At 72.1% G+C, this 53266-nt stretch carries 61 protein-coding genes and 2 riboswitches (2 of these 63 only partly in view); of the genes, 28 read left to right on the top strand and 33 right to left on the bottom strand.

The window, feature by feature from the left end; genetic code table 11:
- The 3 genes from AB0M02_RS22155 to AB0M02_RS22145 form a co-directional block, all read left to right on the top strand.
- On the top strand, window positions 1–273 hold the 3' portion of the coding sequence (locus tag AB0M02_RS22155; RefSeq protein ID WP_364229502.1) for an SMR family transporter. It extends 54 nt beyond the left edge of the window; the window shows 273 of its 327 coding nt (coding positions 55–327); its start codon lies off the left edge, out of view; its stop codon occupies window positions 271–273.
- Window positions 274–387: 114 nt separating this feature from the next.
- Window positions 388–1290: a hypothetical protein gene (locus tag AB0M02_RS22150; protein ID WP_364229500.1), complete on the top strand. Its 903-nt coding sequence runs from the start codon at window positions 388–390 to the stop codon at window positions 1288–1290.
- 27 nt (window positions 1291–1317) lie between these two features.
- Complete coding sequence (locus tag AB0M02_RS22145) at window positions 1318–1746, top strand: nitroreductase family deazaflavin-dependent oxidoreductase (protein WP_364229498.1); 429 nt, start codon at window positions 1318–1320, stop codon at window positions 1744–1746.
- Here AB0M02_RS22145 and AB0M02_RS22140 read toward each other — a convergent pair.
- From AB0M02_RS22140 to mgrA, 3 genes are all read right to left on the bottom strand, one after another.
- Complete coding sequence (locus AB0M02_RS22140) at window positions 1724–2413, bottom strand: nucleotidyltransferase domain-containing protein (RefSeq protein WP_364229496.1); 690 nt, start codon at window positions 2411–2413, stop codon at window positions 1724–1726. The two genes, AB0M02_RS22145 and AB0M02_RS22140, sit on opposite strands and share 23 nt — an antisense overlap.
- A 62-nt stretch (window positions 2414–2475) precedes the next feature.
- Window positions 2476–3294 (bottom strand): hypothetical protein, encoded by an 819-nt coding sequence (locus AB0M02_RS22135; protein ID WP_364229494.1) that lies wholly within the window; start codon window positions 3292–3294, stop codon window positions 2476–2478.
- Window positions 3295–3396: 102 nt separating this feature from the next.
- Complete coding sequence (gene mgrA, locus AB0M02_RS22130) at window positions 3397–4392, bottom strand: L-glyceraldehyde 3-phosphate reductase (RefSeq protein ID WP_364229493.1); 996 nt, start codon at window positions 4390–4392, stop codon at window positions 3397–3399.
- 61 nt (window positions 4393–4453) lie between these two features.
- Window positions 4454–4554, top strand: a riboswitch (glycine riboswitch).
- Between the two features lie 78 nt (window positions 4555–4632).
- Between mgrA and gcvP the strand changes: the two genes are divergently transcribed.
- A complete protein-coding gene (gene gcvP / locus AB0M02_RS22125) occupies window positions 4633–7437 on the top strand; it encodes an aminomethyl-transferring glycine dehydrogenase (RefSeq protein ID WP_364229491.1) in 2805 nt (934 codons plus the stop codon).
- An 87-nt stretch (window positions 7438–7524) separates the two neighbouring features.
- Here the strand turns inward: gcvP and AB0M02_RS22120 are convergent, their stop codons facing one another.
- Window positions 7525–7725 (bottom strand): DUF5999 family protein, encoded by a 201-nt coding sequence (locus AB0M02_RS22120; RefSeq protein ID WP_364229489.1) that lies wholly within the window; start codon window positions 7723–7725, stop codon window positions 7525–7527.
- Between the two features lie 223 nt (window positions 7726–7948).
- On the opposite strand from AB0M02_RS22120, the gene AB0M02_RS22115 reads away from it, so the two are divergent.
- The 6 genes from AB0M02_RS22115 to AB0M02_RS22090 all read left to right on the top strand — a co-directional run bounded on the left by AB0M02_RS22115 (window position 7949) and on the right by AB0M02_RS22090 (window position 13388).
- Window positions 7949–9043 carry a chorismate-binding protein gene (locus AB0M02_RS22115; RefSeq protein ID WP_364229487.1) on the top strand — a complete coding sequence of 365 codons (1095 nt, stop codon included), beginning with the start codon at window positions 7949–7951 and terminating at the stop codon, window positions 9041–9043.
- A gap of 158 nt (window positions 9044–9201) precedes the next feature.
- Complete coding sequence (locus AB0M02_RS22110; protein WP_364229485.1) at window positions 9202–9777, top strand: SigE family RNA polymerase sigma factor; 576 nt, start codon at window positions 9202–9204, stop codon at window positions 9775–9777.
- A gap of 21 nt (window positions 9778–9798) precedes the next feature.
- Window positions 9799–10287: a peptide deformylase gene (locus AB0M02_RS22105; RefSeq protein WP_364229483.1), complete on the top strand. Its 489-nt coding sequence runs from the start codon at window positions 9799–9801 to the stop codon at window positions 10285–10287.
- Between the two features lie 83 nt (window positions 10288–10370).
- On the top strand, window positions 10371–10997 hold the full coding sequence (locus tag AB0M02_RS22100; RefSeq protein WP_364229481.1) for a DUF2306 domain-containing protein: 627 nt from the start codon (window positions 10371–10373) through the stop codon (window positions 10995–10997).
- Between the two features lie 26 nt (window positions 10998–11023).
- The gene (locus tag AB0M02_RS22095; RefSeq protein WP_364229479.1) at window positions 11024–11644 is read left to right on the top strand and encodes a TetR family transcriptional regulator; all 621 of its coding nucleotides are present in this window, start codon (window positions 11024–11026) and stop codon (window positions 11642–11644) included.
- A gap of 70 nt (window positions 11645–11714) precedes the next feature.
- Window positions 11715–13388 (top strand): FAD-dependent monooxygenase, encoded by a 1674-nt coding sequence (locus tag AB0M02_RS22090; RefSeq protein ID WP_364229478.1) that lies wholly within the window; start codon window positions 11715–11717, stop codon window positions 13386–13388.
- Between the two features lie 12 nt (window positions 13389–13400).
- Here the strand turns inward: AB0M02_RS22090 and AB0M02_RS22085 are convergent, their stop codons facing one another.
- The 3 genes from AB0M02_RS22085 to AB0M02_RS22075 are packed head-to-tail and all read right to left on the bottom strand — an operon-like array spanning window position 13401 to window position 16437.
- Complete coding sequence (locus AB0M02_RS22085) at window positions 13401–14111, bottom strand: hypothetical protein (RefSeq protein ID WP_364229476.1); 711 nt, start codon at window positions 14109–14111, stop codon at window positions 13401–13403.
- Window positions 14108–15523, bottom strand: coding sequence for an ABC transporter permease subunit (locus AB0M02_RS22080; protein ID WP_364229474.1), 1416 nt, complete (start codon window positions 15521–15523; stop codon window positions 14108–14110). The genes AB0M02_RS22085 and AB0M02_RS22080 overlap by 4 nt, the downstream gene beginning before the upstream one ends.
- Window positions 15520–16437, bottom strand: a complete 918-nt coding sequence (locus AB0M02_RS22075) for an ATP-binding cassette domain-containing protein (protein WP_364229472.1) — start codon at window positions 16435–16437, stop codon at window positions 15520–15522. Before AB0M02_RS22075 ends, AB0M02_RS22080 begins: the two co-directional genes overlap by 4 nt.
- Window positions 16438–16503: 66 nt before the next feature.
- Between AB0M02_RS22075 and AB0M02_RS22070 the strand changes: the two genes are divergently transcribed.
- The 5 genes from AB0M02_RS22070 to AB0M02_RS22050 are packed head-to-tail and all read left to right on the top strand — an operon-like array spanning window position 16504 to window position 20116.
- Window positions 16504–17610, top strand: coding sequence for a histidine kinase (locus AB0M02_RS22070; protein ID WP_364229470.1), 1107 nt, complete (start codon window positions 16504–16506; stop codon window positions 17608–17610).
- On the top strand, window positions 17607–18281 hold the full coding sequence (locus AB0M02_RS22065; RefSeq protein ID WP_364229468.1) for a response regulator transcription factor: 675 nt from the start codon (window positions 17607–17609) through the stop codon (window positions 18279–18281). Before AB0M02_RS22070 ends, AB0M02_RS22065 begins: the two co-directional genes overlap by 4 nt.
- A 14-nt stretch (window positions 18282–18295) precedes the next feature.
- Window positions 18296–18757, top strand: coding sequence for a GNAT family N-acetyltransferase (locus AB0M02_RS22060; protein ID WP_364229467.1), 462 nt, complete (start codon window positions 18296–18298; stop codon window positions 18755–18757).
- On the top strand, window positions 18754–19341 hold the full coding sequence (locus AB0M02_RS22055; protein WP_364229465.1) for a DUF6226 family protein: 588 nt from the start codon (window positions 18754–18756) through the stop codon (window positions 19339–19341). Before AB0M02_RS22060 ends, AB0M02_RS22055 begins: the two co-directional genes overlap by 4 nt.
- Window positions 19334–20116: a class I SAM-dependent methyltransferase gene (locus AB0M02_RS22050; protein ID WP_364229463.1), complete on the top strand. Its 783-nt coding sequence runs from the start codon at window positions 19334–19336 to the stop codon at window positions 20114–20116. The genes AB0M02_RS22055 and AB0M02_RS22050 overlap by 8 nt, the downstream gene beginning before the upstream one ends.
- A gap of 12 nt (window positions 20117–20128) precedes the next feature.
- Here AB0M02_RS22050 and AB0M02_RS22045 read toward each other — a convergent pair whose 3' ends face one another.
- Window positions 20129–20746: a LysE family translocator gene (locus AB0M02_RS22045; RefSeq protein ID WP_364229461.1), complete on the bottom strand. Its 618-nt coding sequence runs from the start codon at window positions 20744–20746 to the stop codon at window positions 20129–20131.
- Between the two features lie 415 nt (window positions 20747–21161).
- On the opposite strand from AB0M02_RS22045, the gene AB0M02_RS22040 reads away from it, so the two are divergent.
- Window positions 21162–22388, top strand: coding sequence for a hypothetical protein (locus tag AB0M02_RS22040; protein ID WP_364229459.1), 1227 nt, complete (start codon window positions 21162–21164; stop codon window positions 22386–22388).
- A gap of 75 nt (window positions 22389–22463) precedes the next feature.
- Here the strand turns inward: AB0M02_RS22040 and AB0M02_RS22035 are convergent, their stop codons facing one another.
- From AB0M02_RS22035 to AB0M02_RS22000, 8 genes are all read right to left on the bottom strand, one after another.
- Window positions 22464–23597 carry an acetylhydrolase gene (locus AB0M02_RS22035; RefSeq protein WP_364229457.1) on the bottom strand — a complete coding sequence of 378 codons (1134 nt, stop codon included), beginning with the start codon at window positions 23595–23597 and terminating at the stop codon, window positions 22464–22466.
- The gene (locus AB0M02_RS22030) at window positions 23594–23920 is read right to left on the bottom strand and encodes a transcriptional regulator (protein ID WP_364229455.1); all 327 of its coding nucleotides are present in this window, start codon (window positions 23918–23920) and stop codon (window positions 23594–23596) included. Before AB0M02_RS22030 ends, AB0M02_RS22035 begins: the two co-directional genes overlap by 4 nt.
- Complete coding sequence (locus tag AB0M02_RS22025; protein WP_364229453.1) at window positions 23917–24609, bottom strand: hypothetical protein; 693 nt, start codon at window positions 24607–24609, stop codon at window positions 23917–23919. The genes AB0M02_RS22030 and AB0M02_RS22025 overlap by 4 nt, the downstream gene beginning before the upstream one ends.
- Before the next feature lie 54 nt (window positions 24610–24663).
- Window positions 24664–25800: a type III PLP-dependent enzyme gene (locus AB0M02_RS22020; protein WP_364229451.1), complete on the bottom strand. Its 1137-nt coding sequence runs from the start codon at window positions 25798–25800 to the stop codon at window positions 24664–24666.
- A complete protein-coding gene (locus tag AB0M02_RS22015) occupies window positions 25793–27364 on the bottom strand; it encodes an IucA/IucC family protein (protein WP_364229449.1) in 1572 nt (523 codons plus the stop codon). Before AB0M02_RS22015 ends, AB0M02_RS22020 begins: the two co-directional genes overlap by 8 nt.
- 19 nt (window positions 27365–27383) lie before the next feature.
- On the bottom strand, window positions 27384–28802 hold the full coding sequence (locus AB0M02_RS22010; protein WP_364229447.1) for an IucA/IucC family siderophore biosynthesis protein: 1419 nt from the start codon (window positions 28800–28802) through the stop codon (window positions 27384–27386).
- A gap of 199 nt (window positions 28803–29001) precedes the next feature.
- Window positions 29002–30672 carry an FAD-binding dehydrogenase gene (locus AB0M02_RS22005; protein WP_364229446.1) on the bottom strand — a complete coding sequence of 557 codons (1671 nt, stop codon included), beginning with the start codon at window positions 30670–30672 and terminating at the stop codon, window positions 29002–29004.
- A gap of 88 nt (window positions 30673–30760) precedes the next feature.
- The gene (locus AB0M02_RS22000; protein ID WP_364229444.1) at window positions 30761–31729 is read right to left on the bottom strand and encodes an NAD-dependent epimerase/dehydratase family protein; all 969 of its coding nucleotides are present in this window, start codon (window positions 31727–31729) and stop codon (window positions 30761–30763) included.
- Between the two features lie 110 nt (window positions 31730–31839).
- Between AB0M02_RS22000 and AB0M02_RS21995 the strand changes: the two genes are divergently transcribed.
- Window positions 31840–32718 carry a helix-turn-helix domain-containing GNAT family N-acetyltransferase gene (locus tag AB0M02_RS21995; RefSeq protein ID WP_364229442.1) on the top strand — a complete coding sequence of 293 codons (879 nt, stop codon included), beginning with the start codon at window positions 31840–31842 and terminating at the stop codon, window positions 32716–32718.
- On the opposite strand, the gene AB0M02_RS21990 is transcribed toward AB0M02_RS21995, so the two are convergent.
- The 3 genes from AB0M02_RS21990 to AB0M02_RS21980 form a co-directional block, all read right to left on the bottom strand.
- Window positions 32697–33068, bottom strand: coding sequence for a hypothetical protein (locus tag AB0M02_RS21990; RefSeq protein ID WP_364229440.1), 372 nt, complete (start codon window positions 33066–33068; stop codon window positions 32697–32699). The genes AB0M02_RS21995 and AB0M02_RS21990 overlap by 22 nt on opposite strands.
- Window positions 33069–33083: 15 nt before the next feature.
- Complete coding sequence (locus AB0M02_RS21985; RefSeq protein ID WP_364229438.1) at window positions 33084–33860, bottom strand: lysophospholipid acyltransferase family protein; 777 nt, start codon at window positions 33858–33860, stop codon at window positions 33084–33086.
- Window positions 33861–34040: 180 nt separating this feature from the next.
- Window positions 34041–34490, bottom strand: coding sequence for a DUF6069 family protein (locus AB0M02_RS21980; protein WP_364229436.1), 450 nt, complete (start codon window positions 34488–34490; stop codon window positions 34041–34043).
- A gap of 110 nt (window positions 34491–34600) precedes the next feature.
- On the opposite strand from AB0M02_RS21980, the gene AB0M02_RS21975 reads away from it, so the two are divergent.
- Complete coding sequence (locus AB0M02_RS21975; protein ID WP_364229434.1) at window positions 34601–35740, top strand: histidine kinase; 1140 nt, start codon at window positions 34601–34603, stop codon at window positions 35738–35740.
- The gene (locus tag AB0M02_RS21970; protein WP_364229432.1) at window positions 35728–36387 is read left to right on the top strand and encodes a response regulator transcription factor; all 660 of its coding nucleotides are present in this window, start codon (window positions 35728–35730) and stop codon (window positions 36385–36387) included. Before AB0M02_RS21975 ends, AB0M02_RS21970 begins: the two co-directional genes overlap by 13 nt.
- 21 nt (window positions 36388–36408) lie before the next feature.
- Here AB0M02_RS21970 and AB0M02_RS21965 read toward each other — a convergent pair whose 3' ends face one another.
- Complete coding sequence (locus AB0M02_RS21965; protein ID WP_364229431.1) at window positions 36409–36714, bottom strand: NIPSNAP family protein; 306 nt, start codon at window positions 36712–36714, stop codon at window positions 36409–36411.
- Window positions 36715–36762: 48 nt separating this feature from the next.
- Window positions 36763–36831: riboswitch (guanidine-III (ykkC-III) riboswitch) on the top strand.
- An 11-nt stretch (window positions 36832–36842) separates the two neighbouring features.
- Here AB0M02_RS21965 and AB0M02_RS21960 point away from each other — a divergent pair.
- Window positions 36843–37157: a multidrug efflux SMR transporter gene (locus tag AB0M02_RS21960; protein ID WP_364229429.1), complete on the top strand. Its 315-nt coding sequence runs from the start codon at window positions 36843–36845 to the stop codon at window positions 37155–37157.
- Window positions 37158–37211: 54 nt separating this feature from the next.
- Here the strand turns inward: AB0M02_RS21960 and AB0M02_RS21955 are convergent, their stop codons facing one another.
- From AB0M02_RS21955 to AB0M02_RS21940, 4 genes are all read right to left on the bottom strand, one after another.
- On the bottom strand, window positions 37212–37940 hold the full coding sequence (locus AB0M02_RS21955) for a hypothetical protein (protein WP_364229428.1): 729 nt from the start codon (window positions 37938–37940) through the stop codon (window positions 37212–37214).
- 87 nt (window positions 37941–38027) lie between these two features.
- The gene (locus AB0M02_RS21950) at window positions 38028–38747 is read right to left on the bottom strand and encodes a VOC family protein (protein WP_364229426.1); all 720 of its coding nucleotides are present in this window, start codon (window positions 38745–38747) and stop codon (window positions 38028–38030) included.
- Window positions 38744–39487 (bottom strand): metallophosphoesterase family protein, encoded by a 744-nt coding sequence (locus AB0M02_RS21945; protein WP_364229424.1) that lies wholly within the window; start codon window positions 39485–39487, stop codon window positions 38744–38746. Before AB0M02_RS21945 ends, AB0M02_RS21950 begins: the two co-directional genes overlap by 4 nt.
- A gap of 30 nt (window positions 39488–39517) precedes the next feature.
- Window positions 39518–39919: a RidA family protein gene (locus AB0M02_RS21940; protein WP_364229422.1), complete on the bottom strand. Its 402-nt coding sequence runs from the start codon at window positions 39917–39919 to the stop codon at window positions 39518–39520.
- Window positions 39920–40013: 94 nt separating this feature from the next.
- Here AB0M02_RS21940 and AB0M02_RS21935 point away from each other — a divergent pair, with 94 nt between their 5' ends.
- Window positions 40014–40958, top strand: a complete 945-nt coding sequence (locus AB0M02_RS21935; RefSeq protein WP_364229420.1) for a WYL domain-containing protein — start codon at window positions 40014–40016, stop codon at window positions 40956–40958.
- Here AB0M02_RS21935 and AB0M02_RS21930 read toward each other — a convergent pair.
- Together AB0M02_RS21930 and AB0M02_RS21925 are read right to left on the bottom strand one after the other, a co-directional pair.
- A complete protein-coding gene (locus tag AB0M02_RS21930; protein WP_364229418.1) occupies window positions 40953–41804 on the bottom strand; it encodes a hypothetical protein in 852 nt (283 codons plus the stop codon). The two genes, AB0M02_RS21935 and AB0M02_RS21930, sit on opposite strands and share 6 nt — an antisense overlap.
- Window positions 41805–41923: 119 nt before the next feature.
- Window positions 41924–42358, bottom strand: a complete 435-nt coding sequence (locus AB0M02_RS21925) for a MarR family winged helix-turn-helix transcriptional regulator (RefSeq protein WP_364229416.1) — start codon at window positions 42356–42358, stop codon at window positions 41924–41926.
- Window positions 42359–42426: 68 nt separating this feature from the next.
- Between AB0M02_RS21925 and AB0M02_RS21920 the strand changes: the two genes are divergently transcribed.
- Entirely contained in the window at window positions 42427–42795 is a 369-nt protein-coding gene (locus tag AB0M02_RS21920; RefSeq protein ID WP_364229414.1) for a hypothetical protein, read from the top strand.
- A gap of 10 nt (window positions 42796–42805) precedes the next feature.
- Here the strand turns inward: AB0M02_RS21920 and AB0M02_RS21915 are convergent, their stop codons facing one another.
- From AB0M02_RS21915 to AB0M02_RS21905, 3 genes are read right to left on the bottom strand one after another with little or no spacing between them, the layout of a single operon-like run.
- Window positions 42806–43564, bottom strand: coding sequence for a metallophosphoesterase (locus AB0M02_RS21915; protein WP_364229412.1), 759 nt, complete (start codon window positions 43562–43564; stop codon window positions 42806–42808).
- A gap of 52 nt (window positions 43565–43616) precedes the next feature.
- Window positions 43617–44528: a sulfotransferase domain-containing protein gene (locus AB0M02_RS21910; protein ID WP_364229410.1), complete on the bottom strand. Its 912-nt coding sequence runs from the start codon at window positions 44526–44528 to the stop codon at window positions 43617–43619.
- Between the two features lie 5 nt (window positions 44529–44533).
- Window positions 44534–45328: an MOSC N-terminal beta barrel domain-containing protein gene (locus AB0M02_RS21905; protein ID WP_364229408.1), complete on the bottom strand. Its 795-nt coding sequence runs from the start codon at window positions 45326–45328 to the stop codon at window positions 44534–44536.
- 1052 nt (window positions 45329–46380) lie between these two features.
- Here AB0M02_RS21905 and AB0M02_RS21900 point away from each other — a divergent pair.
- The 3 genes from AB0M02_RS21900 to AB0M02_RS21890 all read left to right on the top strand — a co-directional run bounded on the left by AB0M02_RS21900 (window position 46381) and on the right by AB0M02_RS21890 (window position 48850).
- Complete coding sequence (locus AB0M02_RS21900) at window positions 46381–47337, top strand: tyrosine-type recombinase/integrase (RefSeq protein ID WP_364229406.1); 957 nt, start codon at window positions 46381–46383, stop codon at window positions 47335–47337.
- Window positions 47338–47445: 108 nt separating this feature from the next.
- The gene (locus AB0M02_RS21895; RefSeq protein WP_364229404.1) at window positions 47446–48402 is read left to right on the top strand and encodes a hypothetical protein; all 957 of its coding nucleotides are present in this window, start codon (window positions 47446–47448) and stop codon (window positions 48400–48402) included.
- Complete coding sequence (locus tag AB0M02_RS21890; protein ID WP_364229402.1) at window positions 48389–48850, top strand: hypothetical protein; 462 nt, start codon at window positions 48389–48391, stop codon at window positions 48848–48850. Before AB0M02_RS21895 ends, AB0M02_RS21890 begins: the two co-directional genes overlap by 14 nt.
- 47 nt (window positions 48851–48897) lie before the next feature.
- On the opposite strand, the gene AB0M02_RS21885 is transcribed toward AB0M02_RS21890, so the two are convergent.
- A complete protein-coding gene (locus AB0M02_RS21885) occupies window positions 48898–49317 on the bottom strand; it encodes an organic hydroperoxide resistance protein (protein WP_364229400.1) in 420 nt (139 codons plus the stop codon).
- 12 nt (window positions 49318–49329) lie between these two features.
- A complete protein-coding gene (locus tag AB0M02_RS21880; protein WP_364229399.1) occupies window positions 49330–49752 on the bottom strand; it encodes a MarR family transcriptional regulator in 423 nt (140 codons plus the stop codon).
- 79 nt (window positions 49753–49831) lie between these two features.
- Here AB0M02_RS21880 and AB0M02_RS21875 point away from each other — a divergent pair, with 79 nt between their 5' ends.
- Entirely contained in the window at window positions 49832–50350 is a 519-nt protein-coding gene (locus tag AB0M02_RS21875; RefSeq protein WP_364229398.1) for a GNAT family N-acetyltransferase, read from the top strand.
- Here the strand turns inward: AB0M02_RS21875 and AB0M02_RS21870 are convergent.
- A complete protein-coding gene (locus AB0M02_RS21870; RefSeq protein WP_364229396.1) occupies window positions 50314–51090 on the bottom strand; it encodes an endonuclease/exonuclease/phosphatase family protein in 777 nt (258 codons plus the stop codon). The genes AB0M02_RS21875 and AB0M02_RS21870 overlap by 37 nt on opposite strands.
- A gap of 119 nt (window positions 51091–51209) precedes the next feature.
- On the opposite strand from AB0M02_RS21870, the gene AB0M02_RS21865 reads away from it, so the two are divergent.
- Both AB0M02_RS21865 and AB0M02_RS21860 read left to right on the top strand, forming a co-directional pair.
- Window positions 51210–51971 carry a TSUP family transporter gene (locus tag AB0M02_RS21865; RefSeq protein WP_364229550.1) on the top strand — a complete coding sequence of 254 codons (762 nt, stop codon included), beginning with the start codon at window positions 51210–51212 and terminating at the stop codon, window positions 51969–51971.
- Between the two features lie 12 nt (window positions 51972–51983).
- Window positions 51984–52451 (top strand): heme-degrading domain-containing protein, encoded by a 468-nt coding sequence (locus AB0M02_RS21860; RefSeq protein ID WP_364229395.1) that lies wholly within the window; start codon window positions 51984–51986, stop codon window positions 52449–52451.
- Window positions 52452–52508: 57 nt separating this feature from the next.
- On the opposite strand, the gene AB0M02_RS21855 is transcribed toward AB0M02_RS21860, so the two are convergent.
- Window positions 52509–53266: the 3' portion of an aldo/keto reductase gene (locus tag AB0M02_RS21855; protein WP_364229549.1), read on the bottom strand. 49 nt of this gene lie beyond the right edge of the window; the window shows 758 of its 807 coding nt (coding positions 50–807); its start codon lies off the right edge, out of view — the gene reads right to left on this strand; it ends in the stop codon at window positions 52509–52511.

The raw sequence follows: 53266 nt of genomic DNA, 5'->3' as shown, positions 1-53266 counted from the left end.
TGCCTGCGGATGGCCGCACAGCCCGGCGCGTCGAAGAAGTGGTTCGCCGGCGTCGTGGCCGGTTTCGTCGGGGCGTTCGGCATGCTCACGCTTGCGTTGCGGGCCGGGCTCGCGATCGGTGTCGCCTACGGCATCTGGGCCGCCAGCGGCGTCGCCCTGACCGCCGTCGCCTCGCGGGTGCTGTTCGGCGAGCCGCTGACCAGGGTCATGGTCGCCGGTCTTGGCCTGATCATCGCCGGGGTGTTGCTCGTCGAGCTCGGCGCCGCACACTGACCCGCGATGACGTGGGGTTCGGCCGCCGCCTCCGGCGCCATCGCCTGGCCGGATGCCGGCTCACCGGGGAGGGTGAGGTGGGAACCGGATCCGGACGGGGTGCGTCGAACGCGCATGGCGGGACGACGGTGGGTGCTGGGGTTTGTCGTTTGCGCGGCGCTGCTGGGTGGCTGCGGGAACGAGACGATCGTGGACGGGGAGCCGGTTGATGACGGGGCGCAGCGGCAGAACGATCAGGCGCGGGAGGCGCTCGCCCGCTATGAGGAGGCGATCCGCAAGGCCGGCGGTGCGCCGCGGTATGTGCCGATCGGGGAGCTGACCGGGCAGCGCGGCGACTGGGAGGCGGCGGTCGGGGACGACTTCAAGCGGGCTCTCGGTGCCGGCCAGGTCGTCACGTCCAGCGAGTTGCCGCGGGCGCCGCGGCGGACCGGCGAGGTCAGCTGGGGGAGCGAGGAGCTGAGCCTGCCGCTGCTGTCCGCGACCGAGGCGCTGGACGAGCTGGCGATGACGAGTCATCACGAGAACTGCCCGGACTGCCGCCCGCTGGACGCCACCGGGGCGCGTTTCACCACCGTCACCGTGCAGACCACGCGCGGCCAGGCGCGGGTTCCCGCGTGGGAGTACACGCTGAAGGGCACGAAGGTGCGGATCACCCGGCCGGCGGTCGGCTCGGTGAGTGTGAAGCTCACGCCGCCGTCGTGGGATCCCTACAACACGCCGGCGGGTCTGGCGATCGACTCGGCCGTGACGAAGGTGGGCAGCAGGACGCTGACCGTCGGGTTCACCGGGGCGCCGAAGGGTGCCGCCGATCCGTGCGGCGCCGACTACGAGGCGAGCGCGGTGGAGTCGGAGCACGCGGTGGTGATCGTGGTGGAGACCCGGCTGAACGCGGCCGAGCAGGCCTGTCCTGACATCGGGTTCCGGCGGACGGCGCCGGTGGAGCTGGCCGAGCCGCTGGGGGAGCGGGCCGTGCTGGAGGTGATGCAGGGTCTGCCGGTTCCCGTCACGATCAACTGAGGCGGTCCGCCGGTATACGTTGGGGCCATGAGTGACTGGAACACCAGGGTCATCGAGGAGTTTCGTGCCAACGAGGGCCGCGTGGGCGGGCCGTTCGCCGGGGCGCCGATGGTGCTGGTCCACCACCGGGGCCGCCGCACGGGGCGCGACATGGTCAGCCCGATGATGTATCTGCCGCACGAGACCGACGACGACGTCATGTACGTCTTCGCCTCCAAGGGTGGCGCGCCGGAGAACCCCGGCTGGTACCACAACCTGGTCTCGGCCGGTCAGGCGTCCGTCGAGCGGGGAACGGAGACATATCCGGTGGGGGTGCGGGAGCTGACCGGTGCGGAGCGTGACCGCCGGTTCGCGACGCAGGCCGAGCGCTATCCCGGGTTCGCCGGGTACGCGGAGAAGACCGCCGGGATCCGTACCATCCCGGTCCTGGAACTCACTCGGCTGGCGCCCGCCTGAGCCCGCGTTCGCGCACCTGGACGAGCAACTCGTCGACGCGGTCGCGGTCGGGGTGCTCGGGCAGGCCGGTGGCCGCCGCGGCCTGATCGAGGTCGGCCAGCAGGACGGACGCCCACTCGGTGACCTCCGCCCAGCTCAGCTCGCCGCGCCGGACCGCGAGCAGCCGGTCGCGCAGGTGGGCGACGTCGACGAGGATCTCGCCGGTACGCAGCACGTGCGCGCCGGCGTGGAGCAGCCGGATCATGTGCATGGCCTGCTTGTGGTTGGTCTCGCCGGTGCGCTCGCGCCGGTTGGCGACGCGGGTGAGCTGGTCGCGGGCGTAGCCGCCGTACGTCTCGGCCACGCGGCGCGACAGGAACGCGGTGCGGATGCCGACGAGGTCCCGGCCGTCGGCGGTGATCTGCTCGACCAGCGGTGACCAGAGCACTTCGAGGACGGTCGGGTTGGCCTGCAGGGCGAGCACGCAGAACCGTTCGATCTCCCAGGAGAACTGCTCGTCGAGGGGGCCTTCCCGGTGGGTGGGCGGCTTGTCGAGGCTCCAGAACGCGCGGGTGGGTGCCACGAACACACCCCGGCGGTCGTGGTCGGATCCCGGGCCGTCGAGTCCGTAGGCGCGGGATCCGACCACGACGGCAAGCGCCGTCCGCGATTCGACGAGCGAGGTCATGATCGGGACCTTAGGCGACGCGGCGAGACGGCCCCCGGGTGGGCGGGCGTCACGTCGCGTCGTCAGGCAACGCGGAAGGTGACCGCGGCGCTCAGTCTTTCCGGATAACGCTCCGGGGACTGGGTCCGGCGGTCTTCGTCATCGTCGAGGGCAAAGACGCGGGCGGTCCACGTACCCTTGGCCAGGTTGTGCATGTCCCAGTAGTTCCTGTCCATGGGATGGCCCGTCTCGCTGCTCGCGTTCCGCAAGATGACCCGGTAAGACACGTTGGCCACGCCGTTGATGGCGCAGGCATTCCATCGAAGCGTATAAACTCCCGTGTCGCTCTTCGTCACGGCGAGATTCGTCGGCCTTGTCGTTGGTCTCGGGGATGCGGCCGGTGTTTCAGCGGTCGTGCCGGCTGTCGGCGGTTCCGGCACGCGTGGGGCCGGGACGCCGCGCGGTGGTTGCGGGTTCGGGCCTAGTGCGTCGCGCTTGTTGTCGCTGTCCAGGCGCGAGACCGCAACCACGCCGGCCCCCGCGAGGACTAAGACAATGCCCAGAATGCCCAGAATGCCCGGAACGCCCAGCACGTGCCGGTTGTGGATCGTTACCGGGCCCTGCACGTTGAGCTGATCTCGGAAGGCGAGGCCTTGTTGGCTGATGGGTGCTCCGGCTGAGGAAGATGGATCCTCCCCTGACGAGACGCCGGGAGCGGATGCGGCGGACCGCTTCTTGAACGTCCTCAACTGATTTGCTGTCAACGCCAGTCCCGGAAATGCGATGGAAAGAGCTAACAGAGTGGCCCAGTCGGCGGCCTTGCCGCTGTCGAAACCGGCCAGGGCGGCCACCAACCCGGACGCCACCAGCCCACCGATAACGGACACCCACATCGCACGCACTCGAACATTGTTCGGGCCCGCCGTGAGCGTTGGAAGGCAGGTACTCCGGTCAGGTGACACAGCTTCCCGGTGCCGGCGCGGGCGCGGCACCGGGAGGCGATGTCACAGGTCGAGGACTGTCCCGTCGATCTCGTCGAGTTCCTCGCGGCTGAACGGCGGTGCGGTGAGCGCGGCGATGTTGTCCTCGAGCTGTTCGACGCTGCTGGCGCCGATGATGAGGCTGGTCATGCGGGGGTCGCGCAGCGCCCAGGCGAGGGCCAGCTGGGCGAGGGTCTGGCCGCGGCGCTTGGCGATGTCGTTGAGCGCGTGCAGCCGGCCCATGGTCTTGTCGTCGAGGGCGCTCTCGTTGAGGAAGACGCTGGTGCGGATCCGTGAGTCGTCCGGGATGCCGCCGAAGTAGCGGTCGGTGAGCAGTCCCTGCTGCAGGGGGCTGAACGCGATGCAGCCGGCGCCGGCCTCCTCCAGGGTGTCGAGCAGGTTGTCGTGTTCGATCCAGCGGTTGAGGATCGAGTAGGACGGCTGGTGGATGAGCAGCGGGGTGCCGAGTTCGCGCAGGATGCGGGCGGCCTCGGCGGCCTCTGCGCTCCGGTAGTTGCTGATGCCGACGTACTGGGCCTTGCCGGCGCGCACGACGGCGTCGAGGGCGGTCATCGTCTCCTCGAGCGGCGTGTCCGGGTCGGGCCGGTGGTGGTAGAAGACGTCGACGTAGTCGAGGCCGAGCCGCTGCAGCGACTGGTCGAGGGAGGAGACCAGGTACTTGCGGGAGCCGAAGTCGCCGTACGGGCCGTCCCACATGGTGTAGCCGGCCTTGGTGGAGATGATCAGCTCGTCGCGGTACGGCTTGAGGTCGGTGGCGAGCAGCCGGCCGAAGTTGCTCTCGGCGCTGCCGGGCGGCGGGCCGTAGTTGTTGGCCAGGTCGAAGTGGGTGACGCCGAGGTCGAAGGCGCGGCGGACGATGGCGCGCTGGCGGTCGAGGGGGCGGGTGTCGCCGAAGTTGTGCCAGAGGCCGAGGGAGAGGGCGGGCAGTTTGAGCCCGCTGCGCCCGGCGCGGCGGTAGGTCATGCTGTCGTAGCGGTCGTCCGCAGGGAAGTACGTCACATCCCCCACCCTAGGACTGTGATCGGAGGGTGTGCGCGCTGGTAGGTTGACAGGTGCCGGCTACACCCGCGCGGGAGAGACTTCATGACCAAAACGGTCGTGGGGCGCCGAAGGGGCAAATCCTCCCCGGAACCTCTCAGGCAAAAGGACCGCGAGGGCAGGCGACTCTGAAATGCCCGGCCGCCGGGTATGACAGAGGGGGAGGTTGCGTGTCGACCTTCTTCGAGCCTGGAGTCGCCCATGACGTCGCCGTTCGTTTCCCGTCACATCGGCCCGGATCCGGGTGAGCAGACCCACATGCTCAAGGCGATCGGGTACAACTCGGTCGACGATCTGATGGACGCCGCCATTCCGGAGTCGATCCGCTGGCACGGTGACCTCGATCTGCCGGCCGGTGCCTCCGAGGAGGAGACGATCGCCGAGTTGCGGGCGATCGCGGACCGCAACACGGTGGCCACCTCGATGATCGGGCTGGGCTACTACGGCACGCACACCCCCGCGGTGATCAAGCGGAACGTGCTGGAGAACCCGGCGTGGTACACGGCGTACACCCCGTACCAGCCGGAGATCAGCCAGGGGCGTCTCGAGGCACTGCTGAACTTCCAGACCATGGTCACCGATCTGACCGGGCTGACCACGGCGAACGCGTCGATGCTCGACGAGGCGACGGCGGTTGCGGAGGCGATGACGCTCGCGCGGCGTGCGTCCAAGAGCAAGAGCCATGTGTACGCGGTGGACGCCGACACGTTCCCGCAGACCCTGGCCGTGCTGCGGACGCGGGCGGAGCCGCTCGGCATCGAGGTGCGCCTCGTCGACCTGGACGCCGGAGAGGCGCTGCCGGAGGAGTTCTTCGGGCTGCACGTGCAGTACCCGGGGGCGTCCGGCGCGGTCCGTGACCACGCGGCGCTGGTCGAGGCGGCGCACGCGAAGGGTGCGCTGGTGGCGGTGGCCGCCGACCTGCTCGCGCTCACCCTGCTGCCGGCTCCGGGGGAGATCGGTGCGGACATCGCGGCCGGGACCACGCAGCGTTTCGGCGTACCCCTTGGTTTTGGTGGTCCGCACGCCGGTTACCTGGCGGTGCGCAACGGCCTGGAGCGGTCCCTTCCCGGCCGCCTCGTCGGTGTGTCGAAGGATGCTGACGGCGCGCCCGCCTACCGGCTGGCGCTGCAGACGCGTGAGCAGCACATCCGTCGTGAGAAGGCGACGAGCAACATCTGCACCGCGCAGGTTCTGCTCGCGGTGATGGCGAGCATGTACGCGGTGTATCACGGGCCGCAGGGTCTCAAGGCGATCGCGTCGCGGGTGCACGGGCACGCCCTGGCCCTGGCCGGTGGGCTGAGCGCGGCGGGTGTCTCGCTGGCCCATGAGGCGTTCTTCGACACGGTGACCGCTGTGGTGCCGGGCCGGGCCGCGCAGATCGTCGCCTCGGCCGCAGAGAAGGGCGTCGACCTGCTGCAGGTGGGCGCGGACCGGGTGTCGGTGTCGGTCGACGAGACCACCACGGCCGCCCAGGTCGCGACCGTCCTGCAGGCGTTCGGGGCGGCTCCCGCCGATCCGGCCGTGACCGGCCTGACGGCCCGGACCACCGGCTACCTGGCGCACCCGGTGTTCAACACCCACCACTCCGAGACCAGCATGCTGCGTTACCTGCGCAAACTCTCGGACAAGGACTACGCGCTGGACCGCGGCATGATCCCGCTGGGCTCGTGCACGATGAAGCTGAACGCCACCACCGAGATGGAGGCGGTCACCTGGCCGGAGTTCGCGAACATCCACCCGTTCGCGCCGGCCTCGCAGACCGAGGGGTACGAGGCCCTGGTGGCCCAGCTGGAGGCGTGGCTGGCCGAGATCACCGGGTACGACGCGGTCAGCGTCCAGCCGAACGCGGGCTCGCAGGGTGAGCTGGCCGGGCTGCTCGCGATCCGTGGCTACCACCGTTCGCGCGGTGAGGAGCACCGGGACGTGTGCCTGATCCCGTCCAGCGCGCACGGCACCAACGCGGCCAGCGCCGTGATGGCCGGCATGCGGGTGGTCGTGGTGGCCTGTGACGCCGACGGCAACGTCGACGTCGCCGACCTGGACGCGAAGATCGAGAAGCACCGCGACGCGCTGTCGGCGATCATGGTGACCTACCCGTCGACCCACGGGGTGTACGAGACGTCGATCGCGGACCTGTGCGCGAAGGTGCACGCGGCCGGCGGCCAGGTGTACGTCGACGGCGCGAACCTGAACGCGCTGGTCGGCTACGCCAAGCCGGGTAAGTTCGGCGCCGACGTGTCGCACCTGAACCTGCACAAGACGTTCTGTATCCCGCACGGCGGCGGTGGCCCCGGTGTCGGGCCGGTGGCGGTGCGCTCGCACCTCTCGGAGTTCCTGCCCGGCAACCCCCTCGAGCAAGGTGACCACCACGCGGTGTCGGCGGCGGCGCACGGGTCGGCCGGGATCCTGCCGATCTCGTGGGCGTACGTGCGGATGATGGGCCCCCAGGGCCTGGCGGCGGCGACCGCGTCGGCGGTGCTGGCGGCCAACTACGTCGCGGCGCGGCTGCGCGACCACTTCCCGGTGCTGTACGCGGGGGAGAACGGCCTGGTCGCCCACGAGTGCATCCTCGACCTGCGCCCGCTGACGAAGGCCACCGGCGTCACGGTGGACGACGTGGCGAAGCGGCTGATCGATTACGGCTTCCACGCGCCGACGATGTCGTTCCCGGTCGCCGGGACGCTGATGGTGGAGCCGACGGAGAGCGAGGACCTGGCCGAACTCGACCGGTTCGTGGCCGCGATGATCGCCATCAAGGGTGAGATCGACCAGGTGGCGGCGGGGGTGTGGCCGGCGGGCGACAACCCGCTCGCCAACGCGCCGCACACGGCTGCCGCGGTGTCGGCGGACGAGTGGGACCACCCGTACCCGCGGTCGGTGGCCGGTTACCCCGAGGGTGTGGACCGGTCGGCGAAGTACTGGCCGCCGGTGCGCCGTATCGACGGTGCCTACGGAGACCGGAACCTGGTCTGCTCATGCCCCTCGCCGGAGGCGTTCGAGAGCTGACCGATCGGCTCTTGGTTCGCGCGCAGGTCGTGGTCCTCGGTGATCGCGGCCTGCGCGTGGTTTCGGGGTTTGTTTCGTTACGCTGCGTCAGGCAGCGAGGGCGTGCACGGCAGGGCCGCGGTGCGGTTCGATCATCGTGCCGTCCGGCAGCAGCTCGCCCGTGTCCTCGAACACGATGACGCCGTTGCAGAGCAGGCTCCAGCCTTGCTCGCGGAAGGTGACGATGATCCGGGCGGCCTCGCGGTCAACCGCATCGGCCGGTGGGCAGGTGATCAGGTGCTGACACATCTTCGTGATCTCCGGTTGGGGGCTGTGTGAAGGTTCACAAAGTCGGTGACGGACGTTACCTCACATCGAACGACAGCGGTTCAACCCGGTGACGGGCTCCGCGCGCCGATTCGCGTCTCACATGGTCCACGGGATGGAGATCAACGACCACTCTCCGCGACCTCCTCTGGGTCCGCCGCCGGCGGCTCCGGCGGCCTGTCAGGCCCGTCACCACGTGTTGCGTGTGTTTCGATGGCATCGGGGTGATCCCGGTGACCCTGCTGAGCTTGTGTCCGACTTCCTCGCGGACAACGGACTCCCGGTGCGAAACCTTGGCCGAACGGATGACAAAAAGAAGACGTTCGGCGATAGCACTATTTGCGGAGCAGCACTCTACGTGTCGGCCGATGCCGGATCCGTGATGGCCGGCGGGACCGTCGGCGCGCCCTCGCCGGTGCCCGTAATTCCCGATGTGTATGCGGTTGTGTACGGACACATATCGATGCCATCCGGGAAGATCGGAAAAGCCGGTCCGTGGCGGATCGGGCCCTGGGTGGACAGCTGGACGCGCGACGAGCACGCGGCCGCCGTCCAGCGGGTGCGGGAGGCCATCGGGCGCGGTGACGTCTATCAGGTCAACGTCGTGGGCCATGCCTCGGCGCTCTACGACGGAGACCCCGGCCCCGCGTTGCGGCGCGTAGCGAGACTTCCCGGCGCCCGGTACGGCGGGGTGCTCGGCGGGGACGGGTGGGCCATCGCCACAGCGTCACCGGAGACCCTCGTGGAGGTGCGTGGCGGCCGGGTCATCACCCGGCCGATCAAGGGGACGCGGCCGGCCACCGCGGCCGGGCGGCGGGAGCTGCTCGCCTCGGCGAAGGAACGGGCCGAGCACATCATGATCGTGGACCTGGAGCGCAACGACCTGGCGCGGCTGCCGGGAACGGGGCCGGTCACGGTCGACGAGCTCTTCGCCGTACGCGAATGGTCCGGTCTCTGGCAGGCGGAGTCGGTGGTCTCGGCGCCGCTGGACGGAGAGGTCGCTCTCGCGGACCTGTTCCGCGCTGTCCTACCTGGCGGGAGCGTGACCGGCGCGCCGAAGCTCGCCGCGCTCGCGGAGATCGCCGCCGGGGAGCCGGTGGGGCGCGGCGTGAGCATGGGCGCGCTGGGCTGGATCGGTCACGACCACCTCGATCTGGGACTGAGCATCCGCACCGTCGCGGTGGACGGCCGGCGCGCTCACGCCTGGGCCGGCGGGGGCATCACCGCGGACAGCGACCCGGTCGCCGAGGTCGACGAGGCCGCCGCGAAGGCCGGCCCGATCCGGTCAGCGCTGGATTGACAGCACGCGCATAGCGATCTCCGAGCCTTCTCTACCTATTGCGTGCCACTGTCGGCGTCCGCCCCCATGAACCGGGGCGGAGCGCGTAATTTGGCGCACGCGCGCACCGGAGACGGTCCACAGTGGCAGGCCCACGGTGGCTGGCTGAAGAAGGCGACATGCTTGAGCTTCTCGATCCACCGGACATTCGTGCCCGGACCACCCGGTCCGGGATCCGGATGCGCCTCACGGCGCGGCCCGGCCCTCGCGAACGCGACGAGTTCGCGCGGTTCGCGCACGCCAGCACGGCCCGGCTCTACAGCAGCGCGTTCCAGCTGTGCCGGGACTGGCACCTGGCACAGGACCTGACCCAGACCACGCTGACCAAGCTGTTCGTGAGCTGGGGCAGGGCGGCGGGCAGCGACAATCTGCCCGCGTACGCTCAAAAGGTCCTGCTGCGCACCTACCTGGACCACCGCCGGCGCCGCAGCTCGGGCGAGGCGATACCGGGGCGGCTGCGCGAGCCGGTCTACACGATGAGCCCCGAGCTGCGGCTGACCATGCTCGACGCCCTCGACCGGCTGCCGCCGCGGGACCGGGCGATCGTGGTGCTGCGCTACTTCGCGGACCTGAGCGTGGAACAGGTGGCCGAGGAGCTCGACGTGCCGGTGACGGTCGTCAAGAGCCAGACCCGGCGGTCGCTGATCAAGTTGCGGGAGATGCTGCTGACCGACCGCGCCGCCCTTTTCGGGTAACGAGTCGTTAGCCTCTCAGTCATGACAGTTCGGCCTATTCGGCTCTACGGCGACCCGGTCCTGCGCACACCCGCCGACCCGGTCACCGACTTCGGCGCGGAGCTGCGCTCGATCGTGCGCGACCTGGAGGACACCGTCCGCGAGCCCGGCCGCGCCGGTGTCGCCGGCCCGCAGATCGGCGTCGGCCTTCGCGTGTTCTCCTACAACGTGGCCGGCCAGGTCGGGCACCTGGTCAATCCGGTGCTGTCGGACTTCGACGGCGAGCAGGAGGACGACGAGGCGTGCCTGTCGCTGCCCGGCCTCGGCTATCCGACGAAGCGGGCGATGTCGGTGACGGCGACCGGCTTCGATCAGCACGGTGAGCCCCTGGTGATCAGCGGTACCGGGTTTCTGGCACGGGCGCTGCAGCACGAGACCGACCACCTCGGCGGGCGGCTCTACATCGACACGCTGACCGGGGACGTACGCAGGCAGGCGCTGCGGGAGTTGCGGCGCGTGGTCCCGCGCTGACGGGTTTCGTACGTCCCCGGTCGTAGCCACGCTGCCGCCCGTGGGCGGATTCTCGGGCGGCCGTCTGCGTGGAGGCTGAGGCGATGCCCAAACGTGCCGTGTGGCTGATGTTCGCCGTGGCGGTGATTATCAGCCTGGTCCTGCTCGTGCCGTACCTGAGCCTGGACATCCGGGACAGCCGCCTCGACGTGTCCGGGTCGCTGCACTACGCGACGCTGGTCGCGCACATCTTCACGGCGGCGGCCGCCCTCGTGCTCGGGCCGCTGCAGTTCGTGCCGCGGATTCGTGCGCGGCGGAGGGTGCACCGGATGATCGGGCGGGTCTATCTGGTCGCGGTGGTGCTGTCGGCGGTGACGGCGGTTCCGGTGGCGCTGTGGTCGGGCCGGCCCCTCACCCAGGTCAGCCTCACGTCGGCGGCGGTGTTGTGGCTGGTCACGGCGGGGCTGGCCTACCGGGCGGCGCGCCGGCGAGACTTCGTGGCGCACCGGCGGTGGATGATGCGCAACTACGCCCTGACGTTCCTCGCGGTCACGGCCCGCATCGTGGTGCCGTTGATCCTGCTCGGCAGTCTGCCGTTCCGGTCCGGCGGCCCGGCGGCGATCGGGGACGTGGCGACCTCGCTGATCCCGGTCGGTCAGACCCTGGGCTGGCTCATCAACCTGGCCGTCGCCGAGATGCTCATCCGCCGCCCTGGCGAAAAACTTGCGTGACACGCAATTATTGCTACGGTGGTGGCGTGACGGGGTTGCGGGAGCGCAAGAAGGCCGAGACGCGTGCGGCGCTCGGCTGGGCCGCGATCCACCTCACCGCGGAGCGCGGCTACGACAACGTTCGTGTCGAGGACATCGCCGAGGCGGCCGGGGTCTCGCCGCGGACCTTCAACAACTACTTCTCCAGCAAGGCCGAGGCGATCGCCTCCCGCCACCTCGACCGCAGCCTGCGCACCGCCGCCGCCCTGCGCGAACGTCCCGCCGGCGAGCCGCTCTGGGAGGCGCTGACCCGGGCGGCGCTTGAACAGTTCACCCGCGGTCCCGAGGTCGAGGCGATGCCGTCGCCCGCGCACGCCCAGTGGGTGACCGGCGTGCGCGCCATGCTCGCCGAGCCCGCCCTGCAGGGGGAGCGGCTGCGCGCCGCCGCTGTCGCCGAGGCCGAGCTGGCCGCCGCGATCGCCGAGCGGACCGGCACAGATCTGGCCACCGACATGTATCCGAGGCTGGTCGCGGCCGCCGCCGGCGCCGCCGTCGGGGTCGCCATGCGGCACTTCCTGGACAGCCCCGACCCGCCCACACCGATCGACCGCCTCGTCACCGACGCCTTCAGCCAGGTCGCCGCCGGCCTCCCACCGCCGCCGCGGTGAAGCCTCCGGCCACGCCCGTCCTCCCGGCGGGCCGGCTGCCGCATGCCCTCCTTTCGAAGGGATTCCGATCGTGATCGATGTACTCATCGCCGGAGCCGGGCCCAACGGCCTCATGCTCGCCTGTGAGCTGGCGCTCTCCGGTGTCTACCCGGTGGTCCTCGAACGCCACGCCACGCCCACCGGCGAACCCCGCGCCAACGGCCTCGTCGGCCAGGTCGTCCGCCTGCTCGACCGGCGCGGCCTCTACGCGCGGCTCAGCGGCGGGAGCACTCCGCCGTCGCCCCAGCCGGCGTTCACCTTCGGCGCGTTCCCGCTCGATCTCACGATGCTCGAGGAGAACCCGCACTACGTGCTGGGCGTGCCGCAGGCCCAGCTGGAGGCCTGCCTGGCCGCCCGTGCCGCTGAGCTCGGCGTCGATGTGCGCCGCGGCCACGAGGTCGTCGACCTGCGCCGGCGTCCCGACGCGGTCGAGGTCCACCTGGCCGGCGGCACACGGCTCGCCGCGCGTTTCCTCGTCGGTGCCGACGGCGGCCGCAGCACCGTGCGCCGTCTCGCCGGAATCGACTTCCCCGGCGTCACCACCGACCTGTCCGTCTCCCGCACGGCCGCCGTGACGATCCCGGAGCCCGCCCTCGACCCGGGGACCGGCGGCTTGCGGGTGCCCGGCTACGGCGTCGTCCCGCCGTTCCAGCACACCCGAACTCCACACGGCCTGATCGCCTGGGCACCGTTCCCGGGCCGCCCCGCGATCCTGAGCACCACGGAATGGCCCAGCCCGCCGGGCAATGAGCCGCTGCTCGGTGCCGCCTCGGCGGAACGCCCTGGCCCGCCGGCGGACGGCGATGCCTCGATGGAACGTGCCGGCGCCGAGCCGGCGGGTGCGCCGGAGGGTGGCGACGTGCCGATGAGCCTGGACGAGCTGCGGGCCAGCGTTGCCCGGGTGCTCGGCGCCGATGTCCCGATCGGGGCGCCCGAGGGTCCCGGCCTGTTGCGGCGGTTGACCGGCGGCAACACGCGGATCGCCGCCCGGTATCGCGCTGGTCGCGTGCTGCTCGTCGGCGACGCGGCGCATGTGCACCCGGCGATGGGTGGGCCGGGCCTCAACCTGGGCCTGCAGGACGCCGCCAATCTGGGATGGAAGCTCGCCGCGACGGTGCGGGGCTGGGCGCCGGAGGGGCTGCTCGACACGTACGAGGCCGAGCGCCGCCCCGTCGCCGAGCGGGTGGTGATGTCGGCGCGGGCGCAGTCGGCACTGTCCGGGCCGGGTGACGAGATCACCGGTCTGCGGGGGCTGTTCGCCGAACTGCTCCGCAAGCCGGAGGTGACCGGCCACATCGCTGCTCTCATGTCCGGTGCGGACGTGCGCTACCCCGCCGACCCGGCCGATCCGCTGGCCGGCCGCAGCGCCCCCGACGTGATCGTCCACGGCGGCCACGGCCCGGTACGCCTGGCCGAACTGACCCGCGCCGCCCGGCCGCTGCTGCTGGACTCGACGGGCCGGTATGCCGACGCCGCGGCGCCGTGGACGGACCGCGTCGACGTGGTCACCGGGCCGCTGGAGGGCACGACCGCGACCGCGCTGCTGGTGCGGCCCGACTGCTTCGTGGCCTGGTCGGCCGGAGAGGCCGGGGAGGCCGGGGAGGCCGGGGAGGCCGGGCACGCCGGGCATGCCGGCACGCTGCGCGCCGCGCTCACCCGGCACTTCGGGCTCCCGGCATCGCTCCTGAGCCATGGCCGCAGCTGAGGGTGGGCGGGATCACGCGTCGCGGGCTTTGAACACCGCGGCCCCGGCGATCAGCGCCGCCACGGCGTATGCGGCGAGCACGGCCAGACCGCTCCACCCGCCAGGCGCGGTCCCCAGCGCGCTCAGGCCCGCCGTCATCGGAGCGGTGTCCTGGATGTGGTCCGACAGCGACGGGGACATCGGCACCAGGACAATGATCATGTAGGGGCCGTAGAGGGCGGTCACCGCGAGCCCGATGGCGGTGCCCGCGTGGCGGACCGCGGCGGTGACTCCCGCGGTGAGCAAGGCGACGAGGGCCAGATAGAGGGCGGTCTCCACGACGGCGGGATCACCGAGGGTCTCGGCGCCCAGGAGGGCGGGGGCCACCAGGACGGTCACGACGGTGCCGGCCAGTGTTGTCACCAGGACCGTTGCGCTGAGGACGAGTGTCTTGGCGGCCAGGACGACGCGGCGGCGGGGCTGCATGGCGAGGGTGACCCGGATCAGGCGGGGGTGGAACTCGGCGCCGAGCATCGCGGCGGCCAGGGCCACGGCGGCGATCTGGGTGGCGTGCACTCCGGTTCGCAGCAGGACGGTGATGTCGCGGCTGGGAGAGTCGGTGACCGCTGTGACCACGGCCGCTGTGGCCGTCATCAGGACGGTCAGGGCGGCCATCGCCGCGACGTTGGACGGGAGTGTGCGCATCTTCGTCCACTCGGCCAGCACCGCACGTGCCAACGTCATGCGTCCCGCCTGTTCAGAATCCAGAACGCGGCCCCCAGGGCGGCGGCCGTGTACCCGCACAGCACCGCGAAACCGGCCCAGACGCCGGTGACCACCGCGTTCGACAGCGGGGTCAGCTCGACCGTCTGCAGGATCGACAGGCCCGCCAGCGGGGTGAAGCGGCCGACGACCTCCGCGGCGCTGCCGGACGTCCCGGCGGCTACCACCGGAACGATCACCAGACCGGTCAGCAGGATGACGACGGCCCCCGCGGTGCGCCGGACGATCGTGCCCACCGCCAGGCTGAACACCGCGATCAAACTGAGGAACAGCGCGGCGCCGGCGACTGCCCGCAACACCGGCGGCGACGTCAGCGCGGGCGAGGGGTAGATCGGTGCGTGGTAGCCGTTCGCGTGCTGCAGCGGCCGGGTGATCAGGAAGGCGGCGACGGCTAGCGCCAGGCCGCTGACGAACACGACCACGGCCACGACGAGCGACTTGGCGGCCAGGACCGTGCCGCGGCCGGGCCGGGCGGCGAACGTCGTGCGGATCGTCCCGGTGCGGAACTCGGCTGTCACCGCGAGCGCTCCGAGGGCGATCGCCCCGATCAGGCCGAACTGGACCCCGGACAACCCGGCCCGGACCCGGTCCAGGTCGGTCAGGTTGATGCCGCCCATCCCGGCCCCGCCGATGTCGCCGCTGCCGGTGACAGTGACCATGGCGGTGCCGGACCACCGGCTGCCGCCGGCGAGCGGGGGCGCGGAGGGCACCCCCTCACCCACCGCCGCGCCGGACGGCGGCTCCACCACCGGCGTGTCCCGCCAGCCGGGCCCGTCCGGGGCGACGTCCTGAAAGGTCGCCGACCCCGGGACCGCCTCGTAGCGCGGAATCTCCCCGAGCAGATGCAGCCGCGGCGGAGAGGCCACGAACAGGCCGGCCTCGGAGAGCCGCCCGGCCACCGCAACCGTCCCGACGGTGTTCCAGGTGACCCCGTCGGGCGACTCGTAGCCGGTCACCGACTGCCCGGTCCAGCGAAGCCGCAGCCAGCGGGGGCCGGCCGCCGAGGGCCGGGAGACCTCGGTACGGGCATCGGCCTGCAACCGGACCCCGTGCCCGGGAGTGAGCATGATCGCGGCATACGAGGAGCCACTCGCCGTACCCTCCTTGACCATGAGGCCGGCCTTGGCCCACTCCCCGGTGTCGCTCTGGCTCACCCGGGCCGTCACCGTCGCGTCGCCGGTGACGGGCCGGTGCACGAAGTGGAACTGATCCACCGAGAGCCGCGCGTCGTTGGCCGTGCTGGTGCTCAACGTGGCGGCCAGCAGGCTCAGCAGCATCGTGAGCCCGATCATCGCGAGCAGCGCCAGACCGGTGCTGCGAACCGTCCGCAACTTGGTCCACTCGGCGACGACGGCCCGATAGAACGCCGTCACGTCAGCGCCGAGAACGTCACGTGTTCACGGGTCATCGCCATGTACACGTCCTCCAGCGACGCCCGGTGCGGCCCCACCCCGGTGAACGGCACCCCCGCCGCCGACAGCACCGCCGCGACGCGTGCGGTGTCCAGGCCGTCGACGGTGAGTGTCTCCGCCCCCGTGACAGCCACCGTCGCACCCGCGCCGGTGAGTGCCTCCAGCGCGCCTCCCCGATCACTCGTGCTCACCTCGATCCGGGAGCCCGAGGTGAGATCGAGCAGCTCCCGGACGCTGGTGTCGGCCAGCACCCGGCCGCGGCCCAGGACGATCAGGTGGTCGGCGGTGTCCTGCAGTTCGCCCATGAGGTGGCTGGAGATCAGGACCGTGCGTCCCTCGGCGGCCATCGACCGCAGCAGCCCGCGGATCCAGCGGATGCCCTCCGGGTCGAGGCCGTTGACCGGCTCGTCGAGGATCAGCACGGCCGGGTCGCCGAGCAGGGCGGCGGCGATGCCGAGTCGCTGCCGCATGCCGAGGGAGAAGCCGCCGGCCCGCTTGCGTGCGGCCGATTCCAGGCCGGTGATGGCGAGGACCTCGCCGACGCGGCGGCGGGGGATGCCGTTGTACTGCGCCATCCACAGCAGATGGTCGGCCGCCCGCCGGCCCGGGTGGACGGCTTCGGGGTCGAGCAGGGCGCCGACGGTGCGGGCGGGCTCGCGGTAGTCCCGGTACGGCCGGCCGCCGATCAGCGCGGTGCCGCTGTCGGGGCGGTCCAGGGCGAGCAGCATCCGCAGCGTCGTGGACTTGCCGGCGCCGTTGGGTCCCACGAAACCGGTCACCAGGCCGGGCCGCACGGTGAAGCTGAGGTGATCCACCGCGACGGTCCGCCCGTACGTCTTGACCAGCTCGCGGGCCTCGATCGTCAGAGAGGGCATGGTGGAGAACCGTATTGCCCACCTCCGATTGACGCGTCCCCCACGTGGGGGACGGATAATGCCGGCGTGATCCCCCGCCGCGCACTGATCGCCGCCGTGCTGCTGGGCACGGCCGGTGCGGTCGAGGCGGTGTGGCGCTCCGGACCCGAGCCGGTAACCCTGGTGCTCACTCTCTGTGCCACGGTGCCGGTCGTCGTGCTGCCGGCGCGCCTGACCGCGGTCGCCGCCGCGCTGACCGGCAGCGTCCTTCTCACCCTGGTGCTGGGCGTGCCGCCGACAGCCGCCGGACTCGTCGCACTCCTGGGCACACTTTCCCTGGTCGGTGTGCTTTGCCCGTACCCTATGGCTCTGCTCTTCGGTCTTCCCTTCGTCGTCTATGCGGTCGGCCCGATCAGCTCGCGCCCCGGTGGTGAGGTGTTCGGCGCGCTGTTGCTGGTGGCGGCGGCCGGGGTGCTCACGCTCGGTGCGGCAAGGCAGTCGCGGGTCCGGGCCGTCGCCCGGCGCGAGGTGATCGATGCGCGAAATTCGATGGCGTACGCGTCCGCGAGCCGCACCGAACGCACGCGCATCGCCCGCGAACTGCACGACGTCGTCGCCCACCACATCTCGCTGATCTCGGTGCGGGCGGAGACGGCCCGGTTCACCGTGCGTGATCTGCCGGCCGACGGCGCCGCCCGGTTCCTGGAGATCGGGGAGACCGCTCGGCAGGCGCTCGCCGAGATGCGCCTGGTCCTCGGCGTCCTGCGCGACGGCGCCGAGCCGGTTGCCGCCGAGCATCCGCAACCGGGCCTCGATCAGTTGCTCACGCTCGTCGACCAGGCCCGTGCCGCCGGTGGGCCGCGGATCCGGCTGATCGTCAGCGGGCCGGCGCGGCGCCTGGATCCCGGCCTCGAGCTGACCGCCTACCGGATCGCGCAGGAGGCGCTGACGAACGTGCGCCGGCACGCACCGGGCGCGGCGGTGGACATCGAGGTGGGCTATCACCCGGACCGGCTGCGGCTGCACGTCTGGAACACGTGGGGCGGGCGCGGCGAGCCGCGGGGGGAGGGGTTCGGGCTGATCGGCATGCGCGAGCGGGTGGCGCTGGCCGGCGGAACGCTGCGGACCGGGAACAGCAGCACGGGTGGATTCGTGGTCGAAGCGGTGCTGCCCCTGCCCGGGGCCGCCCGGTGAGCGCGCCCGTGCGGATCGTGGTCGCCGACGACCAGGAGGTGGTCCGGGCCGGGTTCGCCGCGCTGCTCGGCACCCAGCCGGACTTCACCGTGGTCGGCAGCGCGGCCGACGGTGAGAGCGCGGTGCGCCTGTGCCGCGCCGAACGGCCCGACCTGGTCGTCATGGACATCCGCATGCCCCGGATGAGCGGCATCCAGGCTACCCGGGAGATCCTCGCGGCCGCCGCGCCGCACCGCGCGCCCCGGATCATCATGCTGACCACGTTCGATCTCGACGAGTACGTCTACGAGGCACTGCACGCCGGGGCCAGCGGTTTCCTGCTCAAGGACATGGCGGCGGAGCGGCTGTTCGAGGCGGTCCGGGTCGTCGCGGCGGGCGAGGCGCTGCTCGCGCCGTCGATCACCCGGCGCCTGATCGGCGAGGTGACCCGGCTGCGGCCGCGTCACAGCGCCGGGCTGCCGGTGCGGCTCACCGCCCGGGAGACGGAGATCCTGCGGCTCGTGGCGCAGGGGTTGTCGAACGCGGAGATCGCCACCCGGCTCATGGTCGGCTCGGAGACGATCAAGACGCACGTCAGCCGGGTGCTGGCCAAGCTGGGTGTGCGGGACCGGGTCCAGGCCGTGATCGTGGCGTACGAGACGGGCCTGGTCGTGCCGGGCCACGGTGACTGATGGAGGATGTCCCGGTGCGGACGATCGTGGTGGACGATCTGCGCGGGCCCGCGATCGCGGCTCTGCTGCAGGAGCATGTGGACGAGATGCGGTCGATCACGCCGCCGGAGAGCAAGCACGCGCTGGACCTGGACGGCTTGCGGCGGCCCGAGGTGACGTTCTGGTCGGTCTATGACGACGCCGCACTGGTCGGGTGCGGCGCCCTCAAGGAGCTGGACGCGGACAGCGGCGAGGTCAAGTCGATGCGGACGGCGTCGGCGGCCCAGCGGCGCGGGGTGGCCTCGGCGGTGCTCGCACATCTCGTGGGGGAGGCCCGCCGGCGGGGATACTCCCGGCTCTATCTCGAAACCGGCTCCGACCCCTTCTTCTCTCCCGCGCGAGCCCTGTACCGCAGGTTCGGTTTTCGCGACTGCCCGCCGTTCGCCGACTACCCGGAGGACCCGAACAGCGTTCACATGCTGCTGGTGCTGACATGACCGTCCAGGAACGTGTGGAGCACCACTACGCCGCGCTGGGCATGCCGTCCTGGCCCAACCCGCACGCCGGCCGGGACGCGACCGACGACGAGTACTCCCGGGTGACCGATCCCGCCCGCTACCGCATCGTCCACGCCCGGGCCCGCGCCTGGGCCGCGGCCCTCGCCGAGCTGCCCGGTGTGCGAACCGACGGCGACCGCGTCACGTCGCCCCGCCCCGGCACCCTGCCCCTGTTCCTCACCGAGATCGACAACGAGCCGGCGATCCTACAGATCAGCGTGGTACGCCCGGACATCGTCCTCGACCGCCTGCCCGACTGCGGCTGCGACGCCTGCGACTGGGGTTCCGCCGATCTCCTGGAAGCGATCGACGCCCGCGTCCGGGCCGTCGTCGAGGGGCCGTTCGTCCACGTGCGGGGCGACGGCTGGTACGCGCACTGGTGGCCCGGCGGCGCCACCGTCAGCAACCACCACGACTTCGACCTCGACCTGTGCCGGCGGCTCGCGGCGGGGGAGAACGTCGCGCTGCCGGACAAATCGGTCGCGTACGTGGGCCGCTCGTGGCTAGCCTTGCCCGGTGATTGAGGGCTGGCAGTGGGATGTGACGTTGTTCGCCGGAGCCGCCGAGCACTATCTGCGCGGCCGGTTGCCGTACGCATCAGGCTTTGAACGTGTCCTTGCCGACCGTTTCAGCGGGCGCCTGCTGGACGTCGGCTGCGGGCCGGGGCAGGTGACGGCAGCTCTGGCGCCCTACTTCGACGAGGTGATCGGCGTCGACCCGGACCCGGGCATGCTCGAGGTCGCCCGCGGTCACGGCCTGCCGAACGCCCGGTGGGTCCGCGCCCGCGCCGAGGACCTGCCGGCCGGCCTGGGCGAGTTCGAGGTCGTGGTGTTCGCCGGCTCGTTCCACTGGATGGACCGCTCCCGGGTCGCGGCCACCGTGATGTCGATGCTGGTGCCCGGCGGCGGCTTCGTCCACATCGCCGACAAGAAGGACGAACCGGGCTCCTCGACCGTCCCCTATGCCGCGATCGCCGAGCTGGTGCGCCGCTATCTGGGGCCGGTGCGGCGCGCGGGCCAGGGCCGGATCGCCGGCGGCCAGACCCCGGACCGCGAGGAGCTGGTCATCGAGGGCGCCGGCTTCGTGGACCTGGAGCGCCATGTCGTGCCGGCCGGCCAGGTGATGCAGCGCAGTGCGGACGATGTGGTGGCCTGGACGTTCTCGCAGTCGTCCTCGGCGCCGCACCTGTTCGGCGACCGGGTCGCGGCTTTCGAACACGAGTTGCGCGAGGTCCTGCGCGGCGCCCCCTTCGAGGAGACCGTCCCGCCGACCGACATCAGGATCTGGCGCAAACCCTGACGGCCGCCCGCGTCAGTGCTCCGCCGCGATCCGCGCCCCGAACGCCACCATCGCCGTCCCGGTCAGCCCGTCCAGCGCCCGCCGCACGCGCCGCCGCGCCAGCACCCGCCGCGCCCGGTGCAGGAACACGGTCAGCAGCATCAGATAGCCCACCGACAGCAGGGCGTGGCTGAGCGCGAACCCGAGCATCGCCGCCGCACCCGCGTGCGGCGCCAGGAACTGCGGCAGCACCGCCAGATAGAACACCAGCACCTTGGGATTCGTGATGTTCGACAGGAACCCCTGCCGCCACCCGCGGACAGCCGCACCCCGGCCGGCCTCGGCCACCACCATCGGATACTCCCCGCGCACCGCCGACCGCAGCGCCTTCACACCCAGATAGACCAGGTAGGCCGCCCCAGCCCACTTGATCGCCTGGAACACCGGCTGCGCCCCCACGATCAGCGCCCCGAGCCCGACCACCGCCGCGGTGCCCTGAACCGCGTTCGACGTCCCCACGCCGGCAGCCGCCCACATCCCACGCGCCCGCCCACCCGAGACGGTGTTGCCGGTGACGACCGCGAAGTCCGGCCCCGGAATCAGCACCACCACCACAGCCAGCGCGAGAAATGTCCCATAGGAAGCCCACATGGATCGAAGCCTAGTCCGGTTTCATCCTAGGATGCTTCAGGCGAAGTGCGACAAGCCACACCTTCAAAGGCCGGCTTCGCCGAAGAGCCAAGCAGGGATACGGGTCGACCGACACCTCTCGTGAGTCCCGCGACCACCTGCAACGCAGGGCCGCAGCGCGGCCGCCGGCGCCCAGGGGATCGGTCGGGGGCCCGGCCGCCCCTGCCCACGCGGCCAACGACCGTCGTGGTGCAGTCCTGGCGATCTACTTCGCAGGCTGCGGAATCCTGCTGCTGCCCTGGCCGCAGTGAGTTTCCGCAGGCCGTGGGGCGTCGGGCCCGGCCGGCGTCGGGGCAGGCGAAGCGGTCCCTTCGGGGGCTCGCGTAAATGATCGACTTGGCACACAATGGCTGCCCCGGGTGGCTGGGGAGGGACTTTGACCGACGTACGGATGGCTGGTGGCCTGGTGGAGGCCGCCGCGATGGCTCAGTGGGCGGTGCGGCACGGGACGCTGGCGGATTTCCTGTTCCGGTCGGTGGATCACGGGGAGACGCTGCTCGTGTGCGGGGATCGGGCGGTGGCGGTCTCGCAGATGCGCCGGCCGGTGCCGAGTACGTCGGTGAACCGGGAACTGGCCTGGTTCACCGAGCAGATCGCGGCGGCGGGGCGGCGGCTGGACGCCGGCCTGCCGGAGGCGCAGCGGTTCACCAGTGAGCGTGGCGGCGGCCTGTACCTCGATCCGGCCGCCCTGACCTGGTCCGGACTGCTGATCATCGATCATCCGGCGCCGCCGCCCGGTGTGGAGATGGTCTGGTCGGACGGGCGCCGGCCGCTGGTCGTGCTGTTACGCCGCGACTGGGAGCTCGTGGTCCACGAGTTGCGCTCCGCCGCCGCGGTGGTGCGTTTCCTGGACTGGTGCGCCGGACTCGGCCCCACCGAGGTGCCGGCGCATTTCGGCTGGCTGGCGCTGGCGTGTGAACGGCCGCCGCGCGCGCTGACCGGCCCGGCGCCGGCCTTGCCGCTGATCGGGGAGGACCTCCCGGGCCATGCGGTGATCGGCCGGATCCTGGAGTTCGTGTCGGCCACGGCGCTGCCGGGCGCCCTGAACGAGTCCGTGCGTCACCGGCTGCTGTCGCAGATCGACGCGTTCCCGCTGGAGGAACGCGCCGCGCTGGGGGAGTGGACCGCCGCCGCAGTCCGGGAAGCCGGCACCGCCCGGGACCCGGCCGCTGCTGCGGCCCGGGAGTCGGCCGCCGGCGCCCGGGACTCGGCCGCCGGCGCCCGGGACCCCGGCACCGTTCCGGCCATGGATCCCGCTGCGGCCCGGGTGACCGACGTCGCCCGGGAGCCGGCTGCCGCCGCGGTCCGGCCGGGCGGCGCCGCCCGGGTGCGGACGTTCCGGTTCCCGGGTGCGCCCGCCCAGTACGTACTGGCGGTGGCGGGCAGCTTCACCGAGTCCCTGTCAGGCCCGTTCCACGACCTGGTGCGCCTGCGTCACCACGAGGTCCTGCCCGCGAGCACGTTCGGGTTCGCGCTGGTGCCCGACGGTGACGCCTCCTGGCCGTACCTGATAGCCCATTTCACCTGTGTCCAGGGCCCGTCCGCCCTGGACACAGGTGAGCTCACCCGGATCCGCCGCACCTGGCGAACCCTATCATCCTAGGATGCCTTAGAGGAGGTGCGGCAAGCCGCACCCACAACCAGAAGGACGGCTTCGCCGACAACCCAAAAGGACAGATCAGGGCAGGTAGCGGACCTCAGGGAAGGCCGCGCTCGGCCCCTCCAGCAGACGCTGGCGCCGCCCGCGCAGGTGCAGGTCGAAGAAGGCAAGCGGGTACGCCTGCTGGATGCGCAGGGCGCGGGCCGGGTCGAGAGTGCCGATCCAGCTCGCGAGTTCCTCGTCGCTCATGCCGGTGAGGCGGGCCAGTTGCGGGAGTAGCCACTGGTGGTCGATGTAGGAGGGGTGTGCCGCCCCGTCGGCGTGGATGTTGAGTTTCCAGCCGCGTGCCACGTGCTGCCAGAAGTCCTCGACGCCGGGTTCGGCGGCGCGGCTGAACTCGGCGGTCATCATCATCAGCGGCCGGTCGACGGCTTGCAGGGGTGGCTGGCACTGCAGGGGCCCGTCGATGGCGATGCCGGCGCGCACGCGGCGGTCCTCCTGCAGGACGATCGCGGTGGCGGTGGCACCTTTGGACCATCCGGCCATGCCGACGGTGTTGATGTCGAGGGCGGCGGCCAGGCCTTCGGGCAGGGGCCGCTGCCCGATGTCGGGGTTGCGGCCCGCGGCGATGGCCTCGATGCGGTCGAGCAGCAGCCGGTTGTCGAAGGCGGAGTTCCACGGGTTGAAGTTGTCGTCGGTGGGCAGCGACACGGTGCCGTCGGGCAGTTGGCTGTAGCTGTCGCCGGTGTGGTCGACGGTGGCGACGATGTAGCCGTGGCTGGCGAGTTCCTGCATGAGGATGGTGGCTTCGCCGCGGTGGCTGTTGTTGCCGTGTGAGTACAGGACGATGGGCCGGCGGTTGCGGGCGGGCAGCACGGGTGCGTCCTGGTGTGCCGCGGTGACGGGTGCGGCGATGGCGGGGTCGAAGTCGTTGGCGGCCATGAGTGCGCGCATGGGTGCGGCCGGCAGCCAGGGCAGCAGGGTGTCCCGGCCGGTGCCGGGGCGGGCGGGGTAGAGGACGGTGGCCATCAGTTCCCGGTCGTGGGCGCCGTCGGGCAGGTCGAGGACGACGGCGCCGATGGGGTGCGGGCCGGTGGGCCGGGGCAGTGTGATGGGTGCCGGTGCGGGAGCCGCCCCCGCGCGGCTCCCGAGGGTGACGGTCGTGCCGGTGGCCAGGGCGGTGGTGAGCAGGGTGCGGCGGGTCAGGGTCATCGGTCCTCCGTGGTCTCGACGCGGGCGATGAGCTGTTTGAGCCGGGTGATCTCGTCGGCGAGGGCGGTGCGCCCGGCGGGGGTGAGGGTGATCCAGGTGCGGCCGCGTTTGCCCTCGTAGCCTTTTTCGACGTCGATGAGTTCGGCTTTCTCCAGGACGGCGAGGTGCTGGGAGAGGTTGCCGGCGGTGAGGCCGAGCTGGGCGCGCAGGTATCCGAATTCGACCTTGCGGGCTTCGTGGGTGATGGTGAGGATGCCGAGGCGCACGCGCTGGTGGACGACGTCGTCGAGGCCGTTGACGGGGTGCTGGTTCTCGATGGTCACCGGTTGCTCCGGCGGCGGGTGAGGGCGAATCCGGCGGCGCCGAGGAGCAGGACGGTGCCGTTGATGATCTGTTGGGGGAGGAATTCGGCGCGGGTGCTGCTGTGGTCGACCCAGCCGAAGTTGACGGGGATGAGGACGACGGCGAGGTAGCCGATGGTGAACGCGAGCAGTGCGAGGTTGCGTTCGAGGCGGGCCAGGACGAGCAGGGCGATGCCGATGGTGCCGGAGGGTGCGATGAGCCGGTCGAACAGCAGGACCCATTCGGGGGTGGGTGGTGCGTTCTCGGGGACGGGGTTGGCGGCGAAGTAGAGGCGCACGAGGATGGCGGCCGCGCTGAAGACGGCGGCGCCGATGGCGCCGGTGACGGCGTAGGGCAGGATGCGCGCGCCGACGCCGCGGTTGCGGGCGACGCGGATGTAGCAGGCGGCGATCAGGGTGTACGCGATGAGCAGGGCGAAGGGCCAGTACCAGACGAAGCCTTTGCGGTCGAAGTGGCAGGCGCCGTCGGGGGTGCAGTCGACCTGCATGCCGAACCAGTCGATGGGGACGGCGATGTAGGTGGCGGCGGCGAGGACGAGCAGGGGGAACCAGGTGACGCGCTGGTCGAGGCGTACGCGGTGGGCGAGGGTTCGTACGTCGGAGAGCAGGCTGCGGGGGTCGCCGCCGGCGGGTGCCGAGTCGGTTGTCATGCCAATAGGTTTCCATTACAAACCGATTGGCGCCAGTGCGGGCTTGAACTTTTCTCAGAGGATCACGAACTGCGGCGGGTCGTGGCGCAGGAAGTCGTGGTGGGAGATGTCCCAGCCGTACGCGCCGGCGCGCCCGAAGACCAGCAGGTCACCGGCCCGCAGCGACGCCACCCGGGCGCCGCGGGACAGCACGTCGCGTGGCGTGCACAGCTCGCCGACCACGTCGATCTCGGTGTCGGTGACCGCGGGCCGCGGGTAGGGGCGGTTCCACTCGTCGACCGGCAGGACGGTGAAGGGGTGGCTGTATCCCCAGGCGGCGGGGAGCCGGAAGTGGTGGGTGCCGCCGCGCAGCACGGCGAAGGTGCGGCCGTGGGTGGTCTTGAGGTCGAGGACCTCGGCGGCGTACCAGCCGGCGTCGGCGGCCAGCAGGCGGCCGGGTTCCAGGACGAGTTCGAGGCCGTCGGGCACGGCGACCGACGACAGTGGTGCCAGGTCGATGGAGGCGGTGGTGAGGTAGTCGACGCCGAGGCCGCCGCCGGCGTTGACCACGCGCAGGCCGACGCCGTGGGTGGCGGCGGTGGCGATCGACCAGTCGAGGGCGCCGGTGAGGAACGCGGCGTGGGCGGCGCCGTCGAGGTTGTTGGAGACGGCGTGCAGGTGGAACCCGATCACGCGCAGGCCGTCCGGCACGGTGGCGAGGAGCTCGCCGAGCTGGGCCTCGTCGACGCCGAACGGGGTGGGTGTGCCGGTCATGGCGTGGCTGCCGGACAGCCCGGAGTGGGCGCGGTTGACGCGTACGCAGATGTCGGCTCGCAGGCCCAGCCCGGCGAGGCGGCGCAGTTCGTGGGTGCTCTCCACGTTGAGCAGGGCGCCGGCGCGCACGGCGGCGGCGAGTTCGGCGTCGGTCTTGGCGGGGCCGCCGAACACGATCCGGCGGGCTCCGGCGCCCAGGGCGAGGGTGAGCTCCCCGCCGGAGGCCACCTCCAGGCCGTCGCAGTGCTGGGCGAGGGTGCGCACGACGTCGGGGTGGCCGTTGGCCTTCACCGCGTACATCATGGTGGTTCTTGCCGGAAGCGCGGCCCGGACCGAGGCAGCCAGCGTGCCCAGCGCCGTGGTGTCGTAGAGGTAGGCGCAGACGGGTGCCGGCAGGCGGCGCAGCGCGGCGGTGACGGGTGCGGGCAGCTCAGCCATGCAGCGGGTTGCTCACCGGGAGGTAGATGTCGCCCTCACCGGCCAGGCGCATCCGGACGAGGGCCTTGTGCGGCACGGTGGGCGCGGTCAGGGTCGCGTGGTCGGGGTGCCCGCCGATCCGGTCGTAGGTCTCGTCGACGATCTCGCGCACGATGCGCCAGGACCGGTCCTCGGCGAGGCCGTGGGTCTGCTGCAGGCTGATGACGAGTTCGCCGAGGTGGGCCTGCAGGGCGGTGTAGCCGAGTTTGGCGAGCAGCAGTGCGGTGTCGCCGGTGGCGACGACCGAGCCGGGCCACAGGTCGAGGTGGTGCCCGGCGGCGGCCAGGCGGCCCGGGTGCAGGCGCAGGCCGGCGAAGTCGCGCAGGGCGAGCCGGTGCGGGCGGCCGGCGACGAAGGTGGGCAGGCAGTTCTGCAGGTGGGCTTCCAGGGCGACGCCGCGGGTGGCCAGGCGCAGCAGGGGTGGCAGCAGCAGCCGGGTGTACGCGGTGAGCCAGTCGGCGGGCCCGTGCCCGTGGGTGTCGACGAGCCCGGCGAGCACGGTGGTGCCGGTGGCCGGGTCGTGGGCGGGCAGGGCGCTGCCGGGTACGGCGTGTTCGCCGTCGGTGAGCCGGCCGGTGAGCCCGTCGCGGGCGATGGCGGACAGGTCGCGCCCGCTGCCGGCGGGTACGGCGGCGCCGGCGGTCTCGGCGAGCAGGATCAGCCGGTGCCCGTCCGGGTCGCCGTCGACCAGGCGGTGCAGCAGCTGGGAGAGTGCGGGGCCGTTGCGGGTGCTGGCGATGCTGATGCTGCGGCGGGTGGAGGTGACCTGGATGTCGAGGGACAGTTTCAGGTAGTGGCCTGTTTCGGGCAGCAGCAGGGTGCGCAGGGCGGCGGTGGGCACGGCGTCGAGCTGCCCGTCGAGGTGGCGCAGGACGCCGTCGGTGAACAGGGCGGCGTAGCGGCTGGTGACCAGGTCGCGCTGCCAGGCGTGCACGGGCTGGGTGCGGTATCCGGGTGGGGCTTCGGGCAGGCCGAGCCGGGTGCCGAGGTCGTCGCCGAGGTGGTGGTCGTCGCGGACCGCGATGAAGCCGATCGTGGTGTGGCCGGCTTCGAGGTCGTGGGCGAGGACGTCGACGGTGTCCCAGCCGAGCCGGGTGCGGCCGCAGGGGTGCAGGTTGTGGCCGGCGACGGCGAGGCGTTCCAGGCGCACGGCGTCGCGGTCCGGGTTGCTGTCGGGCTCGGCGGTGTCGAAGCGGGCGAGGGCGATCGCCAGGTTGATGACGGCGTTGCGGATCTCGGCGGCGAACGGCCCGTTGTCGAGCCCGGCGAGAAGGTCGACCGGGTCGCCGACGCCGGAGGTGGGGTATTCGACGCGGTTGAACGCGTGCTGCTCGCCGCGGGCGAACGGGGGTGTCAGGTTCTCCCGGACCAGGGCGGCGCGCAGCCGGCGCCCGACGGTGTCCGCGGCGTGCGGCAGCTGGGCGAGGAAGGCGTCGGCCAGGTGCGGCGCGTGCACGGCCAGGGCGGCCTCGGTGTGCGCGGCGGCGGTGGCCAGGCGGCCGGTGCTGACGCTGCGGATGATCATGTGGGGTCCTTCCGCGGGTTCACCGCACCGCCATCGGGTTGGGCAGGTGGGTCCAGATGTCGGCGAGCGGGTCGGCGGCGAGCCGCATCGCGGTGGTGGCCTTCACCGGCAGGGGTTCGCCGAGCAGGTGCGGCACGTCGCGGGTGGCGGTCTGTTCCAGGGCGGCGGCGACGAGGTCCCAGAGGCGCTGGGGTTCGGCCTGGTGGTGTTCGCTGAGCGCGGTGATCAGCTGGTGGGCGACGGTGCCGAGTGCGGCGGCGGCGAGTTTGGCGCGCAGCTCGTCCTCGTCGCCGGTGGGCAGGTCGCCGTGCAGGTCGGGCATGTCGAGCCCGGCTTTTTCGAGGCGCCCGGCGTGGACCCGCACGCCGCCGAGGTCACGGTAGAGGACCCGGACCGGTTGACCGCGCAGCAGCACGATCAGTGTGTTCTGCCCGTGGGCCTCCAGCGCGACGCCGCGGTGCAGCACGCGCGCCAGCGGCGCGAACAGCACGGTGCCGAGTTTCGCCATGAATGCGTACGGGTCCCCGAGCTCGCCGATCAGCAGGGGTGAGGCGGCGAGCACCCCGAGCGGCACCGCGCTCTCGCCGTCCGAGAGCCGGGGCGCCTCGCGGATCAGGTGGGCCAGGCGCCGGTCCGGCCCGTCCTCGGTGATCACCGCACCGGCCGCGGTCTCGGTGAGCACGTCCAGGGGCAGGTCGGCGGTGAGTTTGGTCAGCAGCGCGGACAGCCGTGGCCCGTTGTGCACGGCGGCGGGGGAGACGGTACGCACCGCGGAGGTCATCTGGATGTCGACGGCGGTCTTGACGTGCGGCCCGCCGCCGACGGGCGCGACGGTGCGCAGCGACATCAGCGGCCGTACCGGCCCGGTCGGGCCGATGTCGGTCAGCCACGGGTATTCGGCGAGGATCCGCCGCGCCTGCCACGGGTGGGCGTAGAGCACGGGCGCCCCGGTCCCGTGCCACCTGTGCGCCGGCACGGCGATGCGCCGCAGCCGGATGACGGGACGGTGCTCGGGCGCGTAGGCGAGAACGTCCTCGACGGTCATCTGACTGCGGGTGCGGCAGCACGGGTGCAGCGGATGCCCGTCGACCAGCATCTGTTCCACCCGGCCGAGACTGTCAGGATCGCCGGGCTCCGGCAGCCGTTCGGGCGCGGCGGCCGCCCGCGCCAGCGCCAGGTTCGCCACGCTGTTCGCGATCTCGGCGACGAGGCGGGCCCCGGGCCACAACCGCCCCGCCACCTCCACGGGATCAGTCCCGAGGTCGCCTGACTTATCGGATATGCCGGGCAGCGGTTCGTGGTCGAGGGCGTGCTGGAGGCGGGCCATGATCGCTGCCCGGGCGCCGGGCAGCGCGGCGTCGAAACGGCCGACCAGGTCGGGGCGCAGCTCGGTCAGCGCGGCGCGGGTCTGCGCGGGATCGGCGGTCGGCTGCGGCACCCTCTCATTGTCGCCACGGCCGGCGGGCGGTTCCGTGCGGGGCGCGGCGGCGCGAGCGACACCACAGCCGCCGCCCGGCGTGTCGCAGCCAGAGCCCGCGCCGCCGCCCCGTTCCGCCGTGCCGCCTGCGCCGCCGCCCCGTTCCGCCGCGCCGTGCGCAGCGCCGCGCCGCCCGCGCCGCCGTGCTGCCCGGCTGCCGTCAGAGGCTTCGCGCCGCGTGCCGCCCGGCGGCCCGCCCGGAGAACAGGCACCCGCCGAGGAACGTGCCCTCCAGCGCGTTGTACCCGTGCACCCCGCCGCCGCCGAATCCGGCCACTTCTCCCGCCGCGTACAGGCCGCTGATCGGCTGCCCGTCGTGGCCCAGGGCCCGCGAGTCCAGGTCGGTCTGGATGCCGCCGAGGGTCTTGCGGGTCAGCACGTGCAGTTTCACCGCGATCAGCGGGCCGGCCGCCGGGTCCAGGACGCGGTGCGGTGTGGAGGTGCGCCCGACCCGGTCGCCGAGGTAGCGCCGCGAGTTGTGGATGCCCTGCACCTGGGCGTCCTTGGTCACCTTGTTGGCGATCTGCAGGTCGCGCGACTCGACCTGGGCGCGGATGTGGGCCGGGTCCAGCAGTGGCCGCTCGGTGAGTTTGTTCATGCCGGCGACGAGGTCCTCCAGGCCGGCGGCGACCACGAAGTCCGGCCCGTGCTGTTTGAACGCCTCGACCGGTGCCGGGGCGCCCTTGCCGAACAGCCGTTCCTTGGCGAACGCGCGCCGGTCCTTGGCGGTCAGGTCCGGGTTCTGCTCGGAGCCTGACAGCGCGAACTCTTTCTCGATCATGCGCTGGGTGAGCAGGAACCAGGAGTGGTCGTATCCGGCGATCTCCGGTGTGGTGCGCAGGTACCGCAGGGTGCCGAGGGTGTCGTAGCTGGGGAAGTACGGCGCGGGCAGCCGCCGGCCGAGCGCGTCGAACCACAGCGGTGAGGGCGCGGACAGGATCCGGATGCCGTGGCCGGGCCAGACCGGGTTCCAGTTGTGCACGCCCTCGACGTAGTGCCACATCCGGTCGCGGTTGACCAGCCGCACCCCGCTGTTCTCGGCGATGCCCAGCATGCGGCCGTCCACGTACGCGGGCACGCCGGTGACCATCGTCGCCGGTGGTGTGCCGAGCCGGGCCGGCCAGTACTGCCGGACCAGGTCGTGGTTGGCGCCGATGCCGCCGGTGGTCACGACGACCGCCTGCGCGCGCAGTTCGAACTCGCCGGTGGGGGTCCGGTTCGACGAGACGCCGCGTGCCGACTCGTCCGGCGCGAGCAGCGTGCCGCGTACCCCCACGGCCGCGCCGCCCTCGATGATCAGTTCGTCGACGCGGTGCCGGTGGTGGAAGCGCAGCAGGCCCGCCGCGCGGGCCGCGAGGGCCGAGTTCACGAACGGTTCCACCACGCCGGTGCCGGTTCCCCACGTCACGTGGAAGCGGGGCACCGAGTTGCCGTGCCCGCCGGCGCGCAGGTCACCGCGTTCGGCCCAGCCCGCGAACGGCAGCCAGCTCAGCCCCAGCGACGACAGCCAGGCCCGCTTCTCGCCGGAGGCGAACTCCACGTAGGCGCGCGCCCAGCGCACCGCCCAGCTGTCCTCGTCGCCGATCCGGTCGAACCCGGCGCTGGCCTGCCAGTCCGCCCACGCCAGCTCGACGCTGTCGTGGATGCGCGTGCGCCGCTGTTCCGGGCTGCCCACGAAGAACAGCCCGCCGAACGACCACCAGGCCTGCCCGCCGAGGTTCGCCGCGTTCTCCTGGTCGAGCAGCACCACCCGCTTGCCGGCCGAGGTGAGTTCGTGCGCGGCGGCCAGCCCGGCCAGGCCGGCTCCGACAACGATGACGTCCGCGTCCACGTGCACTCCTCAGTTCGGGCCGCTCCAGGAGATGAGAATTTATCGGATTCGCCGCGTGCTGGAAACGATTGATCGCCGATTGCCCTGGCTAGCCGGACAGCACCTTCTCCTCCAGCGCTGGGTCGAGGCCCACCACCGGGCGGTCGGTGCGCTGCGGGGCCCGGCCGGGCAGCGACGACAGCCACGCCCACGTGTCGGCGACCGTCTCGCGTACCGGGCGGCACCGCAGGCCCGCGCCCAGGGCCCGGGACACGTCGCCGCGGTGCATGAAGTCGTGGTCGGCGCCGGGCGGCAGCCAGATCGGCAGCTGGGTCCACGGCTCGATCCCCGCCGCGAGGATCACCGAGGGGTCGGTCCAGCGCAGCTGCGCCCGGCCGCCGGTCACCTCGGCGGCCACCGACAGCAGCTCGCCCATCGTGGTGTGGCCCGGTTCGCTGACCACGTTGAACGCGCCGTGGCGGCCGGCGGACGCGGCGTGCAGGACGAAGGCGGCCAGGTCGCGGGCGTCGACGTACTGCAGGGGCAGGTCCCGCGGGCCGGGCGCCAGGACCGGGCCGCCGCGCTGCAGGCGGCGCAGCCACCACGGCAGGCGGCCGACGTCCTCGTGCGGGCCGAGGATCAGCCCGGCGCGGGCCAGCAGCACCGGGCCGGTGAACTCGGCGGCGGCCAGTTCGCCGCGCAGTTTGTCACCGGCGTACCCCGGGTCGGCGGCATCGGCCAGGGGAGCGTCCTCGGTCAGCGGGGCGGCGCCGCCGTAGCGGTAGACCGAGCGGCTCGACACGTACACGTAGTGGCCGGCCCGGCCGGACAGCAGCCGGGCCGTGGCGCGCACCGCGTCGCCGCCGGCCGACCAGGTGTCGACCACCACGTCCCAGGTGCCCCCGGCGAGGGCGGCCAGCCCGCCGGGTTCACCGCGGTCACCGAGCAGGGTGTGCACCCCGGGCACCGGGTCACGCCGGCCCCGGTTGAGGACGGTCACCGTGTCACCGCGTGCGGTCCCCGCCTCGGCGACCGCACGGCCGACGAAACCACTGCCCCCGAGCACCAGAATTCGCATGCCCCGAGCCTGCCCGAGTCCGTGCCCGTACCCCTAGCGATCTCTGCCGTGGGCAGATTTCCGCGACATTCTCTGACCTGAGTCAGGGAACGCGGGTTAGCATCGGCCGCATGCACCCCGACCAGATCGCCCGGGTCCGCGACTTCAACCGCTTCTACACCCAGCGCCTCGGCGTGCTCACCGACGACTACCTGGGCCGCGACCGCCCGCTCGGCCAGGCCCGGCTGCTGTTCGAGATCGGCGCCGGCTGCGACGTGCGGGACCTGCGCGAACGTCTCGGCCTCGACTCCGGTTACCTGTCGCGGATGCTGCGCGCCCTCGCCGACCAGCAGCTGATCACCGTGCGCGCCCACCCGCGCGACGGCCGGGTCCGCGTCGCCGAGCTCACCGCCGCCGGGCACCGCGAGCGCGCCGAACTCGACCGGCTCTCCGACGCGGGCATCGCCGCGCTGCTGGACAACCTCAGCGCCGCCCAGCGCGAGCAGTTCCTCGACGCCCAGGCCCGGGTGCGGCGGCTGTTGCGCCTGGCCGGCGTCCGCATCGCCGCGGTGCCGGCCGACGACCGCGCCGCCCGCGACTGCCTGCGCCGGTACGCGGCCGAACTCGGCACCCGCTTCCCGGAGGGCTACGACCCGGCCACCCTGACCGCACCGGCCGACGTCGACGGCACCCTGCTGCTGGCCACCGAGGACGACCGGCCGGCCGGCTGCGGCCTGTGGGTGCGCCACGGCACCGCCGCCGAGATCCGCCACCTGTGGATCACCCCGGCGGCGCGGGGGATCGGCCTCGGGCGGCGGCTGCTGCGGGCCCTGGAGGACGACGCCGCCGGCCACCTCATCACCACGGTGCGCCTGGGCACCCACTCGGCGCTGACCGAGGCGATCGCGCTGTACCGGGCGTCCGGGTACCACGAGATCGCCGACTACGGCGCCTCGAAGTACAACCAGATCACGTTCGAGAAGACGGTTCAGTCACCCCAGTCGAGCTGACCGTCGGGAACGCCGACCGTCCTTCCGTACGCTATGGCTTCCTGCCGGCCCGCATGATCACCCACCCGGTAGCGGAAGATCCTGCCGGCGAAGACCACCACATGGTCGCCGCTGTCGCGGAAATCGGCATACCAGCCACCCTCGGTGTGCAGGGCGGCACTGAGGGCCCCGGCGAGCGCGCCGGCGCTCGCACCCGGCGCGACCACGTCGATCAGCGTCCAGACGCGCGGCTGGCCGGGCGCGGCGCCGGCCGAGACGTCGACCCGCGCCACGCGGGCCAGCCCGAGGCCGGGGACGGCCAGCTCGGTGCCGGGGCGCAGGCTCTCCGCGATGATTCGTCCATGCAGCATGCACGGATCGTGACATCAATGAGCGTCAGGCGCCCGCCGGGGCCGCACCCGTGAGGTGTCCGGCGGCCGGCTGCGGTCGACGAAACGCGGCATCCGCATCTCACCGGCCCGCAGCGGCGCCAGGGCCTCGTCGATCCCGTCCATGATCAGCCGGGTGGCCTGCACCGCGCGGGCACCCGGCGAACCGTGCACCCCGGACAGATCGACCGGCGTGCCGAACCCGACCTTCACCACCGGCCGGCGCAGCAGCGCCCGCAGCAGCGGGCGCACCATCCGCTTCGGCGCCTCGTAGGGCAGCACCGCGTGCGCACCCCACTGCGCCACCGGCAGCACCGGCGCCCCCGACAGGTCGGCCATCCGCGCCACCCCGGTCTTGCCGCGCTCCGGCCACATCCACGGGTCCAGCCCGATGCGGCCCTCCGGGTAGACCAGCACCATCGCGTTCTGCGCGAGAGCCTCCCCGGCGGTGCGCAGCGCGTCCGAGGCGTGCACCGTGTGCCGGTCCACCCGGATGTGCCCGCACCGCCGCATGACCCACCCCAGCACCGGCGCGTCGAACACCCCACCCGTCGCCATGATCCGCGGCGCGATCCCGGCCCGGTGACTCGCCGCGATCATGACGAGCGGGTCGACCGGGCTCACATGGTTGGCGGCCAGGATCAGCGGGCCACCGGCCAGCTCGGCGGGCACGGTGCCGGACACCCGCAGCCGGCACAGCGGGAACACCACGACCCGCGAGAGGACGAGCAACAGGCGCCACAGCAGCGGCGCACGCCAGGGAGACGTTTCCATGAGGCGGCCATGATGCCACGAGCCCACCCGGGCCCGGTCACAGCCGCCCCGCCCCACCCGCTTCCCGCCCCGCCCGGCCCCTTTACCCCCCGGCTCTTCCCGCCCCGCCAACCCGCCTTCCGTCCCGCCCGGCGCCTTTCCGCCCCGGCTGGATCTTGGGCGGTGGGGCCGGGCCGGCTGTCAGCGGCCGTTGCCCGCGGCGGCACGGCCCGCGACGTGGCCGCTGTCCCCGGCGCCGCCCGCGTCCGCCGCCCGGCGGGTGAACCCGGCACACCGCGGCAGCGCCGCGATCAGCACCACCGCCACCACCGAGTGCAGCACCGACAGCCCCACCACCGCGGCCGTCCCGTCCCCGCCCGCCGTGCCGAACAGCGACAGCCCGAAGACCACCGCCGCCAGCATCGTCCAGGCCCGCCGGGCCCGCCCGGTGAACCGCTCCAGCAGCGCCAGCACCACCCACCCCGCGAACGACGCCACCGCCGAAGCCGCCGCCACCTGCACCGCCCCGACCGTGCCGCCCGAGGCCAGCACCAGATCCACCCCCACGGCCCACAGCACCAGATACGCCACCTCCGCGGCCACGACAGCAGCAGCGACGACCCGGAGCCGGTAGTTCCCCTTAGCAGTCATGCCACCGAGCATCGGGGTGCACGGCGGGCACGCACATCGATCCACCGGCAGCCCCGCATACGACTTTGGTCGGTGGCCGCCGCGCCCGGCCCGCCGCTAGCCTGATCCACATGCAGCAGAAGGTGCCGCGCTGGGTGGTCGCCTCGTCGACCGCGGCCATCGGCGCCCTGATCGCCGTCGCCGTGTTCAGCGGCGCCGCGACCGGCACCACCGACCGGCTCGCCCTCGACATCGCCCTGGCCGTGGCCGCCTGCGCGCTGGTGCCCGTGACCATCCACCGGCCCCTGCCCGGCGGCCTGGCCCTGAGCGCCCTGGCCGCCCTGTCACCGGTGGTCACCCCGGCCGCCACGTTCGCCGCCCTCAACACCGCCCGGCAGCGGCCACTGCGCCAGGCCCTGATCGTCGGCACGGCCGGAGTCGCCGGGCACGCCGTGCTGGGCTGGTGGCGGCCCAACCCGGGGCTGTCGTACCGGTGGTGGCTGCTGCTCACCCTGCTCGCCTACGCGGCCCTGCTCGGCTGGGGCATCTGGGCGCAGGCCCGCGAGGCGCTGTACGACTCGCTGCGTGAACGCGCCGCCCGCGCCGAGGCCGAACAGCACCGCCGCGTCGCCGAGGCCCGCCTCGCCGAGCGCACCCGGATGGCCCGCGAGATGCACGACGTCCTCGCCCACCGCCTGTCGCTGCTGGCCGTGTACGCGGGCGCCCTCGAGTACCGCCCCGACGCCCCGCCCGCGCAGCTCGCGCAGGCCGCCGGGGTGGTCCGCGCCGGTGTGCACCAGGCCCTCACCGAACTGCGCGAGGTCATCACCGTGCTGCGCGAGGACCCCGGCGACGACCCCGACCGGCCCGGCCCCGGCCTCGACGAGGTGCCCCGGCTGGTCACCGAGGCCCGCGACGCCGGGCTGGCCGTCGGCTTCGACGACCGCGTCGGGCTGCCCGCCGACGTCACCGCGGTGACCGGCCGCACCGCCTACCGCATCCTGCAGGAAGCACTGACCAACGCCCGCAAACACGCCGGCGGCCGGCCCGTGCACGTGGTCCTGGCCGGCAGCCCCGGCGGCACCCTCACCGTCGACGTCACCAACCCGCTGCCCGCAGCAGACCCCCGGCCCGCAGCCGGCTCGCTGCCCGGCGCCGGGCTGGGCCTGCTCGGCCTCACCGAACGTGTCACCCTCGCCGGCGGCGACCTGACCCACACCGCCGACCGCGGCGAGTTCCACCTGCACGCGGAGCTGCCGTGGCGGACCTGACCGAGATCCGCGTCGTCATCGTCGACGACGACCCGCTGGTCCGCGCCGGGCTGACCATGATGCTCGACGGCGCCGCCGGGATCACCGTGACCGCCGCCCTGTCCGACGGCGACGAGGTACCGGCCGCCCTCGACAGGCACCACGTCGACGTGATCCTCATGGACATCCGGATGCCCCGGGTCAACGGCATCACCGCCACCCGCCGGGCCCGCCGCCGCGCCCACCCGCCGGAGGTCATCGTGCTGACCACGTTCGACACCGACGAGCACGTGGTCCGCGCCCTGCGCGCCGGCGCCGGCGGTTTCCTGCTCAAGGACACCCCGCCGGACCGCATCGCCGCCGCCGTGCGCGCCGTCGCCGCCGGCGAGCCGATCCTGTCCCCGTCGGTCACCCGCCGCCTCATGCTGCAGGTGGCCTCCGGCGCCGACGCCTACGACCAGGCCCGCGCCGCCCTGGCCACCCTCAGCCCCCGCGAACGCGAGGTCGCCCTGGCGCTCGCGGGCGGCGCCACCAACGCCCAGATCGCCGCCGCCCTGGCCATGAGCGTCGCCACGGTCAAGGCGCACATCACCCACATCCTGACCAAACTCGGCCTGAACAACCGCACCCAGGTCGCCATGCTCGCCCACGACGCCGGCCTGATCTGATCTGACGGGCGGGCGCCGCGTTCACGGCAGCAGCGGCCGCATGAACGTCCGGTCGTAACGCACCACACACCCCGACTCCTCGCGGATCCGGTCGGCCGCCACGAACTCCGGGTCCACCCCGAACCGCGCCCGGTACCGCTCGTACGCCGCCAGGCTCTCGAACGAGAACAGCGCCTCGGCCCGGTCGGACGCGCCCTCGGCCGGCAGGAAATAGCCGTGGTGCACCCCGCCGTGCACGGCCACCAGGCGCATCCATTCCCGGGCGAACCGCTCGAACGCCTCAATCTGCCCCGGGTCGATCGTGTAGTGCAGCACACAGGTGATCACCGTGTGAACCTAGCGCCTGCGCCGCCGGCGGGTGGCTACGCTGGGAGGCGGTCCCGCCCGCCGGCGGCGCCCCGGACGAGTGCGTGTCGTACCCGGCTCTGACAAGACGACCGCCCTTGAGGTGAGTCATGGCCTGGTTCGTTCTCGTCGTCTCCGGCGTCCTGGAAACCGTGTGGGCGATCGCCCTGGACCGCAGTTCCGGTTTCACCCGCCCGCTGCCCACCGCCGTGTTCGCGGTGGCGCTGCTGGCGAGCATGGCCGGTCTCGGATACGCCCTGCGCACCATCCCGGTCGGCACCGGTTACGCCGTCTGGGTCGGCATCGGCGCCGTCGGCACCGCACTGATCGGCATGTTCGCCCTCGGCGAGCCCGCCAGCCTTCCCCGCGTCGTCTGCCTGCTGCTGGTCATCACCGGCATCGTGGGCCTGAAGTACTTCCACTGACCCGCCGCGCGGGCCGGCCGGCGCCGGCAAAGGGCACGCCGGCCCGCGCCGCTGTCATTTCGCCTCGCCCAGCTCCGCCAGCCGCGCCTCGATCTCCGCCAGCTCGGCGCGCAACCGCTGCGCCTGCTGCTCGGCCTCGGCCCGTTCCGCCGCCAGGATCTGCTCCACCGCCTCCTGCACACCCGGCACGTCCACCAGCTGCACCATCCGCAGCGCCTCTGCCGGTTTGATCACATAGGGGCGGGCGAGGGCCTTGGCCCCCTGGTTCGCCGCGACGGTCCACTCACCCTCGCCGTAGGCAAGGGTGACCGTCAGCGTCGGCGCCGGCTTGGTCTTCGCCGGGCGCGCCGCCTTGCGCGGTGCCGTCACGTCGCTCGCCTCCTTGGCCGCTGCCGTTGTCGTGTCATCCTCGCTCCTGCGCTGCGGGGGAGCGGCGGCGGGCCGGGCCGGCACCGGCTTGTCGATCAGGAACTCCGGCCCGGACAGCACCGGGTCCGGTGCCGGCTCCGGCGGGGGCGCCGGTCGGCGCGCGGCCGCGCCCTTGGGTGCGATCCGCAGGTCACCGGGGGAGAAGGGCAGCTCGTCACGGCCGAACTTGACCACCACCCACTCGTCGGACTCCGCCGGGTCGGTCAGCTGCACCACCTGCCCGATCTGCCCGGCGATCTGCCCCGCGGCCTCGGTGAACTGCACCCGCGGCTTGCGCCCGGCCCCGAGCTGGTCGCGGATCTGCTGCAACTCCTGCGTGGTCAGCCCCCGGGCGTCCACGTCTGCCGCCGTCATCCCCACCACACCTTCGTACGTCTGTATGAGAGCCCCTTTTCTACCAGCACCCACCGACAGAAACCGGCAACCGGGCCGCGACGATCTTCAGAACGGCGAGCGGGCGGTCACGCAGTACTCCCGGCCGGCCGGGTCCCGCAGCGTCGTCCAGTCACCCGGCACCCGCCGCACCACCGTCGCACCCAGACCGAGGTGCCGCCGCACCTCGGCGTCCACGTCGTCGCAGGCCAGATCCAGGTGCACCCCGGCGGAAGCCGACCCGACACGCTGCAGCAGCAGCCGCAACGGCATCCGCGCCGACGCCTGCAGGAACGAGAACTCCGGCAGGTCCGACGCCTTGCGCTCCCAGCCGGTGACCGCCGCCCAGAACATGACCTCCCGCGGGTACGCCGGCGCCGGGATGTCCAGCGCGAGCTGATCGACCAGGCTGGACTGCGGGCCCTCCCACCGCACCGCCCGCGGCAGCTCCCGTTCGCCGTGCCACGGCACCAGGCAGAACACGATCCCGGCGGGGGAGCGCAGCACCGCCAGATCCTCCTCGGAGTGTGTCAGCGCCGCACCCAGCCCGGTGACCACCCGCGCGGCCGCCGCCACGTCGTCGACGTGCAGATCCAGATGCGCCCGCGCCGGCGGATCACCCACCACCTGCACCCGCAGGAACGCGTCGCCGGCGGCCGGCACCAGCGTCGCGAACCGGCCGTCCGGCCCGCGCCGCGCCGACAGGCTCGTGCCGGTCACCGCCAGCCAGAACGGCTCGGCGTCACGCGACGGCGTGTCCAGGAACCCGGTCACCCACCGCACGATCACGCCGGCACCCGCCCGGTCCGCAACGCGAACGCCACATCCGCGCGCCCGAACCGCTCCGCCGGTTCCGCGGCCCGCTCCCAGTCGTACGCCACCCGCCGCTGCGCCACCTCCCACCGCCCCGACGCGTCGTCGGCCACCGCGTACCGGGCGTGCGGGCTGCCCGCCTCCACCCGGTGCGGGTACGGCTCGTCGTCGGTGTAGGCCGGCCAGCCCACACTGCCCGGGTTCACCACCAGCGCACCCGAGGGCAGCCGCAGCGACGCCGGCAGGTGGGTGTGCCCGCACAGCAGCAACGAGTAGCCGGACACGTCACCGAGGCGCTGCTGCACCTCGGCGACGGTCGCCTCGCGTACCCCTTGGGGGGTGACCGTGTGCAGCAGATGGCACACATCGTCGGTCGGGGTGCCGTGGAACGCCAGCACACCCGGCGCCGGCGACAACGTCATCGGCAGCGACGCCATCCACCGCAGATGCGCGCCCGTGAGCGCCTGCTTGGTGAGGCGGTCGGCCATCCCGATGCGCTCCGGCCCGTACGTCAGCACCTGCCGCTCATGATTGCCCCGCACCGTCGCCAGCCCCGCCGCGATCAGCAGATCCGCCGTGGCCGCCGGCAGCACGTACCCGGACAGCAGATCACCCAGATTGACCGTCAGATCGGCGCCCTCGGCGGCGATCGCCGCCAGCACCGCCTCCAGGGCCGGAAGATTGCCGTGCACATCGGAGATCACCGCGATTCGCATCCGGCCATCCTGTCAGGGGCGGGCCGCCGATCACGACACCGCCGTCGCCTCCAGCTCCACCATCAAACCGGGCACCGCCAGCCGGGTCACCCCGAGCATCGTGGCGGGCGGCGCCACCCCCGCCGCACCCAGCCGCGCCGCGAGGACCCCGTAGTGCGCCAGCAACGCGTCCACGTCGACGGTGTACACGCTCAGCCGTACCAAATCGGCCAGTGACATGCCCGCCCCGGCCAGCACCGCCTCCAGATTGTCCAGGCTCAGCGCCAGCTGAGCACCCATGTCACCCTCGTGACACGGCCTGCCCGCGGCGTCCGTCGCCGTCTGCCCCGCACAGAACAGGGTCCGGGTGTGCCCCCGGACCACCTCACCCTGATGAAACCCGAGCCCCGCCGACCAGGCCCACGGGTTGACCGGCGTTCGCTGCACCGTCACATCGACTCCCTTTTCCGTCACCGAACTGCTGTGCGGGGGAGCCTGCCGCAGAATCACGACACCCACTGTCACGTATTCCGATAGAATTCCGCCGATGCGCGCCGACCGCCTCGTCTCGCTCGTGCTTCTGCTGCGCCGGCACGGCCGGCTCACCGCGGACACCCTCGCCCGCGAGCTGGAGGTGTCCACCCGCACCGTGCTGCGCGACATCGAGGCACTGTCGGCCGCCGGTGTCCCCGTCTACGCCGAACGCGGCCGCCACGGCGGATTCACGCTCGCGCCGGGCTTCCGCACCGAACTGACCGGGCTCAACCACGACGAGGCCCTCGCCCTGGTGACCACCGGCGGCAGCCGGCACTTCGGCCTCGGCCCGGCCCTCGCCTCCGCACTGCGCAAAGTCGCCGACACCCTGCCCCAGGCCGGCGACGCCGCCCGGCGGCTGCTCGTCGAACCACCCACCGACCTGCTGTCACGCCGCACCACCGGCGAACAGCTCACCACCACCACCATCACCCGGGTCCGCCACGCCGTGCTGGCCGGCCGGCGGCTGCGCATCCACTACGCCGCCACCGGCCAGCCGCCACGATGGCGCACCGTCGACCCGATCGGCCTGGTCACCGTCCGCGACAAGAGCTACCTGCTGGCCACCCGCGCCGGCGCCGACCGCACCTACCGCCTCGCGCGCATCCACGACGCCGAACAACTCGACGAACCCGCCCAGCGGCCCGCCAGCGTCGACCTCGACCGCATGTGGCGCGAACGCTGCGCCCGGTTCCTCGCCGACGGGCACCTCACCGTCCGGCTCACCGTCACCCCGGCCCGCCGCGAACAGCTGCTCAGCACCGCCGTGGCCGTCCGCGCCGAACAACCCGGCACCGGCGGCCGGCTGCACCTGGAGGTCACCTTCCAGGACCTGTGGCACGCCGAATGGGCCCTGTGGCAACTCGGCGCCGACGCCGAAGCGCTCACCCCACCGGAACTGCGCGCCGCCCTGCACCGGCGGGCCACCGCCATCGCCGCCCGCTACGAACCGTCATGACGTCAGCACCAGCACCGCCTGCACCGTCGCGTACGCCCGCCACTCCAGCGCCGCCGCCGCACTGTACGACGGAAACGTCACCACCCACCCACCGTCCGCCTGCTGCTGCCCGGCCAGGCGCTCCAGATCCGCCGCCACCGCCTCCTTCGTGAACAGCTCCCGCGACGGCGCACCCGCCGACGGCGTGAAATCCAGCGGGAACAGCACCTCACCTTCGGAACCCTCCACCGGCGTCGGCCCGTCCGTGCGCACATAACCGGTGTAGCGCTCGAGCAACCGCCGCGCCCGCGCCGACGACACCGCCGCCGCGTCCAGGAACTTCACCGAGAACAGCAACTCATACGCCGACGGCGCCGCCGGCAGCGCCTCCAGAGTCCGCAGACAGTACTCCGACGCCGCCACCAGCCACGGATGCCCCACCAGGTCCAGCCGCAGCGCATGCGCCACCAGCTGCGAGGTCATCTGCAACGACGACACGCGCGGATCAGCACCGGCCCAATGCGGCGCACTGCCACCGGCGTCGGCGAACGGCAACGCGAACGGCACCCCGCCGTCACCGAGCGACCGCCCGCCGAGCCAGTCACACAGCGCCGCCGCCCGCCCGGCGTCACCCACCTCCGCGAACACCTCCAGGGCGTGCATCGCCGCCACCGGCTGACTCGAACGCGACCGCAGATCAGGCTCCAGGCCCCACCCGAACCCACCGTCACCGTTGCGATAGGCCTCCACCGCCGCCACCACACCGGCAGCCGGCTCCGCACCCAGCAGGAACCCCAGCCGCCGCCGATCGAGAACCCTGCCGTGAGCCGCCACGAACGACACCGCACCATCGAGATCGAAGGTCATGGGCCGATTCAAACCCCATATTCGGTACGAGACAACGACCAGCCCCCGTGGCTACCCCGCGACGCAGGGTGCGACACCGGGCCGCAGGGCGACTCTCGCGCCCAGGCGGCACTCACCGCTCACCCCGCCACCGCCTGCTCGTACCTCAGCAAAGTGTCGACCACCATCCGCTGCTGCTCGGCACTCAGCGGCGCAAGGGCCTGCTGCCAGGCCCGCGCACCGGGGGAGAGCCACTGCGAGATCGCCGGCCGCGATGCCGCGCTGATGTCCACGATGCGCCGCCGCCGGTCATTGTCGTCCGCACGCCGCACCAGCACACCCTTACGCGTCAGGTCACTGATCAGCAGGCTCACCGTCGTCGGCGCCACACCCAGCCTGCCGGCCAGCTCCGACACGGTCACCGGCCCGTCGAGCAGCAACAGCGACAGCAGCGACAGATGCCGCGGCGCCAGGTCGAACCCGCGCAGCTGCTCCGGCACCGGGATCTTCTTGACCCGGCCGACCAGGCGCGGCATGACGAGCAGCAGGTCCCGTACGGCCGCATCCGTTGACACCGCACCACCCCCGAATTAGCTTCGAACACAAAGCCTTTGTAGTCAAAGGCGTCCCGGAGGAGATCCTAATGCCGCACCTCACCGTCCACGCCGCCGAGACCGACCTCACCGGCCACGAGGACGCCCTCATCACCGCCCTCACCGACGCCGTCACCACCGTCTACGGCGACTGGGCCCGCCCCATCGCCGTCGTCCGCCTCGTCGGCGTACCCACCGGCCGCTGGGGCATCGGGGGAGAGGCAACCACCAACCCCGCACCCACCGTCGCCTTCGGCATCAAAGCCCAGGCCCTCGAACACCCCGACATCCTCAAACGACTCGCCGGGGGAGTCACCGACGCCATCGGCGGCATCCTCGGCCACCACGACCAGATCACCGTCGACTTCATCCCCACCCAGCCCGGCACCACAGCCGTCGGCGGCACCCTCACCGACTGACCCCCGCCCCTCACCGGCTGATCAACTCGGCGTCCTCGAACACCAGGGGAGCCCACGACGGCGCGCCCCCCGTGCCATGCCGCGGATCCACCCCCACGAACCGCCCCGACGACAACCGCGTGAACGTGTGCCGCGCCTCCCAATCCACCGACGCCCGCAACCGGATCCGCTCCTCACACATCCACGTCCCGTGCCGATAACTCACGATCGTCGAATGCCCGTGAATCTGCGAGAACGGCATCGGCCGACCCGAGAACAACCACGACGGATACACCGACTGCGCCGCCTCCGCCCACAACGGACCCTCCCACGACCACAACAACTCCTCCGGCCGCGTATTCAGCAGATCCGCCGCCGTCCCCGCCGTCACCGGAGCACCCAGCTCCTCCCACGCCGGCACCGCCAACCCCGCATGAGTCAACAGGAACTCCTCACCCTCGGCCGTCCGGATCGCCGCCGCCACCCGCAGACACTCCGTCAACCACCACCGCCGCAACAGCTCCGCCTCCGCCCGCCCCAGCGGCACCGGCCAGAACGGCTCCCCACCCACATACGGCGACTCATGATTACCGAGCAGCTGCACCCACCGCCGCGGATCAGACTCCAGCCGCTCCCGCACGAAAGCCAGCACCCCCACGGTGTCCGGCCCACGATCAACCAGATCACCCACCTGCACCACGACCGAACCCGGATCATCGACGAACGGCCGCAACCGCTCCAGCTCAGCCGAACAACCCCCGACATCCCCGACAACCACGATCCGAGCCACCAGCAACCTCCGTACCCCGCTTCAGCCGGCCCTCGCCTCAGCAGGCCCCGCTTCAGCTGGCCCCCGGGCCCGCGCCGGGCTCCCGATGCAGCCACCCCAGCAGATCCGCCGGCGCCAGCTCAGCAGCCCGCTCGTAATAGCGGCCCAGCTCCGCCCCGCTCAGCACCTCACGCCCCGCACCCGAACGCCCCTGCCGGAAAAACGCCCGCCGATCCTTCAGCACACCCCGCGCATCCGGCACCAGCACACCCGCCCGCCGCCGCATCGAAGCGAACGACGCAGCCTCCACCAACTCCGGCCACCGCCGCTCAGCAACCTCCACACCCAGCCACGCCGCGACCCGCCGCATCTCCCCACCCAGATCAGCAAGAAGATCGTCATAGCGCACCAGCAACACGTTCGGCGCATCCCGGCGCCGCCACGCATCACCCAGATGCCACAGCACACCCGGCAGCGAATCCATCTCCACCCGCGGATCAACATCCCGCTCGAACCACCGCACCAGCCACGACCCCAACGGCAACCGCGCACCCGCACCCGACGCCACCACCGGCCCACCGGTCAGCTCCCGCAACCGCTCCCGGTCGATGTTGTCACCCTGGTGATACAACGACACCGCCATGTCCAGGGGATGCCGCGCCACCACGACGTAGAACACCCCCGGAACCACCGGCACCCCGTCCAACGGCGTATGCGTCTTGACGAACCGCCGATGCTCCTGCGCGGCCAGCCGCTCGAACACCTCCCGCTCGTCAGCGGTCAGCCAGTCCAGCCAGGGGGAGAGGTCCGCCAGAGCCCCCGGCAACTCCGCCGACCCGAACACCAGGAGCGCGCAGATCATCTGCATCCACGTCGTGCCGCTCTTCGACCGCGTACTGATCACCACATCACCCGGGCGGAACACGAACCGCAGCCACCGGCCGCTGTCCTCCTCGTCCGACACATAACGCACAGGGACCGGCATCCGCGTCAACTCCCCGCCAGCGACAACCGACCAGGAACCAGCACCTCGGCATAGAAACCGAAACAAGCCGCCGCACCCATACCCGCGATCGTCACCCGATGATCCCGGGCCAACACCCCCAGCAACCAACGGTCCACACCATCACCGCTGTCGCCCAGACCAGGAACAACACACCGGGGAGTGGGCACCAGAACCCGAAACACCACCGAATCCAGCTTCACCTCGGCCCCCGGCTCCGGATCCCGCTCCGCCTCCAGCACCACATTCGGCCGAAACCGGGCCACCGGCACCGCCCGCCGCCCCAGCCCGCGCGCCAACCTCTCCAGCGCCCCCGTGGTAACCACATGAACCGCCCCGAAGTCGACAAACCGCTCCCGGCTCGTGAAGTCAGTCACGGCTTCCTGCCCCGGCGCCAGCCCACCCATCCACTCCGGAACCATCCCCGGCTCCTCCGGAAGCAACCGGTGCAGCCGCGCCCCGTCCGGCACCACCCGGCTCAGCCGAACACCACGGCCGAGAAACCCACCCAGCACCTCGTCCGCCTCGGGAGTACCCGCAACGACCACACGGCCACCGGCCACCCCGAGCCGCACCTCACCGCCCACCGTCTCCGCCGAGACCTCCAGCAGCCGCCCCCACCGCCCAGGATGCTTCGGGCTCCCCACAGTCCCGTCCTGAGCATCGATACACGCCCAGACCCGATCCCCCCGAAACCCACCAGCCTCCACATCGACCTCGCCCAGGCTCTCACCCCGGCCGCCTTTGAGCGGATACCGAAACAAACCGACAACCCTGTACATCCCGCCATCATCGCCGGTAACCGTCAGGTGAGCGGACCCGTCGCACCGCCCACCGCCTCACGCCTGCGTCCCGGTCGCGTCCCGGTCGCGTCCACAAAGCCAGCCAATCCGTATAGCGCTCGAGAGGTTCACCGAGACCGGCGTAGAACCGCACCAGAACCCGCGACCCCGCCCAGCGATGTCAGATCCTCGGCTTCGCGAGGCCCTGATCCATCTCAGGCGAGCCGCCGACCACTTTCGCCGCCCCATCTCAGATCTCGAGCGTCCAAACCGCCCCGAAGCGGCCGCAACGCCCAAGGTCCGCACGGGCGCGGCACAGACCGCCGGACCTTAAGCGCCCAAGCCACCCCCCAAGCCCAACGTCTGCACGGCTGCAGGCCAAATCCCCGACGAAGCAGATCCCTGATGATCGAGCCGCCCCGATCGCGCTGATTCATCCCGCCTCCGCAGGGGAGAGCGCCCGCACGCACATCTCACCGGTCGCCACGCCGCCGTCCACAGTTCCCACTTGTCCACAGCCCGCCCCGCAAAGATCGCCACTTCCGACGAAGCTTCCTCCTGGGCTTGGTCCCCCTGGGAGGGCGGGGTTTGTGGGTTGGGCCGGCCGGGCCCCCTCCTCCAGGCGATATTTTCTGGGTCGATAATGCACATTATGTCAACTAGCTTCTGGGAGGAGCCCCGTGAGAGTGGTTCTGCACCAAGCGCCCTGCGCGAGATCGGTGTCGCATGCTTCCCTGCGCCGCGGTGGCCAGTCTTCGTGGCGGTTGGCTGCTCGGGCGGGTCCACGACGGGCTCAACGCGGGGTCGAACGGCGGGCTTGAGAGGTTCAACGGCGGGCTGGGAGTAAGCCGCTTCCGGCCGGCTGGCGCTGAGGCCGGCAATGGCGGTGCTGCAGTCCACCTCAGTGCCAGCCAGCGGCCGTGGCTGGCACTGAGTCAACGAGCCGGGCGGTCTGAACCTGTCTCGTTGCCAGCCGGTCTGCGGGAGGCTCCTCCGTCGGCTGGATGCACGCGACCAGGACAAAACGGTGTAAATGCTGCATAATACACCTTATGCATGACACTGCATTGGCGGGGCTGGTTGAGGAGTTCCTGGCGGCGCGGGCTACGCGGAAACCTTCGGTGCATACGCTGTCGGCGTACCGTCGGGATCTGGTGCTGGTGTTGCGGGGTGTGGAGCCCGCGCCGGTGACGGTGAGTGACCTCTCCCCTCGTGTGTTGCGGTCGGCGTTTGCCCGGTTTGCGGCGGAGCGTGCGCCTGCCTCTGTCTCGCGGGCCTGGTCGTCGTGGAATGCGTTCTTCACTTTCCTGGTCACCGAGGGTGTGGTGGCGGGTAATCCGATGCCGGCGGTGGCCAAGCCCCGGCAGGTGGCCCTCTCCCCCAAGCCGTTGCGGGGTGAGGACACGCCGGAGGTGTTGTTACGCACAGTGAGCACTGCGGATGAGCGGCAGCGGGATCCGTGGCCGGAGCGGGATGTGCTGGTGCTGGCGCTGGCGTTGTGTGCGGGGTTGCGGCTCTCGGAGATGTTGGCCCTGCGGGTGGGGTCGGTCGGTGGGCGTGACGGGGAGCGGCGGGTGGAGGTGGCCGGTAAGGGTGGGCGGCCGCGGACGGTGCCGATCGATGCGGGGCTGGATGCGGCGGTGGGGCGTTATCTGGAGTCGCGGCGGGGGCGGTTCGGGCGGGTGCAGGTGGCTGCTCCCCTGCTGGTGGATCGGCGGGGTGAGCCGTTGCAGCGTGGGGGTCTGCAGTATCTGGTGCGGTCGTGTTACCGGCGGGCGGGTATCGGTGACCGGGTGCCGCGGGGTGCGCAGTTGCATGCGTTGCGGCATACGTTTGCGACGCGGCTGGCGGAGGACGGGGCGAACGCGTCGGAGATCATGCGGTTGCTGGGGCATGCGTCGTTGTCGACGTCGCAGTCGTACATCGAGGTTACGGCGGAGCAGCAGCGGGCGGCGGTGCGGGCCAACCGGACGAATCGGGTTCTGCGGGAACTGGGCGGTGGCGGGTGAAGCCGGTGCGCGGGGCTGAGCCTGCGGTGCGGGGGAGTCTACTGATGGCGGGTGGGTGCGCTACTTAGGTCGGTGGTGGTGGGTCTGCGCTGCCGCGACGGTGGGTGCATGGGTGCGGTGGTGGCGTTGTGGGTGCTGGCGACGTGGTGTGCCGAGGTGGCGTGGGGCGGGTTCACGGTTGCCGACTATCCGGTGGTTTTGGTGGTGCTGGGGCCGTTGTACGGCAGTGCCGCCCTGCTGATCCGGGAGGTGGCGCGGCGGCGCGGGGCGGGGTGGCCGGGGGTCGTGTTGCTGGCGGCGGCGTTCGGGCTGGTGCAGGCGGGGCTGGTCGATCAGTCGTTGTTCGACCGGGAGGCGCTGGCGGATACCGAGTTCGCGCAGGCCAATGAGCTGGCGGCGGCGACGGTGGTGCCGGGGCTGGGTTTCAGTGCGGAGCAGTTGTTCGATTTCGTGGGCGGGCACGTGTGGTTGAGCGTCTGTGCGCCGATCGCGCTGGTGGAGGCGTGTGTGGCGCGGGAGCGGCGGCGGGTGCCGTGGCTGGGGCGGCGCGGGATCGTGGTGTCGGTGGTGCTGTATCTGGGTGCGAGCGCGCTGATCTGGTCTGATTCGGGGCGGAGTGCTTTGCCCGTACAATTCGGATTTGTTCTTCCGATGGCGGGTGGTCTGGCCGCCGCAGCGATGGTGCCCCGCGAGAAGCGTGCGGAACGTAGCGGTGGGAGCCCCCTGCTGGTGGGTGGGGTGGTGCTGGCGGCGCATGCGGTGAGCTGGTTCTTCGGTTCGTCGTGGCTGGGTGTGGGGTTGCGGGTGGTGACGCTCGTGGTGGTGGTCGTGCTGGTGCTGCGGTGGGTGGGTGACGGCCGGCATGTGGTGGCGGCGTGGGGTGCCGGTGTGCTGGCCGCTGCTGTGGCGGCCTTCCTGTCGCCGCCGTACGCGGCCGCCGAGCCCTGGCTGATGCTGACCAGCGACATCGTCGGCGCGGTGATCGCGGTCGGTGTGGTGGGGCTGGCGTACCGGCGGGAAAGTGTCGGTGCCTCGCTCTACTGTGCGCGGCATGGCGATTCCTGAGCGGGTTCCGATCGTGCACGAGCCGGGTTACCGGACGGACACGATCGGCGGTTTCGACGGTGGGCAGTTCTTCGGGTCGGTGGTGGCGACGCTGGAGGACGGATCCGGTGCGCGCGACGACTGGGTGAGGTTCAAGAAGTGGTGGGCGGTGCTGCACCGCTTCGACCATGAGGGTGGGCACACCGGGTCGCAGATCTGGTTCGCCGGCACGAGTGAGGACGAGCGGGGCTCGATCAAGCGGGCGGAGGAGTGCCTGGGCGGCTGGCTGGACGCGTTGCCGGGGCGGGTCTACGGGGACATCGCGATCCGGTTGTTCCGGGTGGAGGCCGGCGGGCACGTGTTCGGGCTGGTCGACTGGTCGCAGGAGTATGACGGGGAGGATCACGCCGAGTTCCTGCCGGACGATCTGGGGTTCGATCCCCCGTGGGACGGGCTGTATGACACGTGAGGCCCCGGCAACAGCGGGGCCTCACGTGTCGTACGAAAGCGATGAGATCAGGCGAGGGTGAGCTGGACCTCGACGTTGCCGCGGGTGGCGTTGGAGTACGGGCAGAGCTGGTGTGCCGCCTCCAGCACCGCCGTGGCCGTCGCCTCGTCGAGGCCGGGCAGTTCGGCTTCGAGGACGACGGACAGGCCGAAGCCGCCGGTGGGCAGGGGGCCGATGCCGACGTCGACGGTGATGGCCGTGTCGGTGAGGGTGATCTTCTGGTTGCTGGCGACGCGCTTGAGGGCGCTGTGGAAGCAGGCGGCGTATCCGGCGGCGAACAGCTGCTCGGGGTTGGTGAGGGCGCCGCCGGGGCCGCCCATCTCCTTGGGTACGGCGAGGTCGAGGTCGAGGACGCCGTCGCTGGAGCGGACGTGGCCGTTGCGGCCGTCTCCGGTGGCGGTGGCGGAGGCGGTGTAGAGGGCGGTCATGCGGTTCCTTTCCTAAACGCGGCCGCGGGCGCGGCTGAGCAGGTGGTGCAGTTGGGTGAGCTCGTCGAGGGTGAGCCCGGTGGCGCAGACGAGTCGCTGGGTGAGGTCGCCGATCTGGTCTTGCAGGGTGGTGCCGTCGGCGGTGAGGTGGATCCAGACGACGCGTTCGTCGTGGGCGCCGCGTTCGCGGCGGATGCGGCCCTGGGTTTCGAGGCGTTTGAGCAGCGGGGAGAGGGTGCCGCTGTCGAGTTCGAGGGCGCGGCCGAGGTCACCGACGGTAGTCGGGCCGTCGTGCCAGAGGACGCGGAGCACCAGGTACTGGGGGTAGGTGAGCTGGTGCGGGTCGAGCAGCCGGCGATAGAGGGCGGTCATTCCGCGACTGGCCGCGTACAGCTGGAAGCAGATCATGTCGTCCAGTGCGGTGCTCGTGCGCATGACCAGAAAGGTAGTGCCCAATCTAGTTGTGCACAACCATTTGGTGCCGTGGATCACCACGGTGTGTGATCATGCCGGGATGCCGTCGATCCGTTTCCTCAAGCTCTCCCCCGCCGCCCTGGCCGCGCTGGTCGACGGGGATCTCGACGCCGCGAGCACGGCCGCCGGGCACCCGCTCACGCCGTATCTCGTCGACGAGAACTGGCTGTGGCGCATCCGGCTCGACGACATCGCCGGCAACCCGCAGGCCGCCGACTGGATCGCGCGGGCCGCGATCGCCGAACCGGACGGGATCGTCGTCGGGCACGGCGGGTTCCACGGGCCGCCGGACGCCGACGGGGTGGTCGAGGTCGCGTACTCGGTGGATCCGGCGCTGCGGCGGCGCGGCTACGCCAGGGCGATGCTGGGCGAACTGCTGCGCCGCGCGGACGAGGACCCGGCGGTGACGGCGGTGCGGGCCAGCATCCGGCCGGACAACGTGGGGTCGCGGGCCACCATCGCCGGGTTCGGCTTCAAGAAGGTCGGCGAGCAGTGGGACCAGGAGGACGGGCTTGAGGACGTCTACATCCGGTCCAGCCCGACCACCAGCGGGCGGTGATCGGAGACACCCACCCGCGGGGTGCGGACCTGCACGACGCGGCCCAGCTTCGCCGCGTCACGCGGATCGGCCACCACGTGGTCGAGCTGGGTCCTCGGGGCGGGACTCGGGAACGTGGCGGCCCGCGCCAGGGAGCGCCAGCCGGTGAACGCGCGCACCGGCCCGGCCGGCATGTTCAGGTCACCGAGCAGGACGCGCGGGGCGGGCAGGGCACGCAGGGCGCGTACGGCGGCGCGCAACTGCCGCACGTTCCACCCGGGTACGAACGACAGATGCGTGGTGGCCACCGTCATCGGCCCCGCCGGGGTCTGCACGACCGCCGCGAGCAGCACCCGTGGCTCGTCGCGCAACAGCAGCAGGCCGCCGTCGGGCACGTACACCGGTGAGCGCATCGGCGACGCCGGCAGCTGGGTGATCTGCCAGCGCTGCACCGGGTAGCGGCTCACCAGGGCGATGCCGTACTGCGGGTGGCCGATGTCGGCCCCGGAGTGCCACGGTTCCCAGGTCTGTCCCGGTGTGCCGACCACCGCGGCGGCGAACCGGTGAGCGGTGGCGCCGAGCGCGTCCGCGGCGAGGGCGGTCAGGTCGAGCAGACCACTGCGCGGCTGCGCCCGGTCCACCTCCTGAAGTCCCAGGATGTCGGCGTCGAGGTCGGCGATCGCGGCGGCGATCCGGTCGGCGTGTACGGTGCCGTCGGACAGCGATCTGCCGTGCAGCAGGTTGAAGGTGGCCAGGCGCACACGGCCGACCCTAGCCAACGGGGAGAGTGGATGATTATCAAGGCGTTGTGTTGCGTCTTGACGCTTCTGGTCATCGGCGCACTGATCGGCTCGTGGCTGCAGAAGGCCCGGCGCACCAGGTGATCGTCACGTTGCTGATCGCGGCGGCCGCGGCCGGGTGGGTGGACGCGGTGGTCGGCGGGGGCGGGCTGCTGCTGCTCCCGGCACTGCTGGTGGCGGCGCCGCAACTGCATCCGGCGACGGCGCTGGGCACCAACAAGCTCGCGGCCATCTGCGGGACGAGCACGGCGGCGATAGCGTACGCGAGGAAAACGAAGATCGACTGGGGTGTCGCCGGGCCCTCGGCGGCCCTGGCGCTGCTCTGCTCGGGCTGCGGCGCGGCGCTGGCCGGTGCGATCCCGGCGAGTGCGTACCGCCCGGTCATCATCGGCGTCCTCGTCGCGGTCGCGGTGTTCGTCACGGTCCGCCCGCAGATGGGGCTGCGTGAGCACATGGAGAAGCGCACGCCGTGGCGGCGGGGCGTCGCGGTCGGCGTGGCGGGTGGGCTGATCGCCGCGTACGACGGGCTCATCGGCCCCGGCACCGGCACGTTCCTGGTTCTCGCGTTCACCACGATCATCGGCGCGGACTTCCTGCACGGCTCCGCGATGGCGAAGATCGTCAACACGGCGACGAACCTGGGTGCGCTGGTCGTTTTCGCGTACACCGGAAACGTCGCCTGGCTGCTCGGCGCCGGCATGGCCGTGTGCAACGTTGCCGGCGCCCTGCTGGGTGCCCGGATGGCGCTGCGCCGCGGCGCCGGTTTCGTGCGCGTGGTCCTGCTGGTTGTGGTGCTCGCCCTGATCGCCCGGCTCGGCTACCTGCACTGGCAGGAATCATGATCGGATGTCGGTATGAGTGAAGACTTGATCGCCGTCATCGAGGAACAGGAACGCCGCCTGGTCTTCCCCCGCTTCGACGAGACCGACGCGTGGGCCCTCGGCAGCCTGCTGGTCGGCCTGGCCACCGGCCGCCGGCTCCCGATCGCCGTCGACATCCGCCGCGGTGAGCAGCAGTTGTTCCACGCCGCGCTGCCCGGTGCCACCGCCGACAACGACGCGTGGATCGCGCGCAAGGTGCGGGTCGTCCAGCGTTTCGCGGCAAGCTCTTATCTGGTGGGCCGCCGCCTTGCGGCCTCCGGCAAGACCCTGGGTGCGGACCTGGGCGTCGACCCCGCGCTTTTCGCGGCGCATGGTGGGGCTTTTCCGGTACGCGTGAACGACGCCGGCATCGTCGCCGTCGTGACAGTGTCCGGCCTCCCCCAGGCCGACGACCACGCCCTCGTGGTGGAAGCCCTCGAAACCTTCCTCGCCAAGCCCTGACCCCCAACCCCGCGTGTGTATTTCGGGTGCGCAGCGGGGCCGAACTCCACACGCGGGTCAGGCCAGGGCGTCGAGGCGGGTGGTCTGGTCGGCGGTGAGGTGGAGTGTGGTGGCGGCGACGTTTTCGGCCAGGTGGGTCAGGGAGGCGGTGCCGGGGATCGGCAGGATCACCGGTGAGTGGCCGAGCAGCCAGGCCAGAGCCACCTGGGCGGCGGTCGCCCCGGTCTCGGCGGCGATGGACTCGGGTTCGCCGCCGCCGACCGCGGGCAGCACCGGGCGCCACGGCAGGAACGCGATCCCGGCCGCGGTGCAGGCTCGCAGCACCGGTTCGTGGTCGCGGTACAACAGGTTGTAGCGGTTCTGCACACTCGCGATCTCGACGATCGTGCGGGCCTCGGTGAGCTGCTCGACGGTGACCTCGGACAGGCCGATCTGCGCGATCTTCCCGGCGTCGCGCAGGTCGCGCAGCGTGCCGACCTGATCGGCGAGCGGGACGTCCGGGTCGACGCGGTGCAGCTGCAGCAGCTCGAGCCGGTCCAGGCGCAGCCGCCGCAGGCCCTCGTCGACCTGCGCGCGCAGGAACTCGGGGCGGCCGCACAGCCGCGCGTCGAGGTCACCCTCGGGTGGCGCCACACCGACCTTCGTGGCGATCAGCAGCTCCGGTGGATACGGGTGCAGCGCGTCGGCGAGGAGTTGTTCGTTGGCTCCCCACCCGTACAGATGGGCGGTGTCGATCAGGGTGACCCCCAGCTCGACCGCGCGGCGGGCCACGGAGATCGCCATGTCCCGGTCCGGGCCCGGCGCGGTCGGCAGAT

It is taken from the genome of Actinoplanes sp. NPDC051861, from assembly GCF_040681145.1.
GTDB lineage: Bacteria > Actinomycetota > Actinomycetes > Mycobacteriales > Micromonosporaceae > Actinoplanes.
This window is presented reverse-complemented; position numbering and strand designations above follow the sequence as displayed.

Excerpts from the sequence above, each read along its gene's own strand:
- AB0M02_RS22150 (WP_364229500.1), top strand. The coding sequence starts at position 388 with ATGGCGGGACGACGGTGGGTGCTGGGGTTTGTCGTTTGCGCGGCGCTG.
- AB0M02_RS22145 (WP_364229498.1), top strand. The coding sequence starts at position 1,318 with ATGAGTGACTGGAACACCAGGGTCATCGAGGAGTTTCGTGCCAACGAG.
- AB0M02_RS22140 (WP_364229496.1), bottom strand. The coding sequence starts at position 2,413 with ATGACCTCGCTCGTCGAATCGCGGACGGCGCTTGCCGTCGTGGTCGGA.
- gcvP (WP_364229491.1), top strand. The coding sequence starts at position 4,633 with ATGACGTCGCCGTTCGTTTCCCGTCACATCGGCCCGGATCCGGGTGAG.
- AB0M02_RS22120 (WP_364229489.1), bottom strand. The coding sequence starts at position 7,725 with ATGTGTCAGCACCTGATCACCTGCCCACCGGCCGATGCGGTTGACCGC.
- AB0M02_RS22110 (WP_364229485.1), top strand. The coding sequence starts at position 9,202 with ATGCTTGAGCTTCTCGATCCACCGGACATTCGTGCCCGGACCACCCGG.
- AB0M02_RS22105 (WP_364229483.1), top strand. The coding sequence starts at position 9,799 with ATGACAGTTCGGCCTATTCGGCTCTACGGCGACCCGGTCCTGCGCACA.
- AB0M02_RS22100 (WP_364229481.1), top strand. The coding sequence starts at position 10,371 with ATGCCCAAACGTGCCGTGTGGCTGATGTTCGCCGTGGCGGTGATTATC.
- AB0M02_RS22085 (WP_364229476.1), bottom strand. The coding sequence starts at position 14,111 with ATGACGTTGGCACGTGCGGTGCTGGCCGAGTGGACGAAGATGCGCACA.
- AB0M02_RS22075 (WP_364229472.1), bottom strand. The coding sequence starts at position 16,437 with ATGCCCTCTCTGACGATCGAGGCCCGCGAGCTGGTCAAGACGTACGGG.
- AB0M02_RS22055 (WP_364229465.1), top strand. The coding sequence starts at position 18,754 with ATGACCGTCCAGGAACGTGTGGAGCACCACTACGCCGCGCTGGGCATG.
- AB0M02_RS22045 (WP_364229461.1), bottom strand. The coding sequence starts at position 20,746 with ATGTGGGCTTCCTATGGGACATTTCTCGCGCTGGCTGTGGTGGTGGTG.
- AB0M02_RS22035 (WP_364229457.1), bottom strand. The coding sequence starts at position 23,597 with ATGACCCTGACCCGCCGCACCCTGCTCACCACCGCCCTGGCCACCGGC.
- AB0M02_RS22025 (WP_364229453.1), bottom strand. The coding sequence starts at position 24,609 with ATGACAACCGACTCGGCACCCGCCGGCGGCGACCCCCGCAGCCTGCTC.
- AB0M02_RS22020 (WP_364229451.1), bottom strand. The coding sequence starts at position 25,800 with ATGGCTGAGCTGCCCGCACCCGTCACCGCCGCGCTGCGCCGCCTGCCG.
- AB0M02_RS22015 (WP_364229449.1), bottom strand. The coding sequence starts at position 27,364 with ATGATCATCCGCAGCGTCAGCACCGGCCGCCTGGCCACCGCCGCCGCG.
- AB0M02_RS22000 (WP_364229444.1), bottom strand. The coding sequence starts at position 31,729 with ATGCGAATTCTGGTGCTCGGGGGCAGTGGTTTCGTCGGCCGTGCGGTC.
- AB0M02_RS21995 (WP_364229442.1), top strand. The coding sequence starts at position 31,840 with ATGCACCCCGACCAGATCGCCCGGGTCCGCGACTTCAACCGCTTCTAC.
- AB0M02_RS21990 (WP_364229440.1), bottom strand. The coding sequence starts at position 33,068 with ATGCTGCATGGACGAATCATCGCGGAGAGCCTGCGCCCCGGCACCGAG.
- AB0M02_RS21985 (WP_364229438.1), bottom strand. The coding sequence starts at position 33,860 with ATGGAAACGTCTCCCTGGCGTGCGCCGCTGCTGTGGCGCCTGTTGCTC.
- AB0M02_RS21980 (WP_364229436.1), bottom strand. The coding sequence starts at position 34,490 with ATGACTGCTAAGGGGAACTACCGGCTCCGGGTCGTCGCTGCTGCTGTC.
- AB0M02_RS21975 (WP_364229434.1), top strand. The coding sequence starts at position 34,601 with ATGCAGCAGAAGGTGCCGCGCTGGGTGGTCGCCTCGTCGACCGCGGCC.
- AB0M02_RS21960 (WP_364229429.1), top strand. The coding sequence starts at position 36,843 with ATGGCCTGGTTCGTTCTCGTCGTCTCCGGCGTCCTGGAAACCGTGTGG.
- AB0M02_RS21955 (WP_364229428.1), bottom strand. The coding sequence starts at position 37,940 with ATGACGGCGGCAGACGTGGACGCCCGGGGGCTGACCACGCAGGAGTTG.
- AB0M02_RS21945 (WP_364229424.1), bottom strand. The coding sequence starts at position 39,487 with ATGCGAATCGCGGTGATCTCCGATGTGCACGGCAATCTTCCGGCCCTG.
- AB0M02_RS21935 (WP_364229420.1), top strand. The coding sequence starts at position 40,014 with ATGCGCGCCGACCGCCTCGTCTCGCTCGTGCTTCTGCTGCGCCGGCAC.
- AB0M02_RS21930 (WP_364229418.1), bottom strand. The coding sequence starts at position 41,804 with ATGACCTTCGATCTCGATGGTGCGGTGTCGTTCGTGGCGGCTCACGGC.
- AB0M02_RS21920 (WP_364229414.1), top strand. The coding sequence starts at position 42,427 with ATGCCGCACCTCACCGTCCACGCCGCCGAGACCGACCTCACCGGCCAC.
- AB0M02_RS21910 (WP_364229410.1), bottom strand. The coding sequence starts at position 44,528 with ATGCCGGTCCCTGTGCGTTATGTGTCGGACGAGGAGGACAGCGGCCGG.
- AB0M02_RS21905 (WP_364229408.1), bottom strand. The coding sequence starts at position 45,328 with ATGTACAGGGTTGTCGGTTTGTTTCGGTATCCGCTCAAAGGCGGCCGG.
- AB0M02_RS21900 (WP_364229406.1), top strand. The coding sequence starts at position 46,381 with ATGCATGACACTGCATTGGCGGGGCTGGTTGAGGAGTTCCTGGCGGCG.
- AB0M02_RS21895 (WP_364229404.1), top strand. The coding sequence starts at position 47,446 with ATGGGTGCGGTGGTGGCGTTGTGGGTGCTGGCGACGTGGTGTGCCGAG.
- AB0M02_RS21890 (WP_364229402.1), top strand. The coding sequence starts at position 48,389 with ATGGCGATTCCTGAGCGGGTTCCGATCGTGCACGAGCCGGGTTACCGG.
- AB0M02_RS21885 (WP_364229400.1), bottom strand. The coding sequence starts at position 49,317 with ATGACCGCCCTCTACACCGCCTCCGCCACCGCCACCGGAGACGGCCGC.
- AB0M02_RS21880 (WP_364229399.1), bottom strand. The coding sequence starts at position 49,752 with ATGCGCACGAGCACCGCACTGGACGACATGATCTGCTTCCAGCTGTAC.
- AB0M02_RS21875 (WP_364229398.1), top strand. The coding sequence starts at position 49,832 with ATGCCGTCGATCCGTTTCCTCAAGCTCTCCCCCGCCGCCCTGGCCGCG.
- AB0M02_RS21860 (WP_364229395.1), top strand. The coding sequence starts at position 51,984 with ATGAGTGAAGACTTGATCGCCGTCATCGAGGAACAGGAACGCCGCCTG.